This is a genomic window from Shewanella sp. TC10 (assembly GCF_009663145.1).
GTDB lineage: Bacteria > Pseudomonadota > Gammaproteobacteria > Enterobacterales > Shewanellaceae > Shewanella.
Genome location: NZ_VKHR01000018.1, coordinates 1 through 57,671 on the forward strand (window position 1 = coordinate 1; position 57,671 = coordinate 57,671).

The 57,671-nt window shown below is 37.8% G+C and carries 52 protein-coding genes and 2 tRNA genes (1 of these 54 running past the window's edge); 33 read left to right on the plus strand and 21 right to left on the minus strand.

Going from position 1 to position 57,671, the window contains the following annotated elements; all coding sequences use genetic code 11:
- Nucleotides 1-284 precede the first annotated feature (284 nt).
- Nucleotides 285-360: transfer RNA gene (locus FNZ24_RS08270), tRNA-Thr, on the minus strand.
- A gap of 38 nt (nt 361-398) precedes the next feature.
- Nucleotides 399-474, minus strand: a tRNA-Phe gene (locus FNZ24_RS08275).
- A gap of 517 nt (nt 475-991) precedes the next feature.
- Between FNZ24_RS08275 and FNZ24_RS08280 the strand changes: the two genes are divergently transcribed.
- A complete protein-coding gene (locus FNZ24_RS08280; protein ID WP_153914016.1) occupies nt 992-1,543 on the plus strand; it encodes a cytochrome b in 552 nt (183 codons plus the stop codon).
- A 129-nt stretch (nt 1,544-1,672) separates the two neighbouring features.
- A complete protein-coding gene (locus FNZ24_RS08285) occupies nt 1,673-2,260 on the plus strand; it encodes a YceI family protein (RefSeq protein ID WP_153914017.1) in 588 nt (195 codons plus the stop codon).
- A 175-nt stretch (nt 2,261-2,435) separates the two neighbouring features.
- Here FNZ24_RS08285 and FNZ24_RS08290 read toward each other — a convergent pair whose 3' ends face one another.
- From FNZ24_RS08290 to mutY, 6 genes are all read right to left on the minus strand, one after another.
- Entirely contained in the window at nt 2,436-3,302 is an 867-nt protein-coding gene (locus tag FNZ24_RS08290; protein ID WP_153914018.1) for a sugar-binding protein, read from the minus strand.
- Between the two features lie 102 nt (nt 3,303-3,404).
- Nucleotides 3,405-5,798 (minus strand): GH36-type glycosyl hydrolase domain-containing protein, encoded by a 2,394-nt coding sequence (locus FNZ24_RS08295; RefSeq protein WP_228768421.1) that lies wholly within the window; start codon nt 5,796-5,798, stop codon nt 3,405-3,407.
- A gap of 4 nt (nt 5,799-5,802) precedes the next feature.
- Nucleotides 5,803-7,203: an MFS transporter gene (locus FNZ24_RS08300; protein WP_153914020.1), complete on the minus strand. Its 1,401-nt coding sequence runs from the start codon at nt 7,201-7,203 to the stop codon at nt 5,803-5,805.
- 468 nt (nt 7,204-7,671) lie between these two features.
- Entirely contained in the window at nt 7,672-9,474 is a 1,803-nt protein-coding gene (locus FNZ24_RS08305) for an aryl-sulfate sulfotransferase (RefSeq protein WP_153914021.1), read from the minus strand.
- 370 nt (nt 9,475-9,844) lie between these two features.
- Nucleotides 9,845-10,123, minus strand: a complete 279-nt coding sequence (locus FNZ24_RS08310) for an oxidative damage protection protein (RefSeq protein ID WP_102528673.1) — start codon at nt 10,121-10,123, stop codon at nt 9,845-9,847.
- 20 nt (nt 10,124-10,143) lie between these two features.
- Nucleotides 10,144-11,256: an A/G-specific adenine glycosylase gene (mutY, locus tag FNZ24_RS08315; RefSeq protein ID WP_153914022.1), complete on the minus strand. Its 1,113-nt coding sequence runs from the start codon at nt 11,254-11,256 to the stop codon at nt 10,144-10,146.
- Between the two features lie 304 nt (nt 11,257-11,560).
- Between mutY and trmB the strand changes: the two genes are divergently transcribed.
- From trmB to FNZ24_RS08340, 5 genes are all read left to right on the plus strand, one after another.
- Nucleotides 11,561-12,277, plus strand: a complete 717-nt coding sequence (gene trmB / locus FNZ24_RS08320; protein ID WP_153914023.1) for a tRNA (guanosine(46)-N7)-methyltransferase TrmB — start codon at nt 11,561-11,563, stop codon at nt 12,275-12,277.
- A gap of 56 nt (nt 12,278-12,333) precedes the next feature.
- Nucleotides 12,334-12,660, plus strand: a complete 327-nt coding sequence (locus FNZ24_RS08325; protein WP_153914024.1) for a 50S ribosome-binding protein YggL — start codon at nt 12,334-12,336, stop codon at nt 12,658-12,660.
- An 8-nt stretch (nt 12,661-12,668) separates the two neighbouring features.
- Nucleotides 12,669-13,583: a glutaminase B gene (gene glsB / locus FNZ24_RS08330; protein ID WP_153914025.1), complete on the plus strand. Its 915-nt coding sequence runs from the start codon at nt 12,669-12,671 to the stop codon at nt 13,581-13,583.
- 365 nt (nt 13,584-13,948) lie between these two features.
- Nucleotides 13,949-14,776 (plus strand): YggN family protein, encoded by an 828-nt coding sequence (locus FNZ24_RS08335; protein WP_153914026.1) that lies wholly within the window; start codon nt 13,949-13,951, stop codon nt 14,774-14,776.
- A 543-nt stretch (nt 14,777-15,319) separates the two neighbouring features.
- Entirely contained in the window at nt 15,320-16,261 is a 942-nt protein-coding gene (locus FNZ24_RS08340; protein ID WP_153914027.1) for a LysR family transcriptional regulator, read from the plus strand.
- Between the two features lie 696 nt (nt 16,262-16,957).
- Here FNZ24_RS08340 and FNZ24_RS08345 read toward each other — a convergent pair.
- The 8 genes from FNZ24_RS08345 to FNZ24_RS08380 form a co-directional block, all read right to left on the minus strand.
- Complete coding sequence (locus tag FNZ24_RS08345) at nt 16,958-18,805, minus strand: DUF885 domain-containing protein (RefSeq protein WP_153914028.1); 1,848 nt, start codon at nt 18,803-18,805, stop codon at nt 16,958-16,960.
- A 315-nt stretch (nt 18,806-19,120) separates the two neighbouring features.
- Complete coding sequence (gene hemW / locus FNZ24_RS08350; RefSeq protein WP_153914029.1) at nt 19,121-20,260, minus strand: radical SAM family heme chaperone HemW; 1,140 nt, start codon at nt 20,258-20,260, stop codon at nt 19,121-19,123.
- 5 nt (nt 20,261-20,265) lie between these two features.
- Nucleotides 20,266-20,862 (minus strand): RdgB/HAM1 family non-canonical purine NTP pyrophosphatase, encoded by a 597-nt coding sequence (gene rdgB, locus FNZ24_RS08355; protein ID WP_153914030.1) that lies wholly within the window; start codon nt 20,860-20,862, stop codon nt 20,266-20,268.
- Nucleotides 20,863-21,036: 174 nt separating this feature from the next.
- Nucleotides 21,037-21,495 carry a DUF4426 domain-containing protein gene (locus FNZ24_RS08360; RefSeq protein ID WP_153914031.1) on the minus strand — a complete coding sequence of 153 codons (459 nt, stop codon included), beginning with the start codon at nt 21,493-21,495 and terminating at the stop codon, nt 21,037-21,039.
- 140 nt (nt 21,496-21,635) lie between these two features.
- Complete coding sequence (yggU, locus tag FNZ24_RS08365; protein ID WP_153914032.1) at nt 21,636-21,923, minus strand: DUF167 family protein YggU; 288 nt, start codon at nt 21,921-21,923, stop codon at nt 21,636-21,638.
- 24 nt (nt 21,924-21,947) lie between these two features.
- Nucleotides 21,948-22,496 carry a YggT family protein gene (locus tag FNZ24_RS08370; protein ID WP_153914033.1) on the minus strand — a complete coding sequence of 183 codons (549 nt, stop codon included), beginning with the start codon at nt 22,494-22,496 and terminating at the stop codon, nt 21,948-21,950.
- A gap of 73 nt (nt 22,497-22,569) precedes the next feature.
- Nucleotides 22,570-23,388: a pyrroline-5-carboxylate reductase gene (gene proC, locus FNZ24_RS08375; RefSeq protein WP_153914034.1), complete on the minus strand. Its 819-nt coding sequence runs from the start codon at nt 23,386-23,388 to the stop codon at nt 22,570-22,572.
- A gap of 480 nt (nt 23,389-23,868) precedes the next feature.
- Nucleotides 23,869-24,558, minus strand: coding sequence for a YggS family pyridoxal phosphate-dependent enzyme (locus FNZ24_RS08380; protein WP_153914035.1), 690 nt, complete (start codon nt 24,556-24,558; stop codon nt 23,869-23,871).
- A gap of 35 nt (nt 24,559-24,593) precedes the next feature.
- Here FNZ24_RS08380 and FNZ24_RS08385 point away from each other — a divergent pair, with 35 nt between their 5' ends.
- The 4 genes from FNZ24_RS08385 (at nt 24,594) to hemH (ending at nt 28,796) form a co-directional block, all read left to right on the plus strand.
- On the plus strand, nt 24,594-25,631 hold the full coding sequence (locus tag FNZ24_RS08385; RefSeq protein WP_153914036.1) for a type IV pilus twitching motility protein PilT: 1,038 nt from the start codon (nt 24,594-24,596) through the stop codon (nt 25,629-25,631).
- Nucleotides 25,632-25,641: 10 nt separating this feature from the next.
- Entirely contained in the window at nt 25,642-26,754 is a 1,113-nt protein-coding gene (locus FNZ24_RS08390; protein WP_153914037.1) for a PilT/PilU family type 4a pilus ATPase, read from the plus strand.
- 288 nt (nt 26,755-27,042) lie between these two features.
- On the plus strand, nt 27,043-27,588 hold the full coding sequence (locus FNZ24_RS08395; RefSeq protein WP_153914038.1) for a glutathione peroxidase: 546 nt from the start codon (nt 27,043-27,045) through the stop codon (nt 27,586-27,588).
- A gap of 194 nt (nt 27,589-27,782) precedes the next feature.
- Nucleotides 27,783-28,796 (plus strand): ferrochelatase, encoded by a 1,014-nt coding sequence (gene hemH / locus FNZ24_RS08400; protein WP_153914039.1) that lies wholly within the window; start codon nt 27,783-27,785, stop codon nt 28,794-28,796.
- 189 nt (nt 28,797-28,985) lie between these two features.
- On the opposite strand, the gene ruvX is transcribed toward hemH, so the two are convergent.
- The 3 genes from ruvX to yciH all read right to left on the minus strand — a co-directional run bounded on the left by ruvX (nt 28,986) and on the right by yciH (nt 30,448).
- A complete protein-coding gene (gene ruvX, locus FNZ24_RS08405) occupies nt 28,986-29,411 on the minus strand; it encodes a Holliday junction resolvase RuvX (protein WP_153914040.1) in 426 nt (141 codons plus the stop codon).
- Nucleotides 29,412-29,479: 68 nt separating this feature from the next.
- Nucleotides 29,480-30,040 (minus strand): YqgE/AlgH family protein, encoded by a 561-nt coding sequence (locus tag FNZ24_RS08410; protein ID WP_153914041.1) that lies wholly within the window; start codon nt 30,038-30,040, stop codon nt 29,480-29,482.
- Nucleotides 30,041-30,118: 78 nt separating this feature from the next.
- Nucleotides 30,119-30,448 carry a stress response translation initiation inhibitor YciH gene (gene yciH, locus FNZ24_RS08415; protein WP_153914042.1) on the minus strand — a complete coding sequence of 110 codons (330 nt, stop codon included), beginning with the start codon at nt 30,446-30,448 and terminating at the stop codon, nt 30,119-30,121.
- A gap of 408 nt (nt 30,449-30,856) precedes the next feature.
- Here yciH and FNZ24_RS08420 point away from each other — a divergent pair, with 408 nt between their 5' ends.
- The 21 genes from FNZ24_RS08420 (at nt 30,857) to FNZ24_RS08520 (ending at nt 55,455) form a co-directional block, all read left to right on the plus strand.
- Nucleotides 30,857-31,417, plus strand: coding sequence for a DUF4136 domain-containing protein (locus FNZ24_RS08420; protein ID WP_153914043.1), 561 nt, complete (start codon nt 30,857-30,859; stop codon nt 31,415-31,417).
- A 315-nt stretch (nt 31,418-31,732) separates the two neighbouring features.
- Nucleotides 31,733-32,230: a transcription/translation regulatory transformer protein RfaH gene (gene rfaH / locus FNZ24_RS08425; RefSeq protein ID WP_153914044.1), complete on the plus strand. Its 498-nt coding sequence runs from the start codon at nt 31,733-31,735 to the stop codon at nt 32,228-32,230.
- A gap of 335 nt (nt 32,231-32,565) precedes the next feature.
- A complete protein-coding gene (gene wecA / locus FNZ24_RS08430; RefSeq protein ID WP_153914045.1) occupies nt 32,566-33,606 on the plus strand; it encodes a UDP-N-acetylglucosamine--undecaprenyl-phosphate N-acetylglucosaminephosphotransferase in 1,041 nt (346 codons plus the stop codon).
- A gap of 135 nt (nt 33,607-33,741) precedes the next feature.
- Complete coding sequence (locus FNZ24_RS08435) at nt 33,742-34,137, plus strand: hypothetical protein (RefSeq protein WP_153914046.1); 396 nt, start codon at nt 33,742-33,744, stop codon at nt 34,135-34,137.
- A gap of 52 nt (nt 34,138-34,189) precedes the next feature.
- Nucleotides 34,190-35,908: a polysaccharide biosynthesis/export family protein gene (locus tag FNZ24_RS08440; protein ID WP_153914047.1), complete on the plus strand. Its 1,719-nt coding sequence runs from the start codon at nt 34,190-34,192 to the stop codon at nt 35,906-35,908.
- Nucleotides 35,909-35,918: 10 nt separating this feature from the next.
- The gene (locus FNZ24_RS08445) at nt 35,919-36,704 is read left to right on the plus strand and encodes an ABC transporter permease (RefSeq protein ID WP_153914048.1); all 786 of its coding nucleotides are present in this window, start codon (nt 35,919-35,921) and stop codon (nt 36,702-36,704) included.
- Nucleotides 36,705-36,727: 23 nt separating this feature from the next.
- Nucleotides 36,728-37,378: an ABC transporter ATP-binding protein gene (locus FNZ24_RS08450; RefSeq protein WP_153914049.1), complete on the plus strand. Its 651-nt coding sequence runs from the start codon at nt 36,728-36,730 to the stop codon at nt 37,376-37,378.
- Nucleotide 37,379: 1 nt separating this feature from the next.
- Nucleotides 37,380-38,975: a lipopolysaccharide biosynthesis protein gene (locus FNZ24_RS08455; protein ID WP_153914050.1), complete on the plus strand. Its 1,596-nt coding sequence runs from the start codon at nt 37,380-37,382 to the stop codon at nt 38,973-38,975.
- Between the two features lie 59 nt (nt 38,976-39,034).
- Nucleotides 39,035-39,946 (plus strand): glucose-1-phosphate thymidylyltransferase RfbA, encoded by a 912-nt coding sequence (rfbA, locus tag FNZ24_RS08460; protein WP_153914051.1) that lies wholly within the window; start codon nt 39,035-39,037, stop codon nt 39,944-39,946.
- A 37-nt stretch (nt 39,947-39,983) separates the two neighbouring features.
- Complete coding sequence (gene rfbC, locus FNZ24_RS08465; protein WP_153914052.1) at nt 39,984-40,529, plus strand: dTDP-4-dehydrorhamnose 3,5-epimerase; 546 nt, start codon at nt 39,984-39,986, stop codon at nt 40,527-40,529.
- A gap of 136 nt (nt 40,530-40,665) precedes the next feature.
- A complete protein-coding gene (gene rfbD / locus FNZ24_RS08470; protein ID WP_153914053.1) occupies nt 40,666-41,565 on the plus strand; it encodes a dTDP-4-dehydrorhamnose reductase in 900 nt (299 codons plus the stop codon).
- Between the two features lie 40 nt (nt 41,566-41,605).
- The gene (gene rfbB, locus FNZ24_RS08475; protein ID WP_153914054.1) at nt 41,606-42,685 is read left to right on the plus strand and encodes a dTDP-glucose 4,6-dehydratase; all 1,080 of its coding nucleotides are present in this window, start codon (nt 41,606-41,608) and stop codon (nt 42,683-42,685) included.
- 13 nt (nt 42,686-42,698) lie between these two features.
- Nucleotides 42,699-45,233 carry a glycosyltransferase family 2 protein gene (locus FNZ24_RS08480; RefSeq protein WP_228768422.1) on the plus strand — a complete coding sequence of 845 codons (2,535 nt, stop codon included), beginning with the start codon at nt 42,699-42,701 and terminating at the stop codon, nt 45,231-45,233.
- Nucleotides 45,233-46,297, plus strand: coding sequence for a glycosyltransferase family 4 protein (locus tag FNZ24_RS08485; protein ID WP_153914055.1), 1,065 nt, complete (start codon nt 45,233-45,235; stop codon nt 46,295-46,297). Before FNZ24_RS08480 ends, FNZ24_RS08485 begins: the two co-directional genes overlap by 1 nt.
- Before the next feature lie 38 nt (nt 46,298-46,335).
- Nucleotides 46,336-46,992: an acyltransferase gene (locus FNZ24_RS08490; protein ID WP_153914056.1), complete on the plus strand. Its 657-nt coding sequence runs from the start codon at nt 46,336-46,338 to the stop codon at nt 46,990-46,992.
- Nucleotides 46,989-47,960 (plus strand): hypothetical protein, encoded by a 972-nt coding sequence (locus tag FNZ24_RS08495; protein ID WP_153914057.1) that lies wholly within the window; start codon nt 46,989-46,991, stop codon nt 47,958-47,960. Before FNZ24_RS08490 ends, FNZ24_RS08495 begins: the two co-directional genes overlap by 4 nt.
- Entirely contained in the window at nt 47,957-49,123 is a 1,167-nt protein-coding gene (locus FNZ24_RS08500) for a nucleotide sugar dehydrogenase (RefSeq protein WP_153914058.1), read from the plus strand. Before FNZ24_RS08495 ends, FNZ24_RS08500 begins: the two co-directional genes overlap by 4 nt.
- A gap of 207 nt (nt 49,124-49,330) precedes the next feature.
- Nucleotides 49,331-51,067, plus strand: coding sequence for a tetratricopeptide repeat protein (locus FNZ24_RS08505; RefSeq protein ID WP_153914059.1), 1,737 nt, complete (start codon nt 49,331-49,333; stop codon nt 51,065-51,067).
- A gap of 695 nt (nt 51,068-51,762) precedes the next feature.
- A complete protein-coding gene (locus FNZ24_RS08510) occupies nt 51,763-53,730 on the plus strand; it encodes a DegT/DnrJ/EryC1/StrS family aminotransferase (protein ID WP_153914060.1) in 1,968 nt (655 codons plus the stop codon).
- 7 nt (nt 53,731-53,737) lie between these two features.
- On the plus strand, nt 53,738-54,427 hold the full coding sequence (locus FNZ24_RS08515) for a WbqC family protein (protein ID WP_153914061.1): 690 nt from the start codon (nt 53,738-53,740) through the stop codon (nt 54,425-54,427).
- Nucleotides 54,428-54,444: 17 nt separating this feature from the next.
- Nucleotides 54,445-55,455, plus strand: coding sequence for a sulfotransferase (locus FNZ24_RS08520; protein ID WP_153914062.1), 1,011 nt, complete (start codon nt 54,445-54,447; stop codon nt 55,453-55,455).
- Between the two features lie 75 nt (nt 55,456-55,530).
- On the opposite strand, the gene FNZ24_RS08525 is transcribed toward FNZ24_RS08520, so the two are convergent.
- Together FNZ24_RS08525 and FNZ24_RS08530 are read right to left on the minus strand one after the other, a co-directional pair.
- Nucleotides 55,531-56,505 carry a hypothetical protein gene (locus FNZ24_RS08525; RefSeq protein WP_153914063.1) on the minus strand — a complete coding sequence of 325 codons (975 nt, stop codon included), beginning with the start codon at nt 56,503-56,505 and terminating at the stop codon, nt 55,531-55,533.
- A 35-nt stretch (nt 56,506-56,540) separates the two neighbouring features.
- Nucleotides 56,541-56,972: a hypothetical protein gene (locus FNZ24_RS08530; RefSeq protein ID WP_153914064.1), complete on the minus strand. Its 432-nt coding sequence runs from the start codon at nt 56,970-56,972 to the stop codon at nt 56,541-56,543.
- A gap of 314 nt (nt 56,973-57,286) precedes the next feature.
- Between FNZ24_RS08530 and FNZ24_RS08535 the strand changes: the two genes are divergently transcribed.
- Nucleotides 57,287-57,671 carry the start of a putative Ig domain-containing protein gene (locus FNZ24_RS08535; protein ID WP_153914065.1) on the plus strand. 8,651 nt of this gene lie beyond the right edge of the window, so only the first 385 of its 9,036 coding nucleotides appear in the window; its start codon is at nt 57,287-57,289; the stop codon falls past the right edge of the window.

Below are 57,671 nucleotides of genomic sequence, written 5' to 3' on the forward strand. Positions count from 1 at the left end.
AGGCATTTATAACTTAGTAACTAAGTTATAAATGCCTGTGTCGTTTGGAGTGCGCACATAGTATAGAGGTGGTTTACATTCTGCAAGTGGTTTTTAAGCTTTTATCGCTGATATATAACTGCATGTTGTATTAGTGAGCAATTACCTGCTTAAGAATGTGAATATTGCTCATTTATGCAAGGCTATGGCGCCCTCAAGCTCATTTTCACAGTCTACTAAATACTAGTAAGGGAATTAAATTACAGATACAAAAAAGCCACTCTATTGAGTGGCTGTTCTGTATATGGTGCCGGCACCAAGAGTCGAACTCGGGACCTACTGATTACAAGTCAGTTGCTCTACCAACTGAGCTATGCCGGCTTATCTTTTTAACAGTGATAACACTATTAAATAAATTGTGGTGCCCGAACCCGGAATCGAACCAGGGACACGAGGATTTTCAATCCTCTGCTCTACCGACTGAGCTATTCGGGCAACTAAACTAAGCGTTAGTTTGCTACTTCAAACTAGGTAATAACTTAACTTATAAATAAGTTGTTAATGCCAGTGTCGTTTGGAGTGCGCACATATTATAGGGATGATTTTAATCGCGCAAGTGGTTTTTTAATTCTTTTTATTCGTTAGGCTAGTAAGTATCCAAACTGGATGGTTTTTAGCTTATAAATGCTAAGAAAGGGTTTATATATTGGCTAAAGTCAATTCTAGCAATTAACGACTAACTAGGGCCTGTTGAGTTTTCAAGGTTGTTTTTTGCAGCGAATTCTTGGTCATTTGTACAAGGCAGAGACATTGTGGTGTAGTTATTCTACATAAAAAGTCGATAACGCTGTAAAAGTGGCCAGCAAACGCTGCCCGAAGGTGTAAATTAATCTAGGTGTAAAACCTTTCGATAAAATAGAATGGTATCGACTTAATTTTGCGATTTTATTTTATATTTTGTTCTATAAAATCAATTTCAAGTAATCAACAGGACAAGAAAGGGACAAGCTTGATGCTAACAAACACGAACAAGGGCTACGGGTTAATCACTATTCTTATTCATTGGATAAGTGCATTAACAGTGATCGGTTTATTTGGCTTAGGCTTTTGGATGGTTGACCTAACTTATTACAGTAGTTGGTATAAAACAGCGCCTGATATTCATAAAAGTGTTGGCCTTTTGCTGTTTGCCTTAACGTTAATAAGATTGCTATGGCGTTTTATATCAGTGAAGCCACAAGCGCATTCAAACCATAAGCCTTGGGAGCAACAGACTGCTAAATGGGCGCATCGAACGTTATACCTTTTAATGATATTCATCATGATCAGCGGTTTTTTGATATCAACTGCAGATGGGCGAGGGATTATGGTATTTGATTGGTTTGAAGTACCTTCATTGGGTAGTTTTATCAGTAACCAAGAAGATATCGCCGGTACTGTTCATGAATATTTAGCTTATAGCTTAATTGCACTTGTGTTTATACATGGGGCTGGTGCGATAAAGCATCAACTGATTGATAAAGATGGCACTTTAGCCAAGATAATCAAGCCTATTAAAAAGTAGCAAGCCAACAAGGTTTTAATTAACCATTTATACAACCAATTTTATGATCAAAGTAATGATAGCGTTTGAACATTAAAATTTAGATAAACAACACGAACTGACAAAGTGATTTTAATAAGGAAATTCCAAATGAAAAAGCAACTTATCGCTGGCTTAATCGGCTCTGCACTATTACCACTGACTTTATTACCAATGACGGCAAACGCAGCTGACTATGTTATTGATACCCAAGGCGCTCACGCTTCAATTCAGTTCAAAGTAAACCATTTAGGTTATAGTTTTGTCGCTGGCCGTTTTAATGACTTTGGTGGCAACTTCAGCTATAACGCTGATAAAATTACCGACTCTAAGGTGAATGTATCCATTAATACCACCAGTGTTGACTCAAACCATGCTGAGCGAGATAAGCACTTACGTGGAAGCGATTTTTTAAATACGGGTAAATTCCCTAAAGCAGAGTTCACATCTACTGGCGTAGAAGATAAGGGAAATGGCCAAATCGTGCTAAATGGTAACTTAACTTTAAATGGTGTAACTAAGCCAATTGCGATTGATGCAGAATTTATTGGTGAAGGTAAAGATCCATGGGGTGGCTATCGCGCAGGTTTTGCGGGAACGACTGAATTTGCTATGAAAGACTTCGGGATTAAAATGGATTTAGGTCCAGCATCTGCCAATGTGACCTTAGACCTTATTGTGGAAGGTATTAAGCAATAGAGTTGATTTAATCACTTTTCGATTTTTATTAGGAAAGTAACAGCTTATAAAATAACTGCTTATAGAATAACTTCTTATGATATAACAGTGCCGCTATTATTTACCTCTATTAGGTAATTGTTAGCGGCATTTTTGTATCTCAACTTTCTTATATCCCAGCAGATTTTTGTGTTACTTACTTAATCAGTTTTATTTTTCCAAACACATTCGCATCTTTATAGCCGCGATTCATGTCGCCATCAATAGGCTTTATTGGGTGAGAGCCAATAAAGTTTTCTCGAGTATGAGAGCGGTCATTATCGCAATAGGCAAGCATGAATCCCATGATTTTTCCTGCCGTTAGAGTAACTGGTGACACTTGCTTAGGGTCGAATCCGGATAAGCTGTCATTATAATTTTCAGGGAAAATGTTTATAGCCATTTCCCAATTTATTATTTGGGGATTAACAGGATCGCGGCTCCATTTAGTGTCGATATGATCGTTAAATGTAGTTGCTTCTTTAAGTGAAGAGAAATCAGCAACTTGTCTATCAAGCGCAACGTGATATGCAAAAGCATTGTGTGAGTATTGATGTTCACCACCAGATGCGTCTTCATCTAAAAAAACTTCAACAGTGTCATCATCCCAATAAAGCACAGTTGGATCTGCAGTTTGATCAAACATGACATCATCTATGATTTCAGTGAGTAAAAAGAGTTTGTTCTCTCGCCACAATAATTTGTATTGACCGCTGAAGTCATCTGCTGAAATCTCTGGGCCAATGATCATTTGGTCAATCGGATGCCATTTGGCTTGTTGCCAGTCAGCTTCGTTTGGCATTCCGTCAATATTGAGTTTAGTGTTTGCGTAGTTCACTTCGATGATTGGATGGATATGCTCTTGATGTTCGCTTCCATCAATAGGCGCTTTAATGTCAGCAGCAATAACGGCTGATGATATTACAGCTGTCACTGTTAAAGCTGAGATTATTTTTGCTTTATTCTTGGGTGGTAAATCTTCGCTTTTAACTTCAGCAGATAACTGTTTATTAAACCAATCCATAGTGTGTTTTGCTCCCAATTTAATCTTTGTCGCTGCTTAGGTAGTGAATTATGATTGCTGCATTTATTATCTAAGCTTTATTTATATCATCACATTTCAAATTTAGGGTAGTAATACCTTGATGCAATATTCACTATTGGCTTTAACTGGAAGCACAAATTCGTTGCGACTGTTTTTAATAAGCTGCTTATCATCAACATAGACCTGTTGCTCATCAATATCTCTGCTTCTCAGGACATCTAGTTTAATGCTCGCTTGTCTGAATTGGCGTTTAACGCTAATGTTATTCCAAGTTTTAGGTAACTGAGGCTGAATTTTAAGGCCATCCTTAACACCTTTAAGTCCCACCAATTGTTCAATGACAATACGATATATCCAAGCCACAGTGCCAGTATTGAATAACTGACTCGACTTGCCTGCATCATCGGGATATTGAAAGTAGGCTCCGCGATAATAATTAGGGATAAATACCGGTAGTTGGCCGCGAGCTAGAGCATCTTCATCTGATTGTGCGCAAATCATAGTATGCAATAACTCAAAGGCCGCTTCTGTTTCTTCGTGTTCAAATAACGCATAGATATAAAATGCCCCAGCGTGGTTATAAACCGAGCCATTTTCAGCGGTACCAGGAAATTTTTGAGTTAATCGTCCCACTTCTTCATGCATGTGAGTGTAACTAGGCGCAAGCATCATCATCCCAAAAGGGGTTTTTAGTTGCTGCTTGATTTGGTATTGCATTGATTGCCATTGGTTGTCGCTAATTGCCCCTGACAGCATTGAAAAACTTTGAGGGTTTAAATAAATCCGACCTTCAATATCCTTACTGACTCCAAAGCAATTTCCTGCATCGGTAATACCACGGGCAAACCACTCGCCATCCCAGCAGTGCTCATTGACATCTTGATTGAGTTTATCTGCTTGATGTAACCACTTCTCGTTTTGAGCTTTATTGCTTATAGACTCATTCACTTGAGCCCATAATTTCATACTGTAAGCACTTGCAAGACTTAACCAGCTTGATACGCCAATGCCTTTATAGCCCACCATATTCATCGGATCGCACCAATCACCCTGATTGATGTAATTTAACCCTCTGTCATCACGCTGTGACCACAGGAAATCTAATGCAAGATTGATGTGTTCATAAACCGTGGCAGATTGAGCATTTTCTGTTGCTGCAGTTTTGGCAGGAGCAAAAGGCACCATTTGCTCAAGAAACTCGTAGTCACCCGTTTCATTTAAGTAAGCTTCAATACAAATTACTAGCCATACACAATGATCAGTATGAGGGATTTGGTTTATATATTTAAGTTCTGAATCCGCATTAAGCAAAATACCATCAGGCATTTCTCCATTATCGTGTTGCTGCGAAAGCGCTTTAATAAATGCAGCCTTGGTTTTATCTGGGGCGATATACATCATGCCCATGGCATCTTGCAGATAATTACGGGTTTGAGGGTCGGTACTTAAACGATTAACATCACCATGGTAAAACACCTGTCTGGGGAGCCAGTGATTTACGAAGTTATCAAACGCTTGAGTACCTGTTTCGATCTGAAGCTGATTGTCAGCTTGAGCAATATACTGTTGATAATCCTGTTTAGCATTAGCCAATGTTTGAGGCGAAGCTAAGTATTTTTGCTTAAGCGTGGCGGCTTCTTTAGCATCTTTTACAGGTGCAAACACAAAATTGGTTTCACTTGACTCACTAGGGGCTAGGTTAAGGTCAAACTGCATTATCGCAGCAGGTGTTTGATAATGAGCAGGTTGAGAGGCAAGCTTTGGTTTTTTTATGGCATCAGGATTGTTTAATCCACCTTCACCTTCAAAAATAGACTGCCGGGTTTCATAACTGACAGGCTTTCTATCACTTAAAAATACAGTACAGTCTTTAAAATTTTGTTGAGTGAAATATTGGTCAACTTTTTGATAAGGCGTCACTGACTCACATAAAATGGCATTTAGCTCATTATCAAATCGGGCCGATTGATTCATCCATGACATATATCCCACTGGAAAGTAACTGTAGATACTTAAATCACGAGCTGTTTCATCATGATTGATAATCGATAACTGCCAAAGCTCGGCAGTATCATTTGTCGTAAGCGATAAACTTAATTCGCAGGTTAGGTTTAAATGAGCTATTTTCCAACTGATTTTATTTTTAGCAGCGATAAATTCAAAGCTTGTCGGCATTTGTTTAACTGGTGCGTAGGGTAATGAAAAAAACTCCCCTGTATGATTATCTTTGATATAGAAAAAACGCCCAGGATGATGACTAAAATAGGCATGTTCAGGCTGCATGAATGTTTTGGCTTCAAGGGCAGGGCCATGGGCGTATTTTGCAGGCTCAGGTTGCATAAATTGCGCGACAGCGTACCCACGACAATTCATTTGAATCATCATGTTTTTGTTCCACAAAAAACCACAAGCATTTGGCATACTGATTGGGGAATTTAGCGTGACTGCGCCATTTTGTTGATTGTAAGTGATCACTATCTTAATCCTGAACTGGTGTAGTACTAACGTTAGGCTTAGTTGAATATAAGCTTTGATTAATTTGCTGCATTTTCTGTTCATCTAAGCTGTAGTGCTTGACGACCCATACTGCGAGTAACGCAAATGCTGCAGGTATGAGTGTATTGAGCAGTAATATACCCAATAATGAATCTGGTGATTGCTGCTGATTAGCCACATATCCCATGGAAGATAACAGCCAACCAATCATCGCTCCTGCAAATGCTCCACCTAACTTTTGCGAGAAAGCCGCTGCCGAGAAAATCATTGCAGTCGCTCGGCGACCATTTTTATATTGAGAGTAATCAGCGGTATCGGCGTACATTGAGAAAACCAACGGTGATTTAGGGCCTAAACAGAAACCGATTAATGCCTGCATAATAAACATCAGGGTTAAATTGTTGGCTGGAATGAGATAAAAACCCGCAGATAAAATGGCCACTAGGCTCATTAAGCCAATTAATAAGCTGCGTTTATCAAAATAGCGGCTAAGTAACGGAGTAGAAGCTGCGCCTATGGCGAGTGAAATCATATAAACCGCAGTAAAGGTGCCAATTAAGTCTTCTCGGCCAACGTAATACTTAAAGTAAAACGTTCCTGTGCTTGCGCGAAGTGTAATGGTGAACATGATAATGAGCGCCAACGAAAACAAGATAAGCCAGGGTTTATTCTGAGTTAAATCCACGATGTCTTGCTTGATACTGGTTTGCTGATTTTTTGGCGGCGCAATACGTTCTTTAGTGGCCAAAAAGGTGAGGGTAAACAACACCGCTGAAATTAAACCGTAGCAACCCATTGTCATTTGCCAGCCTAGCGCTTCATTGCCGTTACCTAACAGGTTCACTAGCTCTGGTGTCATATAAGCGACTAATGTGCCGCCCGAAAAAGCACCGATAAATCTAAAGCTGGTTAAGGTCGTGCGCTCTTGGCTGTCGGCTGTGACTACACCTAGTAATGCACCATATGGGACATTAATAAAGGTGTAAGCAAGCATCATAAATATATAAGTGCCGTAAGCCCAAATGAGTTTTCCATCATCGCCCAAATCAGGGACGGTGAAGGTAAGTACGCCGGCTGCAGCTATGGGTAATATGCCCAGTAAAAGGTAAGGCCTGAACTTTCCGAAACGTGTGTATGTTCTATCAGCTAAGGCGCCCATTAAAGGATCTGAAAAGGCATCAATAATCCGCGTGACTAGCATCATAGTGCCGACAGCGGCAGCTGAAATACCAAAGACATCGGTATAAAAAATGAAAAGAAAAACATCGAATACTCGCCAGTAAAAGTTAGATGCGACATCCCCAAGGGCATAACCCACTTTTTCTTTTAACGATAACTTTTCAGATAGAGGTGTTGCTGATGAGGTTTTAGGTTCTTGAGCCATTGTTATTATTACCTTGGTTGATTCCATCCAAATTTGGTATTTATGGCAGCTTTACAGCTAACTGATTTTTATAAATATTCTAAATGCACAACTAGTGTAAGCGCTTACATTGTTGTTAGAATGTAAATGATTAATCATTTTTTGACCAGTATTAATTTACTTTAGATTCAAATTGAAACAGATTTTACTGGCTTGCGACTGGCTGTTTAAGTAGTGCATGTGTGGGGGAGTTTAGTTAAGAGAAAGCCTATGTAGCCTTGCTTATAACACAAGGGAGTTGGCTTAGGTCACTAAGTAAGAGTTAAAAATAAAGCCCCGCAAATTATTTGCAGGGGCTTTTTATTTACAGGGCATTTTATTTATTAGGCTTTTTTTTACAGAGCATTTATTTATAGAGCATTAAATCAGTTAGTACATGTTAAACGGATTTAGAATTTATAAAGCTCTTAGTCTTTCAAGGTTAACTCATTACTTCAACATCTCTTGAACGCGGATAACTTGGGCGCGATAACCTGTGGCAAACATATCGTGGCTATTAATGTTAATACGCACTGCGGGCTTGGTTTCGCCGTAACGATGTTCAACTAAAATAGACTGCACTTTACCTGTGGTGTCATCCATTTTTAAGTTACCGTAGCCGCCTCCTAAACCAAACAAGCCTGCTGATGCAAAGTAGCTCATCATACTGTCTTTATCTTGTTGATATTTGACGATTGAAGTCACAGGCGAATAGCCGTTATAACCAAGCTCGTCCTTACCGTACTCCCATACTTGCTCAACCGTTAGGTTTTGCTCATCAATTTTGTATTCCACTGAACGAGAGTATTTTTCGTTAGCAAACATTGGTTGACCTAAATGGCGGCCATCACCATTATCAAACACGGTTAAGGTACCTTTTTCAGGCACTAAATACGCAGTGTGTGAGGTGTAAGAAAAATCAAAGTCAGTGCCGCGACAAAGGCCTTTTTCATTACAATTAAGTTGCTTGCCCTTGGCATCGATTGGGGTTAAAAGTTTAGCTGCAAACTTTTCAGACCAACCTTTTGATGGGCTTAATATCCACTTAACTTGTTTATCTCGACCTATTTTTATTACTGCTGATTGATGGCGAGAACTGATAATAATACTGTCATCACTTGGATCGTAATCGATTGAATTTACATGTATCCAGTTACGGCCAGTTTCTACACCATGGATGTCACCATAAGGCGCATTTTGTAAGTCTTCTAAGGTGGTTTGATGGCCAGCTTGTGCTGCATTAATATTGAGGCAAACTGCGCCTGCATCGAGTGATAACAGCGCTTCTTCGCGCATAGGATCTAAAATGGTATTTAAGTCCCAGTAATCGACTAGCTTACCAGTGTTATCTACTTCAATGATTTGATCGCGAATAGTGTTGACTAACTTACCGTCTGGGCGGCGATAATCTTTGGCTGCGGCGCGAATGAAGATATTTCCATTTGCAGCTTCAATACCTTCATGGGATGCATCAATAAAGTTGCCCGGCAAGCTGTGCTCTGAAATCATTCTTCCCATGAGCGACATTTTTTTCCAGCCTTGACCCTGTACCCAGACCATATTGCCGTCTTTAGTGACGTTCATTCCCATGGCGTAACCCGCGTTGTCAAAGCTTTTTGAATCATGGGTAGTGTAGGGATTTAAATACCAGCGGATATCACCTGCGGTATCAATAATGAAAAAACCAGGTTTACCGTCCCAAGAAAATGCGCCAGGTGCATCAGGGTTATTGTGAGCAAGTTGACCTGTTTTGCCGTCTGGGTTCGTCCAATTAACAAAATATAGTCTGTCTTTGAAGTCGGCATCAACATGCTCAACTTCAACTAAAGGAGCTTTAGCCCACTGGCTTTCAGAGAAGCCCATATCAATATCTGGGGTAAGCATTTGATAGTCATGGCTATGCTGTTTACCGTTTTCAGTCCAGTTCACGGTAAAGTGATTCATTAAAGCTGGGTATAGGCCAAAAATTGGTACGCCGCCCTCATTCATGACACGCATATCATCGACTTGATAGTGAATGCTCACACCTGTGTCATCTTTGGCATGAACCGTAACTTCAACATCTGAAATAGTGTGACCGTTTAAGGTAACTAATGCGGTAAGTGGCGCATTTTCATATGGGTTATGGACTAAGTAACCTAAAGGTGCGTCAGGTACTGGAATGGGTTTCATTCCTAATGGATCGGCACTAGCATTTTGAAAAGATAAACTAAGGCTTACAGCTAATACAGCGTAAATGAGTGGCTTAACCATAAATATTCTCTTTAGAAACAATTACAGTGAGTATACGACCTATCTAATTGAAAAAACGATGTGTTGCTAACAAAGGGCTGGCATTATTTTCAAATTATAAGAAAACTCACGAATATGAAATTTCTATTTTAATTTGGGAACTTTTTCGAAGTTTACTGAAATTAGCTGGGCATCATTTTTTGCGACTACATTTATTGCTACCGACTTGTGGATGTATTTCACTGGATTTAGAAAAGTATCAATAAAAGCTAGTACGAATAAAGTGATTAATTATGGGAGGGTTGAACAATTGAAGGGAGACGAGTATCAACCTTAGCGGATCAATACTCGCATTCTAGCTAAATGACTGAAGGCAGTTTGTTAGGCTAGTTTATTCGTCTTCAGCTGGAGGCACATAACCTTCAATTTCAACGTCTTTGCCTTCAAATAAAAAGTTAACCATTTGCTCTTCAAGAAACTTTCTATCGTCAACATTCATCATGTTGAGCTTATTTTCGTTGATTAGCATAGTTTGTTTTTTCTGCCAAAGTCCCCAAGCTTCTTTACTGATCGAATCGAAAATTCGCTTGCCAACTTCTCCAGGATACAGTTGAAAATCTAAACCTGGAGCTTCTTTATTTAAATATGCGCAATTAACATTACGAGCCATGATGTTTCCTTAACGGGATCCTAAATAGGATCTGCTGCTGAAAGTGCGACTAAGTGAGATAAAATCCGCTCGGTTGCAGCGGCTAATCCGACTTTAGCTGGATGATGTATGTTATACCAGAGAGTCTGGTTTTGTTCCATTACACAGGATTCAAATTCTGCTAAATCTTGTGTTGATTCAATATCGATTAATATCGGTTGAATATCTAAGTGGAAGTGACTAAACGTATGTCGAAATCCTGCAAGCCATTCAGCCTTAGAATGAACAATCTTTTTGTCAGTAAATTCAGATAAAATATGCTCATCTAACTCAGCTTCAGTTTCAAACTGTGGAAAGCACCAAAGTCCTCCCCAAATTCCAGCTGGTGGACGTTTATTTAAAATCACTTGACCACTTTGTTTTACTACTAACATCCAAGCTGATTTGGTTGGAATGGCCTTTTTAGGTTTTTTGCCAGGGAATTCAGTTTGTTTGCCAGCCAGCTGGGCTTTGCAATCAATAGCAACTGGGCATTCGTCACAACGAGGTTTACTGCGGGTACAAACAGCAGAACCAATATCCATCATGGCCTGATTAAACTTACGCACATCATTTTTGGGCGTCAGTGAATCAGTCAGTGTCCAAAGTTGTTGTTCAACAGCTTTTTGACCAGGCCAACCGGCAATCGCGCCATGTCTTGCCAGCACTCGTTTAACATTGCCATCTAAAATGGAATGATGCTGACCAAGAGCAAGGGATAAAATAGCGCCTGCTGTTGAGCGGCCAATGCCGGAAAGGGCTATGACTTCATCTAAAGTTTCAGGGAACTTGCCATTATGTTGTTCGTACACCGCCTTTGCCGCTTTATGTAAGTTTCTGGCTCGGGCGTAATAACCTAAACCTGTCCAATGATGTAAAACATCATCTTCACTGGCATTCGCTAAATCTGCAATTGATGGAAAACTCGCCATGAACTTTTCATAATATGGGATAACAGTGGCGACCTGAGTTTGTTGCAGCATGATCTCAGAAATCCATACTCTGTATGGGGTTTTATTGATCTGCCAAGGGAGGGTCTTACGGCCATGAACATCGTACCAAGCAACAATTCGCTCAGAAAAATTACGCTCGGAAAAGGAGTTATCTTTTTTCATTGGCGCAGTGTATATGGCGACGTTTTGATAAACAAGTCAGATACGGTTTTGATACTGGAAAAGCTAAAAACGATAAGTGGCTTTTAAATGGTCTCTGAAGCTTAAAATCCGCCTAGTCACTGAGGTATTTTGACTCATGTAGCTAAACTTGTTTAAAAAACGCAATATAAGCACAAGAATCTCCACCTCAAAGGGGATTAACTACTTTAGTCATGGCGTTTTTACGATATACTTACCGACTATTTATGAATTTGAAGTGAAACATTGGGTCACTTTTATAAAGCACCCAATTGATGAGGCAAACATGAGCGACGTGACTACCGCTGAATTTAACGAAGATGGTAAATATATTCGTAAGATTAGAAGCTTTGTATTGAGAGAAGGGCGCCTAACAAAAGGCCAAGCTCAAGCAATTGAATCATACTGGCCAACAATGGGGTTAGATTACACTCCAGAGCCTATCAATCTTACTGAAGTATTTAATCGTGATGCTGATACCGTATTAGAGATTGGATTTGGTATGGGCGCTTCTTTAGTTGAAATGGCGCAAGCAGCTCCTGAACTAAATTATATTGGTATTGAAGTTCACAAGCCTGGTGTTGGTGCATGCCTAGTTGATGCTGGTAAAGCTGAAGTGACTAACCTTCGTGTTTACCATCATGACGCTATGGAAGTGCTTGAAAACAGTATTGCAGATGGTTCTTTGAGTCGTGTGCAGTTGTTTTTTCCAGATCCTTGGCACAAAAAACGTCACCATAAACGCCGTATCGTTCAAGCTGAATTTGCTGAACTTATTCGTCGTAAATTAAAAATTGGCGGTGTTTTCCATATGGCAACTGACTGGGAAAATTACAGTGAACATATGCTTGAAGTGATGTCTGCTGCTGAAGGTTATAAGAATCAATCTGAAACCAATACAGTCGTTGAGCGTCCAGATCATCGCCCATTAACAAAATTCGAAGCCCGTGGACATCGCTTAGGTCATGGTGTTTGGGATTTAATGTTCGAAAGAGTAAGCTAAGCTTGTTCGGATTTGATTTAAAACATTTATAAACGATAAAACACTAGGATAAAAACATGGCTAAGAATCGCAATCGCCGTTTACGTAAAAAATTACGCGTTGATGAGTTCCAAGAACTTGGTTTTGATGTTAACTGGACTTTCGAAGAGTCAATTTCTGAAGAAGAGATTGATAAAGCCGTTGATGAGTTTATCGATCAAGTTATTGAGCCTCGTAATCTAGGTTTTCACGGTGGCGGCCATAAAATGTGGGAAGGCATCATTGCAACACAGCAAATCGGTAAATGTACCGAAGAAGATGTGGCAGCCGTTAAAGCATTCTGGGAAGCGAAGAAAGTTCCTCAGCTTGAAGTTAGTGCGTTATATGACATCTGGTGGGGCTAATTTAGCTGATGCCTGAGCAAATACTGCTTCAAGAAGTGGTCGACAAAGTTCGGCCACTTATTGGTTCTGGAAAGGTCGCAAGCTACATTCCTGCATTAGGGAATGTGGATCCTAATAAAATTGCGATTGCTGTTACCACTGCTGATGGGCAAACCATAGGCGCTGGTGATTACCTTGAACCTTTTTCTATTCAGAGTATTTCTAAAGTATTTAGTCTTACGCTTGCACTTAGTTTGTATACTGAAGATGAAATTTGGAGCCGAGTAGGTAAAGAACCCTCAGGCCAGTCTTTTAATTCGCTGGTACAAGTTGAGTTGGAACGAGGTATACCTCGAAATCCATTCATCAATGCTGGGGCTTTAGTGATTGCAGACCTAATTCAAGCAAGGCAAAGTGCACCTAAGCACCGCATGCTTGAAGAAGTGAGAAAGCTCAGTGGTAATTCGCATATCTGTTTTGATAAAAACGTAGCCAATTCAGAGTTTAAATTTAGTGCTAGAAATGCCTCGATTGCATATTTAATGAAGTCATTTGGTAATTTCGATGGCAATGTCGATACTGTGCTAAAAAGCTACTTTCATTATTGCTCGCTGAAAATGAACTGTGCAGATTTATCTAAAGCCATGTTCTATTTGGCTAATCGCGGCAAAACCTTCCAAGGTGATCAACTAATCACGCCTGTGCAAACAAGGCAGCTTAATGCGTTATTGGCAACATCGGGCTTATATGATGGTGCTGGTGAATTTGCTTATCGCGTGGGGATGCCAGGTAAAAGTGGTGTTGGTGGCGGTATTATTGCCGTTATTCCTGGTGATATGTCTATTTGTGTTTGGTCTCCTGAACTGGATCAAAATGGCAACTCTTTAGCGGGTACTCGTATGCTTGAGTATTTGTCTCAGTCTTTAGGACGTTCAATTTTTTAATTCCTTTACTGTTTGTCTTTAGCTGTTCTTAGCTGGTGGTAGCTTTTATTTCTTAGTTTTATCTTTTAGTTCTTAGCTCGTAAATTAGCTGATATTAAATTTGTACACGAGTGAACATTAACGATGAGTGAAATACACCACTTTGTTGTTAATTTCACTCATCTTCGGCTAACTCTTCAATTTTGCCTTTCTCTAAATATGATTAAAAATCCTTTTTTGTTATTGAAAATAAAAGGTTTTTAAATATTGGCACGAGCTGTGCTTTATCTAGGTTATCAATTACAAGTATTTACTATTAACTAACCAGATTAAAAATTCAGTCTATAACTTAAAGACTGTGATTTATTAACAGCAAGGAAGAGCTAATGAAAACTCAAACTAATTTCACCAACGGTTTAATCAAAGGTATTGCTTTATCAGGGCTTATCTTTACAGCTGGTGCGATATCACCTGCTATGGCAAAGCTCACCATTGATGACGACCAATGTAATGTCACTCTTAATTATGATGTCACTGTTGAACCGAAAAAATTACTCATCAGCGAGCAGGGTGAAGAAATCTATCGAGTTGAAATGGGTGAGCTTTATGTTGAAGGCAACAGAGTTAAATTAGATAGCAAACAGAGCAAATTGCTTAATGATTATTCAGAAGAGCTTTCTCAACAAGTACCTGAAATCATCGATCTCGTAAATGAAGTTGTTGTACTGGCTACTGATGCCGTTAGCTTAGCGTTAACCCCAATCTTTGGTGATGCAACAGGCTCGAAATTAGATGAACTACTGGCTGGCATACAAACCCGAGTAGATGAAGCTGCTTATCAGCAAGGTGATATGTTTTACTTAGGCGCTACCGAGTCTTCAATTGAAGAAGCTTTTAACGAAGATTTTGAAAAAGAAATGGAAGCGATGATTTCGAATTCAATGGGCAGCTTCATGATGGCCTTAGGGGCTGAAATGATGTCTTCTGAAGGCGGTACTTTTGAAGAGAAGATTGAAGCTTTTTCTGCCAAAATGGAAAAAGTGGGTGAAGACATTGAGTATCAGATAGCCGATCAATCAGAGGCTATTGAAGCTAAAGCTGAGCAAGTTTGTGCAAATTTTGAAGAGCTTATGGTACTTGAGTCCGAGGTTCGTAAATCAATTCCAGAACTTGCTTCATACGAACTGGCCACACTTGATAGTCGTTATGAATAAGTAAGGCAGTATATTTATTTAGTTAAATACCCGATTAAGCTTAAATGAGCATCGGTAATTAACTAGCAGGTAATTGTAAAGGTTAGTCAGTGAAAATGGACTGTAGACTAACTAATCTGATTATCTTGATTGTTCAATTTCTAGCATTGTCAAAATGCACCTGACCTTCCCCTGCTAAATAAGCAGGGGCTTTTTCGTTTTAAATCCCCATAAAATCCTAATTCAACTAGACTTCTATACAACTAATGATTTGTTCTGATAAAAAAATTGTATATTATAAATATAGAGCCATTTGTGATTTTTTTGGTATACTCCATAAAATTATAAAACTGCATAGCTAATTCGATTAACTTATTGTTTTAGTATTGATTGGCTATACAGGATAAGGGACTATCACAATTTAATTTCTTTTTTGGTTAATAGTGCAGGTAATTTTGCACTGTCATATCGCTTAAATCTTGTTCGTTATTGTTTCGAATAGGTTACAGTGATTGGCATTCCAAAAACTATTTTTAATGTCGTAAACAGCTTAAGGCGACTCCAATGTTAGAACTGTTAGAACCTATTGCTATTTTTACTCATGTTGCCCGCGCCGGAAGCTTTAGCGCCGCAGCCAGAAGATTGAGTATATCTAAGTCCAAAGTAAGTACTCAGGTTGCTGATCTTGAACATAAACTTGGGGTTCAACTTATTCAACGTACTACACGTAGTTTGAGTCTGACAGAAGCTGGTAACTTGCTTTATATTCAAGGCGAAGAGTTACTCCGTGATGCAGAACAAGCTGTTGCTAGTGTACATAACTTGAATGATGCAACCCGTGGTGTATTGAAAGTGGGTATTTCCCAGTCTTTCGGTACCATGCATATCATTCCTGCATTACCTGAGTTTATGGCTAAACACCCAGAACTTGAGTTACAAGTAAGCTTACTCGATCATAAAGTTGATGTAGTAAGTGAAGGCTTAGACCTACTATTAACTATGTCGGAGCAATTACCTTTAGGTATGGTTGCTCGTCCGTTAATGAAGTGCCAATTCTTACTTGCAGCATCGCCAGAGTATATAGCTCAAAACGGAACGATTTCTCGTCCTGAGCAACTAGTGGATCATAACTGTCTTGTTTATCAAGGTGAGTGGCATGAGCACAGCATGTGGCAATTTAAGAAAGGCGAAGACTACTGCGAAATAGGTGTATCAGGTAACTTCCGAGTTGATAATGCACCAGCATTAAAATCAGCTGCAGTCAGCGGGCTTGGTATTGCATATTTAGCCAGTTACTTGATGGAAGATGAAATAGAGCAAGGTACCTTAGTACCATTGTTACCGGATTGGCAGTTAACCAATAACCTGCCTCTACAAGCGGTTTACCCTCGACGTAAGCATCTTGCACCTAAAGTAAGCTCGTTCATCGACTTTATTAAGGGACATATTGGAAGCACCCCTTATTGGGATACTAAATATGAGCATTTATACAAATTGCGTAAATAATTACCAAGATAGGTAGCTAATTACGTAAGAATATATGGAAACATTGTTCAATATTACAAACAAAGCCGCACTAATTAGTGTGGCTTTTTAATTTGTTTAACATAAACAATAACTTAATTGTTTGTGTTTAAAAATTGTTCAGTGTTATATTGTCCTTATATTAAAACAATTTCATTTTCACACCTTGAACTATGTTCTGAAATCAATACAATAGACTTCAGTTGATTCGGAATGGTTTGAGTCACGCATCTTGTTGAGAAATGACCCCTTTTCATCAAAATGTGCAAACCAGCAACTTCGCAAGTTTTGAATCACAGCTGGCAACGGTTTTAAAATTAGAACAATGCCGGCTTTGAAACCATCATCCTAGTTTAAATTGGTTTACCCCAGACAATGTTCTGGGGTTATTTTTATCTGAAATAAACTCCAGTCGTAAATTATTGTTTGTTGATTTCATATTTTGCCTGAGGGCTTTGCCTAATAGCATGAGTTCCAATCCAGTTTTACCCCTATATCCCTATATTCCTAACCCAGAATATATAATGAGTAAAAGCACATCTATGTATCTTTGCTGGTCTCAATCTCGACGAAATCTCAATGAAGTCTTTATGTAGGTTGACCTGGCAGTGATGAGAGTAGATACAAAAAAGCCACTGTTTACAGTGGCTTTTTTCATTTTATTTGCTAGGGAAAAAACTAATTAGCCGTATTAACCCATTCAGTGACTTTATCTTCTAATACATCTAGAGGCAGTGGACCATTTTCTAGGATCAGCGTATGGAACTGGCGAATATCAAACTTATCACCCATTTGCTTTTTAGCATTTTCACGCAACTCTAGAATCTTAATCATGCCGACTTTGTACGCCGTTGCTTGGCCTGGCATTACGATGTGACGTTCAACCATCTTCACGGCATCAGATTCAGCATTAGGGGTATTATCAACATAGTATTGAATACCTTGCTCACGGGTCCATTTTTCTGAGTGGATACCAGTATCAACCACTAAACGACATGCACGCCATAACTCCATGGCTAAGCGGCCAAAGTCAGAGTATGGATCAGCATATAAGCCCATCTCTTTAGGGAAGTATTCAGTGTATAAACCCCAGCCTTCAATATAAGCTGTGTAACCGCCATATTTTCTGAATTTAGGAATACCTTCTAGCTCTTGAGCAATCGCAATTTGCATGTGATGGCCAGGGATACCCTCATGGTATGCCAGTGCTTCCATTTGGTAAGTCGGCATCGCTTTCATGTCATAAAGGTTCGCGTAGTAAGTACCAGGGCGAGAACCGTCTGGTGCAGGCGCATCATAAAATGCCTTACCTGCTGACTTTTCACGGAATGCTTCTACTTGCTTAACAATCAATTGAGCTTTTGGCTTAATATTGAATACTTCATCAAGACGAGACTCCATATTATCAATCAAGTCTTTAGCTTCTGTCATGTAACGAGTTTTACCCTCAGCTGTATCTGGGTAGTAAAACTGGTCATCATCACGCATGAATGCCATGAATTCTTGCAAGTTACCATCAAATTTAACTTTCTTCATAATGGTGCGCATTTCATCATGAATACGCGCGACTTCAGAAAGACCAAGCTTATGAATGGTTTCAGAGCTCATATCTGTAGTCGTGACACGACTTAAACGCATATTGAAGAAATCATCACCTTCTGGCAGCTTCCAAACACCGTCACGAGTGTCTGCTTTTTTCTCAAGCTCATTTAGGTAGCTGATCAGATCGGTATAAGCTGGTTTTACACTGTTAATGAGCGCATTTTTAGCATCAGCGAGCAATTGGTCTTTTTTGTCTTGAGTCGTATCTAATGCGTTTACTTTTTTATTGATGTCAGCCCAAAGGGTACTTTTTTCTTCGGTATCGCTAAATGGCGCACCGGTAATGATGTTTTGGCTGTCAGAAATGACATAAGGGAAAACAAATTTAGGCGCAATGATGCCTTTATCTGCACGTAGCTTTAAGCCATCAACAAGTTGCTCACTTGCAAGCTTAACGCCATTTAAACGGCTGATGTAGGCTTCAGCATCGCTTACACTCGACACTTGATGCTGATTAATTAAGAAGGTGGCTATAAAGGTGTGGCTACCGTACATTTGATTGACTGGGTATGTGTGATGACGCCATTTATCATCTTCAATATCTTGCTCTAGGCCTTGCTTCATTAGTTTGTAACTTAATGCAGTTTGGACATCTAACTTACTAACATTAATACTTTCTAGTTGCTTTAAATGTTTTTTGGCACGAGCTAATGCTTCATCTTCTGCTTTTTCACTAAAATCGCCCCATTTGTCGTAATCTTTTTTGATACGCATATAAGTTTGTGAAATAGGGCTTGCCATAACATTTTCCATGAAAATGTTTTCAAATAACTCATTGGCTTTTTCTGATTCAGTGGTGGCTTTTTGGCTTGCTTCACTTGGGGTTTCTGTTATTTGTCCATGTGAACTATGGGCGATAACAGAAGTTGATAATAAGCTTGATAACGCTACGGCTATTAATGTCGTTTTAGTTTTTAGTCGCATACTTGATTCCGTTTGCAGAGTGAAATTAAATTTTTGTTAAAATTATTGATTCATATCCTAATAGAGCGAGATAAAAAAAGGTAAAGTGAAATGTTAGCAATTGTGTATTAATTGTTGCTGAAGGGAAAGCTACAATGAGTCAGTCATCGGTAATTGATTACTTGTAGTGGAGTACGCTGATCTTTAGGTAATAAAAAGCCACTACTCAGGCTGAGTAATGGCTAATATTTAGCAGCTATAAAAAGGTGCGGGCGATATAGCTAATCAATGCTGCAATATGTCTAGTGAATTATCTAATTGGTTGCTAGTTAATCATTAATCGATAAACTGAGACAATAAATCATTAACGAACATATGGCCTTTAGAGGTTAATTGCCAATGTTGTTCTGATTCGGTCAATAAACCTCGTGCGATAGATTTCTTCATTCCTTCAGCTAATATTTCAGCTGATAAACCTGTACGCTGCTCAAACTCTGCTTTTGGAATTGGCGTCATTAATCTTAGTCGATTCATAAGATATTCAAGCGCTCGATCTTCAGGTAGAACTTCAGAGGTTTCGAAAGTGAAATCTTCAGTATTCAAGTAACCTTTTGGATGCTTAATTTTAACGGTTCGAGTAATTTTATTTTGCTCAGCTTGGGTTATTTTTCCATGAGCGCCGCAGCCAATTCCTAAGTAATCACCAAATTGCCAATAATTAAGGTTATGACGACACTGGAAACCTGGTTTGGCATAGGCTGAAATTTCGTATTGCTCGTAACCTAGAGCGGCAAGTTTTTTCTGTCCCTGTTCATAAATGTGCCATAGGTTTTCATCATCTGGCAATTGTGGTGGTTTTGAATGAAACAAGGTATTAGGCTCAATAGTCAGTTGATACCAAGATAGGTGAGGTGGCATAAGCGCTGCTGCCGTATCAATATCCGCCATAGCTTCATCGAAGCTTTGATTTGGTAGCCCATGCATTAGGTCTAAATTAAAGCTGTTGTAACCTGCCTTTGAAGCGGTATTAGCTGCAGTAACAGCTTCATTCTCATCATGAATACGCCCAAGTAGATTGAGTTTATTTTTTGAGAAACTTTGCACACCAATAGATAAACGAGTCACCCCCGCGGCTTGGTAAGCGGCAAAGTCGTCATGCTCTAATGTACCAGGGTTAGCCTCCATGGTGATTTCAATATCTTGTTCAAATCCAATCGCATCTCTTGCGCCGTCAAGAATTCGCTTTATTTGTTTGGCTTCAAATAGAGAAGGGGTTCCACCACCAATGAAAATACTGTGTAACTTGCGATTTTGAACATAATCTAAGTCATTATGTAAATCTTGCAGTAAGGCTTCGACATATTTCTCTTGAGGCAGCTCACCTTGCTGGCCATGTGAGTTAAAATCACAATATGGACATTTTTGAACACACCAAGGTATGTGAATATAAAGACTAAGTGGTGGCAGGGTTAACATAGTGACTAAATAATCCCTTTTGCTTTCAAAGCTTCAACTAACAAATTAAGCGCTAAACCACGATGGCTTAATTGGTTTTTTTGCTCACTGCTAAGTTCTGCCGCAGAGCAATCAAAACCTTCAGGAATGAAAACAGGATCATAGCCATGACCTTGCTCGCCTTGAGGTACAGTGCCGATTTTTCCTTCCCAAGCTGCTTGGCACACAATAGGGGTTGGATCTTTTGCATGACGCATATAAACCAATACACATTGAAAACGTGCATTACGTTGGGTTTGACCTTCAAGCGTGTTCAGCAGTTTTAGGTATCTGTCTTTTTCACTAGCATCTTCTCCGCCATAACGGGCTGAGTATATGCCTGGTGCGCCTTGAAGTGCATCGACTTCTAAACCTGAGTCATCAGCTATAGCAGCTTTACCTGTAATCTCAGCAGCATGCCTTGCTTTGATAATCGCGTTTTCTATAAATGTAGTGCCAGTTTCAGCCACTTCAGGCACATTGAATTGGTTTTGCGGTAATACTTGAATATTAAATTGTGACAACATTTGGTCGAACTCTTTAAGCTTACCTTTGTTACCGCTGGCTAATACAATTTGCTGCATGGGAATACCTTAGTGGATGGAAAATGGTACTTGAAAATTTGGCTAATGATACCTAAGCGTTTAGCTGATAGATAGCTCAAAAGATGATAATAGGTGTTGGTTTATGGACTGATAAAAATAAAGCCAATCATACTAGAATTGGCTTTATAGAATGTTTTTGCGGCACGTTTCTGCTTATTCCACGTAAAACTTCTGCTTAAATTTAAGCGAGGTATTAAGCTGATTACCGTGCTTAACTGCAATATTAAAGTTAATTTCTTGGTCATCTCGATAGGGGACTTGGGCAATATAGTAAATTGCTTTGCCTTCTCGAATTTCTTTAAAATCTAAGGTGATTCTTGCATCAAGTAAGTTGTTTGCCACACCTGAGATTTCAATTGCTACAGGCGGGTTACCCTCTTTACTTGTATCTAATACGGCAATATTAACGATGCCATTATAATTGCTTCGTTCAATACCGTAGGTTTTGGCAATGCTAGGTGTTATAAACGTGCTACTTAATGCCATGTAATGGATATCAAAATTGCCTACTTGCTGTTTTTGCTCTGCTTGAGCTGTAGTTGTTAGTCCTAATGAAAGCCCTAATGAAAGTCCAACAACAAACAACAAATTTAAAATGATAGTGCGAAACATAATCAGGATCCTTGATCGACTCTTGCAAGAGGTGATTCACTAATGGAGTGTATCGTTAAGTATAGAGAATTTTAATCAAACTCACCTTAATTTCATACAAAACTAAGCAAGTTTAATTAGTTAACTTTGAATTTATTGCTTTACAGTAAGTGAGATACTTCACTAGGAATTTGTTTAGGCATGGATATTTTGACTTGTTTATGACGCCCTTGCGCGCCTTTTAAAATAACAACATCTGCTTTAGGTACTTTAAATGCTTTGGATAAATATTTAATTAAGTGGCTATTAGCTTTGCCATCGATTGGCGGTGCAGTAATGGCTATTTTCAACTCGTCACCATGCAGGCCGATGATCTGATCTCGACTGGCTTTAGGTTGAATATAAAGATTCAGCAACAGATCGTTCTGTTGCTGAATGATAGCGCTCATTATGGTTAAAACCAGTTCGAAGGGTTAAACCGCATTCCAAAATGGAATGTACTGAGCAAATAAGATATTGATGAAGTTCATCGCAATTAATACCAGCATTACTGATAAATCTAGGCCACCCATTGGCGGTAAAATTCTACGCACTGGACGTAAAAATGGCTCGGTTAACTGATCCATCACCATCACTATAGGGTTATGTCCTTGATTAAACCAGCTAAGCAGTGCACGGATAATTAATACCCAAAACAGCAGTACTCCTGCTTCTTTAAGTACTGATACCAGCGACAAGATGATTAACGATACCGCATCTAATTTAAAGTCTACGATTAAAGTTAAAGCCAGGAACTTAACCATGACCACAATGATTGCAAGCACAATTGATGCAGTATCAATTACACCAATTGAAGGTAATACACGGCGCATTGGCGCAATGATTGGTTGTGTTGCTTTGACTACAAACTGGCTAAATGGGTTGTAGAAGTCAGCCCTAGCAAGTTGAAGCCAAAAACGTAAAATTACCACCATAAGGTACAGGTCAAATACCGTGGTAACGAGAAAGTGCATTGCATTCATTATTAAGTGCCTTGTTTGGTTGGTGCGTATAACATGTCATCAATTGTGACAGTGTCGCTGAATCCGTATAGTTTTAAAATGTTTTTGCCATTTCTTCTGCTCGTTTTATGCAGTTAGTCATTGCTTGGTCAACTAACCCACGTAAATCGCCTTCTTCAAGAGTCTCAACAGCGCGAGCAGTCGTGCCGCCTTTAGACATAACATTAGTGCGTAACTTCTCTAATGATAGCTGAGGGTTTTGCACCACCATTTGCGCAGCACCTAATGCAGCTTGTTGAGCTAAAGCTCGAGCCGTTTGCTCATCAAGCCCTGTTTTAATGCCGTGTTGGATCATTGACTCTATAAACAAGAAGAAATATGCAGGTGAGCTGCCAGCTAATGCGATAACTTGATTAAGCTCATCTTCAGTTTTTACCCAAACAACTTCGCCACCGGTTTTCATTAGGGTTTCACAAATTTGTTTATGTTCAGCTGAGATTGAGTCGTCAGCAAATAGCCCTGTCATGCCAACACCAATTTGGGTTGGTGTATTTGGCATAGTGCGAATCAGTTTAATTGGCTGCTTAAAGTAATCTTGATAACGAGCTGCAGGAATGCCTGCAGCGATAGTAACTAATAACTTATTGGATAAATCTAAATGACTTAGTTGCTCACACACCATTTGCATTAACTGTGGTTTTACGCTCAGCACTATCACATCTGCATCATCCGCCGCAGCAACATTGTCGTGAGAAACTTGAATGCCAAAATCTGCTTTTAGCGCATCTAACTTGCCGACACTTGGGTTCGTTGCGTGAACTTTATCAGCAGGGTATCCGTTGGTTACTAAACCACTAATGATAGCTCGCGGCATGTTGCCCGCACCGATAAAACATACTTTTGCTTGAGTCATAAGGTTAAATCACTTTTAATTTTATGTACTCGTTGAGTACGTGTAGGAGTCGTTAATAAAGATTATACCCATGTTACCTCAAGATGCTTTGTCAGGCACAAGCTCGGATAACAATGCAAGGCGTAACCTGAGGTAATTGTTATTCACTTTTCAAAGGTTACAACGTAGCAGTGGTTTTCGAGCTTGCGCCCCAAAGGGCAAGTCAAATAGCACCAATCTGCGTTGTTATAAAATATCGATGTAGAATAACTATACTTCTATTTTATGCCTAGCATCTTGGCACTATTTGTCTTGCTGACTTTGCATCTTGAAGTATCATGGGTATATATGGCTTTCATGGCTCATTACAAGGCTGGCATTATAAATTATCCTTCATGAATAACAGCTTAAAAACATACCTTACACTTGATAAAAGTGTGTACTTACATTTTAAGCTGGCATTTCTATTAGTTACTTCAAATCTACTAGCCGCTTCGAAGCTTAAGCTCGTGAACCAAAAATTCCGGTACCAATTCTTACCATGGTCGAACCGTGCTCAATAGCAATAGCTAAGTCGCTGCTCATACCCATCGAAAGTGTGTCTACACTATGGTATTGCTGTTTAAGTTCAAGGTATAAGTTTTCAAGTTGTGCAAATTCTCGTCTTTGTAAGTTTACATCTTCAGTTGCGGTTGGAATTGCCATTAAGCCGCGCAAGGTAAGATGAGGTAACTCATCAATTGTTTGTGCAAGTTGATTAACTTCTTCAGGGCTAACGCCAGATTTACTGGCTTCGTTACTGATGTTGACTTGAATACATACCTGTAATGGGGATTTATCTTTAGGACGTTGCTCATTTAATCGCTTAGCAATTTTGTCACGGCTAAGGGTATGCATCCAATCAAAGTGCTCAGCAATAATCCGCGACTTGTTAGATTGTAATGGCCCGATAAAATGCCATTCAATATCATTGTAATCTTGCTTTAACGCGATGACTTTCTCTTCGCCTTCTTGCACATAGTTCTCACCAAAACAGCGCTGACCGGCTTGATAGGCTGCAATGATATCGGCGATGGGTTTAGTTTTACTTACAGCAAGTAAAGTGACTTCTTCACTGTTACGTGAACAATTTTGCGCCGCTTGTGCAATTTGGCTCTGGGCGATTGATATTCGGTCTGCTATTGTTGTCATATTGTTTTTATTTGTTTAAATGGATGTCATTGACCATGGAAATAACTGAGTTACTTGCCTTTAGTGTAAAGCACAATGCCTCGGATCTACACCTTTCAGCAGGCGTTTCGCCAATGATCCGTGTAGATGGTGAAGTCAGAAAAATTAATTTACCAGCATTAGATCATCAGGCTGTACACGGTTTAGTGTATGACATCATGAACGATAAACAGCGTAAAGACTTCGAAGAACATTTAGAAATCGATTTCTCGTTCGAAGTACCAAATCTTGCCCGTTTCCGTGTTAACGCATTCAACCAGTCTCGTGGGGCAGGTGCGGTTTTCCGTACAATTCCGAGTGAGATTTTATCATTAGAGCAACTCGGCGCTCCAGAAATCTTTAAGAAAATATCAAGTTTCCCTCGTGGTCTTGTATTGGTAACAGGCCCTACTGGTTCGGGTAAGTCGACTACGCTAGCAGCGATGGTTGATTACATTAATAATGAACGCCATGACCATATTTTGACCATCGAAGATCCAATAGAATTCGTACATCAAAACAAACAGTGTTTGGTGAACCAACGTGAAGTGCATAAACATACCCATGGTTTTGATGCGGCACTTCGAAGCGCACTTCGTGAAGATCCCGATGTTATTCTTGTGGGTGAGATGCGTGACCTTGAAACAATTCGATTAGCAATGACAGCGGCAGAAACGGGTCACTTAGTATTTGGTACCTTGCATACCACCTCAGCAGCAAAAACCGTTGACCGTATTGTGGATGTATTCCCAGCGGGTGAAAAAGACATGGTGCGAACCATGTTGTCTGAATCATTACAGGCCGTTATTTCGCAAACCCTAATCAAAAAAGTGGGCGGCGGCCGAGTTGCAGCCCATGAAATCATGATGGGTACTCCAGCAATTCGTAACCTTATTCGTGAAGATAAAGTCGCGCAAATGTACTCAGCAATTCAAACAGGTATGGCGCATGGCATGCAAACACTTGAGCAATGTCTACAAAACTTGGTTAATCGCGGATTAATTACCCGTGATGACGCTATGTCTAAGAGCTCAAATAAACAAGCTAACTTTTAAGGGGCAATAAATGGATGTACGTCCTTTTTTAAAGGTCATGGTTGACCGTAAAGCATCGGATTTATTTGTCACGGCCGGCTTTCCGCCAAGTGCAAAAATCGATGGTGAGCTAAGACCGCTTTCGGAAACAAGTTTTAATCCAGAGCAGTCATTGGAATTTGTTGAATCGTTAATGACGGATATACAAAAGCAGGAGTTTCATGAGACCCGTGAATGTAACTTTGCATTTGCTGCAAAGGACTTAGGCCGTTTTCGTGTTAGTGCTTTTTGGCAGCGTGAATCACCAGGTTGCGTGATGCGTCGTATTGAAACCAAAATTCCAGAAGTCGAAGATTTAAAACTGCCCCCAATTCTTAAAGATTTGGTGATGAGTAAACGTGGTTTGATCATCATGGTTGGCGGTACTGGTACCGGTAAATCGACCTCGTTGGCTTCTTTAGTGGGTTATCGCAATGCCCATGCTCGTGGGCATATTTTGACCATTGAAGATCCTGTGGAATTTGTACATGATCACCGTAAAAGTATTATTACCCAACGTGAAGTCGGTATTGATACAGACTCGTTTGATGCTGCACTTAAAAGCTCGCTGCGACAGGCTCCAGACGTTATTTTGATTGGTGAAATCCGTACTCAAGAAACCATGGAGTTCGCACTATCTTTCGCTGAAACAGGTCATTTATGTATGGCAACGCTCCATGCTAACAACGCTAACCAAGCGTTAGACCGTATTATGCATTTGGTGCCAGAAAATAAACATAATCAATTATTGTTTGATTTATCGCTTAATTTACGCGGGATTGTGGCTCAGCAATTAGTGCCTAAATCGGATGGTTCTGGGCGACGCGCTGCAATCGAGGTACTAATCAATACACCTCGTGTCGCCAGTTTGATTGCTAAAAACGAACTGCATTTACTTAAAGAAACCATGAGTAAATCCCGAGAACAAGGCATGCAGACCTTTGACCAAGCGTTATTAGATTTATATATCGAGAAAGAGATTAGCTACGCAGATGCACTGCATCATGCTGACTCTCCAAATGATTTACGTCTAATGATTAAATTGCAGAACAATGAAACAAGTGGTTCTGGCTTAATGGATGGTGTGACGTTAGATTTAGGCTGATGACCTTGTTGTTATTTTAGCGAGCAGTAAAACAATAAAACCGAAGTGACATCACTTTGGTTTTTATATGTTTTTAATATATGTATGTAATAAATGGAAATGAGTCGTTTATTTACATATTTGATGATCTGCTTTAAATAGAAGCACGTATAATCAATCACATTAACTGTATCAGTAAAATTAACCACATTACTCATTAGGCAAGCAATTACAGCTTGTTTGGGGAGTGTGACAAAACCAAATCAACTCGATTATTATTTAATATGATATCAATCGAAAGGAATCATTATGAACAAGCTTTTACTCACCGCTGGAATACTTACCCTCAGCAGCGCTTTATTACCATCAACTGCTACTGCTAATAGCTGCCCAGACTACCTCAACGTAGAAGCAAGAAAACTTCATTCAGATGAAGTGGTTGATTTATGTGAAGTAACCAACGGCAAACCCGTTTTGATTGTTAACACTGCCAGTAATTGTGGTTTTACACCTCAATTTGAAGCCTTAGAAGCACTGCATAAAGAGTATCAAGATGACCTAGTTGTTATTGGTTTTCCATCTGATGACTTCTTCCAAGAAGAAGATGATGAAGCTAAAACTGCAGATGTTTGTTTTGTTAACTATGGCGTGACCTTCACAATGGTTTCAACATCAGCTGTCAGAGGCAATGATGTTAATTCTGTTTTTGCTTATTTAGGTGACAAAACAGCAGCACCGAAATGGAATTTTTACAAATACTTAGTCAGTGCAGATGGCGAAAGTGTGCAGCAATTCAACTCTCGAGTAAAACCGGATAGCGAAGAGCTTAAAAAAGCGATAGAGTCTGTTTTATAATTCAGCATCGTTAATAAAACTAATTGTTTACAATCTAGTCACTTAGTCGCTTAGTCGCTTAGTCACTTTGTCAGTGTCAGAGTCTAGGTCTAGATATTTGTAATAAGCAAAATATATAGTTATTAGCATGTGACAGACTTTAATATTCAGGTGAGGTTTTATTCTCTCTTGATGAAACTTTTTCGGAGACAGTTTTGTATAAATTTTCTGGTTTGAGTAAAGAAGACGGCCACAAGTCACGCGGTAAAACTGGCGTGCTATTAATGAATTTAGGTACACCGGATGAGCCAACCCCATCAGCAGTAAGACGTTATTTAGCTGAATTTTTAGCAGACCCTCGTGTAGTAGAAATCCCAAAACTTGTATGGATGTGTATTTTACACGGTATTATTCTACGTGTTCGTCCTGCTAAGTCTGCTGCGTTATACAAAGAAGTGTGGACAGATGAAGGTTCGCCTTTAATGGACATCAGTTTGCGCCAACAGAGCAAACTAGCAAAGTTATTTGCAGATAATGATGTTGATGCTTCTGTCCATTTAGCCATGCGTTATGGCAACCCTTCAACACCTTCGGTGTTGCAAGCTATGCATAAAGACGGCATTGATAGAGTCGTTGTTTTACCTCTTTATCCTCAATATGCTGCGCCGACAACGGCATCGGCATTTGATGCTATTGCTAAAGAGCTTTGTAAGTGGCGTTATATCCCAGCACTTCATTTCATTAATACCTATCATGACGATCCAACCTTCATTGACGCATTAGCTGAATCTATTCAAGCTGACTTTGATGCGAATGGAAAACCAGAAAAGCTAGTACTGTCTTATCACGGTATGCCAGAGCGTAACCTTCATTTAGGCGATCCATATTACTGTTTCTGTGTTAAAACCACTCGATTAGTCGTAGAGAAATTAGGTTTAGATGATAAAGAATATGTGATGACGTTCCAGTCACGTTTTGGTAAGGCTAAATGGTTGCAACCGTATACCGATGCGACCATGGAAGCATTACCTGGTGAAGGTATTAACGATATCGCCGTTGTTTGCCCAGCGTTTAGTGCAGATTGTCTAGAAACACTTGAAGAAATTAAAGGTGAAAACCGAGAAGTGTTTGAACAAGCTGGCGGTAAAAAATTCCGTTATATTGAATGTTTAAATGACAATGATGCCCACATTAATATGATGGCGAATTTGGTTAAGCCTTACCTTTAAGTAGCTGAAGTCAAACATCTTAGGTTTTGTATCAAAAGGCTTGTGCCTAAACGTTTGTATCTAAAGCTTGTATCTAAAGCTTGTATCTAAAGGTTTGTATTAAAACTCTTGTATATAAGCATAATATCTTAAATTAAAAAAGGAGCCAAATGGCTCCTTTTTTGTATTGAAATTTCTAGCTAATTTGATTTAATCAGCGAATTGATTTTCAAAATAACTTTCGATTATTAATACAGCCGACACTGCATCAACTTGGCCTTTAGTGAGCTTTTTGTAACCACCCAGTTCAAAAAGTCGCGCTTTAGCATCAGTAGTGGTGAGCCTTTCATCCTGTGTAGCGACTTTAACTCCAAAGCGACCACTTAAGCGATTGGCGAACTTTCTCGCACGCTGAGTCATTTCTTGCTCAGTACCGTCCATATTCAGTGGTAGGCCGACTACAACAAGGTCTGGTTGCCATTCTTTTATAACAGCTTCAACTTCATCCCAATTAGGAATGCCATCATTGGCCTTAATTGCACATACAGGTGCAGCGCTTGCTGTTATTTCTTGCCCCACAGCAACGCCAATACTTTTTGTTCCAAAATCAAACCCAAGAACGGTTTTTGATTGCATGAATTTTTACCTTAAATTGCCAACATTATCGGCATTATTGCTTTAATCAGCTTATGAACTGCTTAAGGTTAAGAGTGGCCCACTTGAGATGATATTTGCCAAATATCAAAACCTAATTTTTTAGTGGCTTCAGTCCATAATTGTTCGATGTCTTGTCCAAACAATAATTCGGATGTAGCAGGTATCGTTAACCAAGTATTGTCAGCTAATTCTTGCTCAAGCTGATCTTTACTCCAACCAGAGTAACCAAGTGCGACGACAAACTGCTCAGGGGATTCTTTAGTCCCAAGGGAGTTTAGTACATCGCGAGAAGTGGTCAGCATACAAAAATCACTGATAGATTCACTATTCACCCATTGCTGTTGAGGAGTATGAAGTACAAAACCTCTGTCAGTATCCACTGGGCCTCCTAGTAAAACTGGCCCTTCAAGATCTAAGCTTAATTCCGACTCGTTAGATAATCCGATTTGGTCGAGCAATTCATCGATAACAATATTGGTCGCGCGATTAATCATCACGCCCATTGCACCTTTATCGTTATGTTCACAAATATAGATAACAGACCGTTCAAAGAAAGTGTCTTCGAGTGAGGGCATCGCAATTAATAAGTGACCTTGTAAGCTATCCATAATAAATCCTTGTGCTAATACGTAACTTGGATGCTGATACGTCCGATGAACTAACTGAGTTTATTTTTATAACTGAAACTAACCGCCTGCTAGCTTAACGGTATATTGTTGTTTTTCTAACAATGCTTTGATTTTTTCACGGTCATCAGTTTGAACTTCGATGTCAAAATCTTTGACTGTGCCGCCACAACCGCATTGTTTTTTTAACTTCTGAGCAAGTGCTTTCAGCTCTTTAGGCGCGAGACCTAAGCCTTTAATGACACTGACGCCTTTGCCTTTGCGGCCTTTACTGTCTTTATGGATCCTGACAATGCCATCACCTTCAGGAATTGCTGTCTCTTGCTTAGGTTGATCTATTTTGCCGCCATCAGTGCTATACACTAATGAAATATTGGGATCGATTCTCATAACTAACAGGATTTATTTAAGTGATAATTCATTTTAGCAAACTAAATCATAGGGCTAAAGTGTGAAATATTATAAGCAAGATACTGTCTGAAGTTTAGTCTGAAGTTTAGTCTGAGATTAAGTCAGCACTTGGGAGCAAATGAACTCAATTAACATATTTACTGAGTTGTTCAGAATAGGTACAGCTATAGTTAATTAACCTTTAGCTAATCTTTAGCCCCATTAGTTAATACTTAGAACCAATAGTCAATCATCTCGCAAAACGATGCTTGAATGGCTTACCGAAACATTTTGTTTATATTATCGGTTGATGAATAGGCTTTACGTAGGTAAGCTAAATATTGATCATAAAACCATCTTACATCGTAAATGAAACAAGCCCTTAGCTCGTTATCGTTTGGAGACAATATGAAAAAGCTTTTCGTTGCCGCCGCTGTTTTAGCATTAAGTGCGTGTAGTACATTAAAAACGAACTCAGATTATGACCCTGCAGTCTCATTCGACCAATACAAGAGTTTTGCATGGGTAGAAAAGAAAAATGAAGACTCAACTTATCACCTTGATGGTTTGATGGATCAACGTGTCAGAGATGCGGTAAATAACCAACTGACTCAAAAAGGCTTGTCAAAAGTTGATGAAGCACAAGCTGATCTTTTAGTAAATTACTTGACCAAAGTTGATAAAAAAATCAACGTAGACACTTTTAATACCAGTTATGGCTACTACCCATACTATGGCCGTCGTGGCTGGGGTGGCGCAGGTATCAATTCGCAAACTACTGTGCGTGAATATGAAGTAGGTACTTTGATTATTGATCTAGTAGATAAAGAATCAGGGAACCTTGTATGGCGCGGTAGTGTTGCAGATACTATTCGTGACCAAAATACACCAGAAGAACGTGTCGAGATAGTCAATCATGCCATTGGTGAAGTGATGATGAACTTCCCACCAAAGCCTGAAGCGAAGTAAGCTTCTTTGTAACATCTTGTGGCTGAAAATCTTTGTTATTAGGATTACAGCAGACTTGATTGAAGTATTATAATTGTTTAAGTAAATGGCCAACTCAAAATGAGTTGGCTTTTTTGTGAAAATTATTTTTTCTGCTTTGTGAGTTTTAAGTCAATTATTATACCTAAAAGAGCATGTAGAATACTTTGTGTATCAAATCTCGGCAATTAACAAGCATAAACTCTAAAAGCCATTTCTTTACACTTTTAGCTTTGCTAAAATCATTGACTTGGTGATAAAGGAAATCACCACTGGATGATAAAAGAGTAGATAAAGATGAAGTCATGGTATTTGTTATATTGTAAACCTCGTGAAGAGTTACGAGCTCAGCAAAATTTAGCCATGCAGCAAGTCGAAAGTTATTTGCCTATTGTTCAAGAAGAAAGAACTAATCAAGGAAAGACAAAGCTTGTCGAAGTCCCCCTTTTTCCATGTTACTTATTCATAAATTTTGATCCTACTGAAATGAGCGTTAGTCGTATTCATTCAACTCGCGGTGTATCCCGTATTATTGGTTGTAAGGAAGCAATGACGCCCATTGATGATAGAATTATTGAAGAGATCAAAAGAAGAGTCTCTATACACAAACCTGTAATCGATGTTGGTTTTCAGCCTGGTGATAAAGTGAAATTCACTGAAGGACCATTCATTGATTTAGAAGCTATTTTCGAAGAAAAAAATGCTGAAAAACGCTGTTTTGTGTTGTTTAACATCATGGGACAGCAAAAACGGTTGTGTGTGGATAGCACTAGCGTTGTAAAAATTAGAACTTAATAGGAGAAGTTATCCATTATGTTTGTGAGATATCTACCCGACTGTAGCCATTGTTTTAGCGATTGTTTTAGCCATAAGTTAGCATAAGACTGATCAACTTGAAGGTATAGCTTAAGTTTTAAACTTTCGCAAAGAAAAAGCATAATTAAATAAGTTATAGTATGTAGCAGCAAAGTGAGTTTACTAACTAAAAATGATTAATACTAAATAGTCATTTTTAGATAGTTTTTTACTAGGAATATACGAGCCGACGTGTCGGCGGGCACTATGGAAGCCGTAATCTATGGGCGGTAGCGTGGTGATTTTTTGTTAATAATAACTAATGGTATAAAATAATGGATTATTTACTGCCACTTTTAAGTAGTTTTCTTATTTCTTTCGTAACCATAAGGTTGACGAAACCTATTGCTGTGAAGGCAGGTTTAGTAGATATTCCTGATTGCCGAAAACAACACATCGGTGCAATTCCCCTAGTCGGTGGAATTGGAATTTATATTTCTATTTTAACGGCGTCGGTAGTTTTCATAGAACAAAGCCAAGAGCTAAATTTATATCTTGTTGCAGCTGCGTTAGTACTCTTTTTAGGCGCTTTGGATGATAGGTACAACCTTAGCGTAAAAGTTCGATTTGTTGCGCAGATAATCGTTGCTTCACTCATGATCTTCGGAACAGAACAGCATTTCACTTCTGTAGGATATATTTTAGGTCCTCTAGAATTATCCCTCGGAATTCTTGGGACATTCTTTACTGTTGTTGCCATTATCGGTGGTATCAATGCCATTAATATGATGGATGGTATTGATGGGCTTGCAGGCTCCATAAGCCTTGTGACATTTGTAAGCCTTGCTTTTTTATTCGATCGTTCTGGTAACGAATGGGTATTACTGCCTTTACTCTTTGTCGCAGCGTTATTTGCATACCTAATGTTCAATTTAGGCTGGCATCGTTCATTATCAAAAGTTTTTATGGGCGATGCTGGAAATATGTTTATTGGTCTAACATTGGTTTGGTTAATGGTCATTGGAACAGAGGCAAGTGATCCTGCTTTTAGGCCTGTTACAGCACTCTATTTGATAGCTATCCCCTTGATGGATATGGCTGCGATAATGAATAGACGTATAAAGAAAGGGCAGTCTCCATTTCAGGCTGATCGGGAACATTTACATCATATTTTTGAAAGAGCAGGTTTTAATAGAAAACAAACCTTATTCATAATTACTTTAATCAGTGTGATATTTGCATTAATTGGCTGTTGGTCTGAGGTCGCTCAGGTCCCTGAATGGATTATGTTTAGTGCATTTTTATTTGTTTTTTATTGGTATAACTGGTCTTTACAAAATATCTGGAAATTACTTAAAAAATTAAAAAAAAGTTAAGTATTTAAGCAACACTTTTTTATTTCAGATTATCGAACGATATATGTCATTTCTGCCTATTTTTGCGGTCTCCCATTTTAATTGGCATGTAAACTTTTGATTAATTTGATTTAAATTGTAGACAATGGAAGTAAAATGAAAAAATTTAGTTGTTTCATACTCTTTACCAGTATCATCTTAACTGGTTGCAGTTCATCTCCTCCGCAAGTAAAAGCTTCAACGCCATTAATTGACTCTGTAGCTTCCTCAATCAATACTTCGAGTATTCCCAAATCCTTATGGGCTGATTTATCCTCAAAATCCAATGGAACTATTGTAAGACATCAACAGTTTGAAGTTGAATTTGGATATGCTTATTTTTCAGCATTAGGGCAAAAATGCCGTCAACTATATATCAGTAGTATATCTTCAGATGTCATTACGCCTAAACAGAAGCGTATAGCTTGTTTGAAAAAAAATGATCTTTCGTGGTGGTTAATGCCGCAGGTTGTTGATAATCAAGGTGATAATTATCATTTTGATGCCTTATAACCAACAGCTGGCAACTTTAAACGATATTCAAAACTGATTTACTGAGAAAATGATGAACAATTGTTATGCAAAATCACTCGTTAGTGGGTTATTATTTTTATTATTACCTCTTCAGGCAAATTCTGCCACGACACCACAAAACTTAACTGATTTACAGTCTATGGGTGTAAGCAGTTCGGCTATGCCGAATGCTTCACTTGAATCTGGGACCTACTCAAAGCAAGCTAGAACAGACACTTTACTGCCAGGTGAGGCTAGTGCTGCTGAATTATTACCAACTTCTGAAGCCGGGCTACCACCACCTTATGGTGCAAACCTATTTGCTGGCGGTTATGAGAGTGAACGTCTTGACGGATTGAATGATGACTATCTTATTGCTCCTGGGGATAAAGTGGCTATTTGGTTATGGGGAGCAGTAAATCAGTCTGAAGTGCTTACGGTTGATAATCAAGGTAATTTATTTATTACCAATGTAGGCCCTATAAATGTTGCTGGAGTCATGGCAAGTCAGATAAATGGTGTCGTGACTAAAAAAATTCAACAGGTTTATAAATCTAGTGTGAGTATTTACGTAAACCTACAAACAGCAACGCCAGTCAGCGTTTATATTAGCGGTAGCGTTATAAGGCCTGGCCAATATGCAGGTGTGCCATCTGACAGCATTTTATATTATCTAAAAAGAGCAGGTGGGATTGACTCTGAACGAGGCAGTTATCGCTCAATTAAGATTCTCCGCAATAACCAAGTTAAGCAAGAAATTGACCTTTATGATTTTATGTTAGAAGGGCAATTACCTAAACTTAACTTTCAAGATGGTGATGTCATTTTTGTTGAGCGTCAAAAAGCGACAATTGTTGTAACAGGAAGCGTGCGTAATCCGTTCCGGTTTGAACTAACAGATGATGAAACAAATGGCCAACAATTATCAAAATTTGCACGTCCATACTCAAAAGTGAGTCATGTTGGTGTCGTAGGCGATCGTGATACCGGTCCTTTTTCTGTATATCTGCCGGTAAATGAATTTAATGAATTTGAATTAGCAGATGGCGATCGCTTATTTTTTAATGATGATATTCGAGCTCAAGTGTTTGATATACAAGTTGCAGGCAGTTACCTAGGTCCGTCTTACTTTGCTGTTAAAAAAGAAACTCGTCTACATGATTTATTAGCCAATGTAGAAGTCGATGCTAATTTAGCAGACTATCAATCTATATATGTGCTTCGTAAAAGTGTCGCAAAAAAACAAAAAGAAATGATTGACCAATCACTTGAACGTTTAGAGCGAAGTGTATTCACAGCGCCAGCATCATCAGATGGTGAGGCTAGAATTCGTGCAGAAGAAGGTAAAATGATCCTTGAGTTTACCGCACGAGCTAGACAAGTTATTCCTCTAGGAAAGGTCATCGTTTCTGATAATGGCAAAGTAGCAAATATACAGCTAGAGCAAGGTGATATTGTTCACATCCCAGCTAAAAGTGATTTAATCCATGTTGGTGGTGAAGTTATTATGCCTCAAGCCATCGTATATAATCCAAATGCAACAGTAGAAGACTATATTGCTTGGTCTGGTGGTTATAGTGAAAGAGCTAATTATGATCAGATAATGGTCATTCACCCAAATGGGATGATTAAATTAAATGCGACAGGCCCATTGCAAGCTGGCGATCAAGTCTTAGTGTTGCCAAAAGTCGACGCAAAAATTATGCAAGCGGTTAAAGATGTCACTCAAATTATTTACCAAATCGCTGTTGCAGCAAATGCGATAAATTAAGCATTATATTATGGCGACGATAATTAAACGAAATAACTGGCAAATATGGAAAGATGTTATATTTGCATTATTTGTCAGGGAAATTCGAACAGGCTTTAATGATAAATTTGGTATAGCCTGGGCTGTGATTAACCCTGTAACTTTTATTTTCCTTTTATCATTTATCCGCGGGCGATTGGATGGAGGAGAGACTCATACAATCCCAACTTTTACCTTTATGGCGATTGGTTTTATGTTGGTGATGTTTTTTATAGAAGTGTTGAATGGAACCGCTTCTTCTATAAAAAAAAATAAAGCATTATTTGCTTTTCGACAAGTACAACCCATCAGTAGCATGATTGCTAGTGCATTATTTCAGTTATTAGTCAAAGTGTTTGTGATTCTATGTATTGGAATTGTGATGTATTTTATTGGCTTAGAAATAAGGATCGATAATCCTCTTTCATTAATTGGTTGTGTAATACAACTCTGGTTAATAGCTATTGCTATTGGGTGTTTGTTTAGTTTAGCTGCATGTTATGTGCCAGAGATCACTAAGGTTCAATCAATTTTAACAAGGCCTTTGATTTTTATTTCAGCGGTGTTCTTTTCATTACAAGACATACCACAAGAAACTTGGAAGTACTTTGATTGGAACCCTATTTTACATGCAATTGAGCTGTCACGGTACGCAACTTATGAGACTTATGGAATTGTTGGTGTTAGCCAATTATATTTATTTCTATTCTCGCTAATCAGTGTGTTTTTTTCATTAAGTTGTTACTTTTTAATTTGGAAGCAAGCAATTAGCCGCTAACAGCAGTATCAATTAGGTTGAACATGATTCGATTGCAGAATATTACGAAGTATTACCCTTCAAAGCTTGGTAACCAATACATATTTAAAGGTGTTAATTTTGATATTCCTGAGGGCCACAATATTGCCATTTTAGGCAGCAATGGTGCGGGTAAATCAACATTATTTCGAATGCTGGCTGGCAGTGAGTATCCCAATAAAGGGCGCATCATAACCGATTTAAACTTATCTTGGCCTGTAGCGTTAGCGACAGGAATACACCCGCAAATGTCTGGTGCTGAAAATGCGAGATTTATTGGCATGATAAATGGAGTACAAGATCTAGATAGTTATGTAGACAAAGTCAGAGCATTTGCCGAATTAGGGGCGAAATTTAACTTACCTGTTAAAACCTATTCTAGTGGCATGAAACCGCGGTTGGCATTTGCTTGTTCAATCGGCATTGATTTTGATGTGTACTTAATTGATGAAGTTACTTCCGTTGGCGATGCTAAGTTTAGAAAGAAAACTAAAATCGCACTAACAGAAAAAAGCAAGAAAGCAAATGTCATTATGGTCAGTCATGAAATGGATGAACTGAGGCATTTTTGTGATAGTGCGATAGTTTTACATAAAGGTGAATTAACTTTTTATAACGATTTAGAACAAGGTATCGAGATTTACCAGGCATTATAATATGACACTAAAATCAGTAAATAACGTCGAAGAAAGATTTAAACAATTAAGCCAGTCTGCTAAGCCTAAAGTTTGGAATAATTGTCGAGAATTAATTTCGTTAGCGAAAGAAATTAAAACAACAGATATTTTGCTATCTCGTAGAATATTACAAAGAGCTAAAAACCTACAACCCGCAAACCCAGTGGTGTTGAATGCTATTAAAGATATTTCAAATGAAATCAACGCTCAAAAAGAGAAGTTAGATGGAATGGTAGTAAAAAGTACAGAAACTGCCCAAACTCTAGATAAAGATAATCATTTACAGATACATGAACTGTCTAATTTAGCTAATTCTGAGAAGTCAGCTAATTCAGGTCACTCTGATAAATCAGAAAATCACTTATCTAAGAGTCAAAACATCTTTCAAGCAATTCAAGATTATTATCAATCCTTCACTCAAAGTCGATTGGGTCAGTTAATTGCAAAACCTTGGGTCATATTATTACTTGTTCCATTTTTGTTGTTTAGTTTTTATCAACTGGTTTGGGCGAGCCCTCGATATGAAAGTAGAGCGCAATTAATTGTACAACAACCCGATGGCATGGCGACGATGGACGCCTCTATGGCTTTGCTGACGGGCTTGGGCGTGAGCGGTAATGCAGGTGCAGATTCAGAGTTAGTCAAAGCCTATGTCTACTCAGAAGATATGTTAGCTTATCTGCAAACAACCAATAATTTGGCTGAACATTACAGTGAAACTGGTGCTGATATATTTTCAAGACTGAGTTCAGATCATACCAAAGAAAAACTGTTCGATTTCTATTTAAATCATACTCGCGTTGAAATCGACGAAAAATCTGGGGTCATTCAGGTTTATGTTGAAGCATTCACACCAGAATTTGCCAAGGAGCTCAGTTTATCGATTGTCAGTAGAGCTGAATGGTATATAAATTCAGTAGGGCACCAGTTAGCTGAAGCACAACTTAAATTCATTCAAAAAGAGCATGAGCAAGTAGAGCAGCGTTTGCAGCTTGCAAAGAAAAACTTGTTAGGGTTTCAGCAAACAAACAATTTACTTGATCCGGAAGCTGAAGGTATGGCGCTTCAACAAATTACCTACAGTATGGAAAGTGAAATCGCAGCTAAAAGAGCAGAGCTAAAGGGCTTGCGATTAGTGATGACGGAACAAGCCTCTCAAGTTGTCATATTAAAAGCGCAACTAGATGCGTTAATCACGCAACTTGAAGTTGAAAGACAGCGACTCTCATTGCAAGGGAATAACAACTCCGGCAACCAAAATGTACAAAATCAGCAACTAGCAGAACCTTTAACAGAGAAAAAATCGGTGAGTGAAGTGATTGCTCAATATACTGATTTTAAAATAGAACTTGAGTTAGCGCTTCAAGCATATACATCTTCAGAGATATCCTTGGAAAAATCCAGAGTAGAAGCTTATCGTCAACTTAAGTATTTAGTTGTTGTTGAACGCTCAACATTGGCAGAAGACAACCAATACCCGAGTACTTTTTATAATATTTCACTTTTTATAGCCATCCAGTTAATGCTTTTTGGTATCGGAAAAATCATTATCGCAACCGTTAAAGAACTAAATTAACTTTAGTCATTACAAAATGACTTATTTTAAAATTACTTATTTTCAATATTAGGCCCTACATGAACAATATTAAACCACTTAATAAGCAAGCGCCTTGTAAAGGCATTATTCTAGCTGGTGGATCTGGCACTCGTCTTTATCCATTAACAAAGGTTGTCAGCAAGCAGTTAATGCCAGTATACGACAAGCCAATGATTTTCTATCCAATCTCTACATTATTAGTTGCAGGGATTAAAGAAATTCTGATCATATCGACACCTCAAGAATTACCGCGATTTAAAGAGCTTTTAGGTGATGGTAGTTTATGGGGCATTAAATTTGAATATGTTGAGCAACCGACTCCTGATGGTTTAGCGCAAGCATTTTTGCTGGCTGAAGACTTTTTGCAAGGCAGTTCAGCTGCGCTAGTACTTGGCGATAACTTATTTTATGGCCATGACTTATCTGCTTCATTGCAACGCGCTGCTAATCGTTCGAATGGCGCCACTGTGTTTGGTTATCATGTTGCTAACCCGACTTCTTATGGGGTTGTAGAGTTTGATGAACAAGGTACTGCTATTTCAATTGAAGAAAAGCCACAGCAACCTAAATCAAATTACGCAGTGCCAGGCTTATATTTTTTCGATAGCCGTGTGGTCGAATATGCTAAAAATGTACAACCTTCAGCGCGTGGCGAGCTTGAAATTACTGATGTTATTGAACAGTATTTACAAGCTGGAGAGTTGAAGGTTGAAATCATGGGACGTGGGACTGCATGGCTAGATACTGGTACCCTGGATGACCTATTAGATGCTGCAAACTTCATTAGAGCAATAGAGAAAAGGCAAGGGCTTAAAATTAATTGCCCAGAAGAAGTAGCTTACCGAATGGGCTATATTGATGACAAGCAATTATCTGAATTGGCAAAACCTTTAGTTAAAGCGGGTTACGGCAAATACTTATTAAGCTTAATTGATAGTAAAGTGTTTTAAAGTTAACAATATTTTAAATATTACTAAGTGATAAAAAATGAAATTTATTGAAACTAGCATACCCGATGTAAAAATTATTGAGCCAACGGTTTTTGGTGATGACCGTGGTTTTTTTATGGAAACATTCAGAACAGAATTGTTTAATCAACATTGTGGTGAAAGAGTGTTTGTACAAGAAAACCATAGTAAATCCTCTCATGGCATTTTACGTGGTTTACATTACCAAACTGAAAATACTCAAGGCAAACTTGTTCGTGTAACAAGTGGTGAAGTTTTTGATGTCGCCGTTGATATGCGTAAACAGTCCACGACTTTTGGTCAATGGGTTGGGGTATTACTTTCTGCTGAAAATAAGCGACAACTATGGGTACCTGAAGGCTTTGCTCACGGTTTTTATGTTACCAGTAACGAAGCTGAGTTTGTTTATAAATGTACCGATGTTTATAACCCTAATGTTGAAGTATCACTAAAGTGGGACGACCCTAGGGTAAACATACAGTGGCCACTTGTGGATGGTGTTTTGCCATTGCTATCAGGAAAAGATGAAGCCGGTGTTGCTTTTGCCGATGCACCAAAGTTTTAATCATACTTTAGAACATAGTTTTAATCATAGGTTAAATAATGGTTAAAACATAATTAATTACGCTTGTGCCAAGCGCTGCAATACCCAAGTGAAATAGCTTAGCCTATTTGTTCATGCATAAAATAACGATGACCTTATGAAAATACTTATCACCGGTAAAGGTGGCCAATTAGCCTCTGAGTTGCAATTGAATTGCCCACAGAGTGTAGAAATAGAATGTCTTGATAGTAAAGCACTTGATATAACGGATGCTACACGAGTAAACGAAATACTTATTGCTTTTTCACCTGATGTGGTTATTAATGCTGCCGCTTATACTGCAGTAGATAAAGCTGAATCCGACAGCGAACAGGCTTTTAATGTAAATGAAATTGGTGCAGCTAATTTAGCTCAAGCCTGTAAGGCAATTGATGCCAAGTTAGTGCATATTTCTACCGACTTTGTATTTGATGGCACTAAAACAACGCCTTATGTTGCAGATGATGCGACAAACCCATTAGGTGTTTACGGCGCATCAAAATTGGCTGGCGAGCAAGCTGTTAATCAAATTTTAGCCAATCAAGCGATAATTATTCGTACCGCCTGGGTATATTCTCAGTTTGGTAATAATTTTGTAAAAAGTATGATCCGACTAATGGCAGAAAAACCGCAACTTGGTATTGTGTATGACCAAGTGGGTAGCCCAACTTGGGCTGCTGGTTTAGCAAACATGATATGGCAATTAGTGCTCAACCATGCTGAGAGCTTTAAGGTGTCAGCTAACCAAAGCCTTATTTTAAATTGGACAGATGCAGGCGTTGCCTCATGGTATGACTTTGCCGTAGCTATACAAGAGTTGGCCGTAGAGCATGGTTTACTCGATAACAGTATACCCATTAAGCCAATTCCTGCTTCTGCTTATCCAACACCGGCTAAACGACCTTCATTTAGTGTTATTGATAAATCACAGGCAGAATTAGTAGCAAATGTGGATGCCATACATTGGCGCACACAGCTAGCTTCAATGATAAAAATCTTAAAAAATCAATCGGTATGATCAACATCATCTACCGCGATAAAAGTTAATCGGAAAAATTATGACAATAAAAAATTTATTAGTAACAGGTGGTGCTGGTTTTATCGGTGCTAACTTTGTTCATTATTGGTTAGCGCAGCATCCTCAAGATAACGTAATAGTATTAGATGCACTAACCTACGCAGGTAATAAAGCCAATTTAGATATGGTTGCAGATAACACTAATATGACGTTTGTCCATGGCAATATTTGTGATACAGCCCTAATTGAATCATTAATAGATACCCATCAGATTAATACCATAGTGCATTTCGCTGCCGAATCCCATGTAGATCGCTCTATTACAGGGCCTGATGCCTTTATCGAAACCAATATTTTGGGCACATACAGCCTACTAAAAGCGGCAAAGCTTAAGTGGATAGATGAGCCTAAAGCACAAGGGAAGGAGCCCTTAGTCCATCGCTTTCATCATGTTTCTACTGATGAAGTGTATGGCACATTGAGTGCAACTGATCCTGCTTTTACTGAAGAAACCGCTTATGCGCCTAACTCACCATATTCAGCATCAAAGGCGGCAAGTGACCATTTAGTGCGTGCATATCATCATACATATGGGCTTGAAGTTACCACTTCAAACTGCTCTAACAATTATGGTCCATACCATTTTCCAGAAAAACTTATTCCATTGATCATCGCTAATATTTTACAAGATAAGCCGTTACCAATTTATGGTGATGGTCAACAAATTCGTGATTGGTTATATGTTGAAGATCACGCTCGCGGCATTGACTTAGTATTACAAAGCGGCCGTATTGGTGAAAACTATAATATTGGTGGCAATAATGAGTGGGCAAATATCGATATTGTGAAACTTGTCTGTAAAGTGTTCAACGAGAAGTTTGCAACTAACCCTGAGCTTGCTGAAAAGTATCCGCTAGCTAAGGCTGCGATGGCGGGCAAAGCAGAAACCTTGATTACCTATGTAACAGACCGTGCCGGTCATGACAGACGCTATGCAATTGATGCAACTAAAACAAATGATGAATTAGGTTATGTACCAGCGGAATCGTTCGAAACAGGTTTTGCTAAGACATTGGATTGGTATTTAGACAATGAGTCTTGGTGGACTCCTCTGCTTTAATTAGGGAAATGGAATGATAGACATGAACGGTTTTATTGAGAGTTTCTCAAATGGTATTTTAAGTGGTTGGGTCGTAGCAAATGAGCAAGATGACGTTCAACTATTTTGTGGCGAGCAGTATTTAAACGACGTAAGTCAAAAATATTTTAGAGAAGACATTGTCTCTGCTGGACTTACAGAAGGTAATTCTGGTTTTGCTATTGATGTTAAAAAGCAATTAGAAGAGATGTGTGGAAATAATGTATTTTCGCTCAGAGTAAATGGAAAAATTGTTTCAGAAGTTAATTTTTATATACCTAATTCAAAAAATATAATTAAAAATTCATTTTTTGAATTAGCAGACAAATTTAATCTAACTGATACAAAACACACTGTAAATCATAGGGTAGGTCAGACCTTTGAAAGGTTTATCTCTCCTACCAGTTTACAATTTACTAATGGCGGATATACGAGACTGGCCTTTGCTGATAAGCATAATACTAAAGAACTTTTTGAATTAGCTCTTGAGCTTGATTTAGAAGACATTGATCCAGAATCTGAATTTCCTTTTGAATTCGGGCTAGTCGCTAGAGCATCTCATGTGTGTAATTTGCACATACGGTTTATTGATAAAAGTTTCAATTGTGTTTTAGATGAACCTATCGCAGTGACACAAGGTTGGGATTTTAAGAAAATTCAATTACCCGCTGACTTGAGTCAAAAAGTTAGACAAGGCGAAATCTCGGTTGTTCTTAGAGCTAAGCATTACGGTCGAAGAACTATTGATTTAAGCATGCTTTGTTTATCCGAAAGCTTAAGCCTCTTGAAAACCCCCATACAGGCTATCAAGGAAGCTGATACTCAAAAAGAAATAAGTAATTTAGTAGATAATACAATTAATAATGGGGAGCTAACATCATGGTCTAATGGTGTAGTATTTCCTAATTTAGCTAGAGGCCAAGAATTAGCTGATAATTGGTTTTTAGAAATGAACAAAGGCAATGAAAATAAGCTTAATGTAGCTGTGGTTGCTGATCAGATGCAAGTTGATCCACTTGCCGTTAGTTTGGAATCAAATTTAGGTCTTAGAATTCGAGCTGGAGAATTAGTCGGCTATAGTCGAGTGATTACGACAATTAACAAGCAACATTTATCTGTTAATGACTATAGCTTTGAGCTTGATATTGAAGCAATGACACTAAATAAGAAAGTACTTTTACCTCGAATCTATCTTATTGCACGCAATGCCATAAAAGATGTCGTTGTCGCTGATATTGCTCGAAAAGTCACTGTGCAGGGACGTCAACTGCTGAGTTTCGAAATAGCTGCAAAACAATTAGAAAAAATTCTATTTAACCAAGCAGAAAAACCAGTATTAGCTTTGGCGATAGATTTAAATTCAGGTGCTGATTTTTCAGTTTTCTCCGCTAAATTAATCAATAGCCCTGTTATAGCTGATGGTAAAGATAAATTAAGTGAGCAACAGTTAACTCAAGGGCTATCAAAGACTTTTGATTTTGAAGATGAAAGTATCACATTGCAATTAGGCGTGCTTAAAGGTTTAAACGCATGGAGTAATGGTGATACGGTCGCATTTGAAAATACTGCAGATGAGCAATTAATACCATATGCTTCTAACTCAAATGAGTTTATTAGCCACATTGCCAATTTAACGCCACATAAAATGCATCGACCTACGCGTAGCTTTCCGTTTATCGATATAATTGTGCCAGTTTATAACGCTTGTGATGATGTTTTATTATGTTTATCAGCACTGATTGAAAAAACTGATTTAACCCATAGAGTTATTGTCATCAATGATGGTGAAGATGCACGGACAGCTGAAATGCTTGCCGCATTCAATGATAAATACTCCCATTTTGAACTTGTCACCAATCCTCAAAATATTGGCTATACCAAGTCAGTTAATAAAGGTATCAACCATTCTAATGCCGAATGGGTCATCGTACTCAATAGCGATACAATTGTGAGTAAAGGCTGGCTAGGTAAATTAATGAATTGTGCCTTATCTGACGATAAAGTTGGAATGGTTGGTGCGTTAAGCAATGCTGCAAGCTGGCAGTCAATACCTCGGATCCATGATGAGACTGGTGATTGGCATTTAAATCCGCTTCCAAAGGGGATGACAATTGATCAGTTGGCTGAAAAAGTCAGTGAGCACTCTATTAGGGAATATCCATCAGTAGGTGTGATTAATGGTTTCTGCCAATTAATTAATATGTCGATGTTAGATCAAATTGGTTTACTCGATGAAGTTGCCTTTCCTGTAGGATATGGCGAAGAGAACGATATGTGTGCTCGTGCAATTAAAGCAGATTATAAATTACTGATTGCTGATGATACGTATGTTTTTCACGCTAAATCAAAAAGTTTCGGCCACGAAAAACGTAAAGTTCTCGCTAAACAAGGCAGTGCAGCATTGAAGAAGAAACATCCAGATGTGGATTGGAATGTTGTCACTAAATTGATTAGAGAGAACCCAGCATTAAATGAACTACGTGAACAAATGGTTTTAGAGTTTAAAAATTTCCAAGGTGAAACAGCATAATGAACATAGTCTATGTATTACCCGTAAAAGGCGGCGGGGGCGGTGCACATTCAGTCGCTCAAGAAGTAAATGAATTAGTAAAAATGGGATTAGATGTAAAGATCGCGGTTAATACTAAAAACTTTCCTACTTTCGTTACTACATACATCGACATGCCAAATGTTAGCCGAAATGTGGTTGAATTCTATGACGAAAAATCATTAGCGACGCACCTAACTGACCTTGATATTGTTGTTTGTACCATTTTTACTTCGGTTGAACTAGTAGGTAATGCGCTTAAATATGTCAAAGGCAAACAGCCTAAAGTAACTTATTATGCACAAGATTATGAGCCATTATTTGCCTTGCCTGATGATCCATTATGGAAACAGGCTTATGACAGCTATACATTAATACCCAATATGACCGTGTTTGCCAAAACAGACTGGATACGAAATGTCATTACTGCTAATCATGGTATAGACGTAGTAAAGGTATGCCCAAGTATCGATCATGATGTGTATTACCCTGGTTTAGATAAGTCTGAGCAACAAATTTGGATTAGTGCTATGGTGCGCCCAAGCACCCCACGTAGAGCTCCTCAGCGAACCATGCGGTTACTGAAAAACATCGCTGAAAAATATGGTAATAAAGTGAATATCAATATTTTTGGCTGCTCAGATGATGATATTTTTTATTCTAATTTACCAAGTGACTTTAATTTCCATAATCACGGTGTTTTGCTTCGCAGCCAGGTATCGAGCTTATTGCGCAAAAGCCATTTGTTTATTGATTTATCAGACTATCAAGCCTTTGGCCGTACAGGGCTTGAAGCAATGGCCTGTGGCTGTGTTTCGGTAGTACCTAGTTTAGGTGGTGCTGATGAGTATATTCGTCATAATGAAAATGGCTATGCAGTAGACCCAAGAGATGAAGCACAAGTGTTTGCTACTATTGAAGAATACATGTCTTTGTGTAATGAGCAAAAACAAGAATTACAGTATAAAGCAATTGACAGCGCTCAAAGATTTTCAGTGCGAAAGGCTGCTATTTCAGAAGTTCAGCTGTTTAATAGTGTTTTATAAACTAAGGTGATTACATCTTCTAATAATAAGGATAACAAATGAAGATTGAAGGCTTGAATATCGAAGATAATGGCAATGATAATGTTATTAACATTGACGAAGGCTCTATTTTTAGAGGATGTAAAATAATCATTAAGGGCGATAATAATTTTATTCACTTAGGTAAAGCACTTTTATACAAAGGCTTAGTGTTAAACTTAAAAGGTAATAATAAACGCTTTGAAGTCAAAGAGTCTAATAAAAATATATGCAATGTTAAATTTACCTCTATTAGAGGTAATAACCAAGTGTTTACTATTGGTAAGAATTTGAGTTGTGGTGGAATTGAAGTTCAGATGAACGATGGAGATGAAACCTTTACTATTGGTGATGGCGGCTTATTCTCATGGGGAATAAAAGTGAGGACATCTGATGGACATTCCGTCGTTGATATGGCTACAAATAGAGCTATTAATTTACCAAAAGACGTGCATATTGGTGACAGAGTCTGGATTGGTGAAGATGTCAGGTTTTTGAAGGGGGCAGAAATACCTAGTGATTGTGTTATTGGGAGTGGCGCTGTCGTAACAAAAGCGTTCACACAATCCAACTGCGTAATTGCTGGCTTTCCTGCTAAAGTTGTTAAAAATGACATTTTATGGGATCGCAGAATGCCTAGAGAGTTTAACAAAATAGACGGAAATAAGAATAAATGAGAACTTTGTATTTGCATGTGGGGCAGGATAAAACAGGGTCAAGTTATATTCAATCAGCTCTAGTTAATAGCCTGAAAGAGTTACATGAAAATAAGTTATTTTACCCAGTAAACAGAAAGATTTTATTAGCTAAAGAGGGTAAGATTTCTTCAGGTAATGCAGGCTTATTGAGTAACTCCGAACTAGTTGCTTTCAAGGATTTAGAAGATAACGAGTCAATTTTAATAAGTGGTGAACAGTTATTCAGGTTAATACCCCAAGATGATTTTTTAGTAACTTTAAATGAATTCAAGAATAAATATAACATTGGTCGTGTTAAATGTTTGCTGTATATTCGTGAACCGATGGAGCATCTATCTTCAGCCTACCAACAAGCGATTAAGAGAGGTGGATACTCAGGAACAATTGAAGAGTTTGCACCAACTTATATGCATACCAAAAAAGTTTATAATTTCGTCAAATTTTGTAATGAATCAAAAGATTTCGAATTAAAAATATTCAACTATAGCAAGAGGAAAAATAAGCTTATTGAATCATTTGAAATCTGGCTTGGAATAAAGCAAACCACACTTAAAACTCCTGAAATTAAAACGGTAAACCGCTCATTGACTAGAGCTGAATTAGAGTTTCAAAGAATCGTTAATGTAAAGTTGGGAAAGGTTGGTTCATTTGTATCTGATGCTTTGTGTGAGACATTACCCCAGATTAAATCAGAGAAAGTTAATGTTCCAATTGATTTACAAAAGATAGTTTTGAAAAAACTCACAAGTTTTTGCGAATATATAGACAGATATTCAATAAATGAAGGGGAATCAGATACATACAGTATGGACTTTATACCGGAAGAAAAATTTACTGATAACTACTCATTTTCAGCTGAGCAAATAGGTGTTATTGCTGAAGCAATGCATGTTTATTACTCAAATACTAAAGTAATGAAACAATCTAATTCAAAGGGAAGCCTATGAATATTGCCATTGCGGGCACAGGCTATGTAGGCCTGTCTAATGCTGTACTGTTGTCACAGCACAATAAAGTTTACGCAGTAGACATTGTTAAAGAAAAAGTGGATTTGTTAAATCAAGGCCGTGCGCCTATTGTTGATGCTGAAATCGAAGATTATCTACAGAATAAACAGTTAGATTTAACTGCAACATTAGATAAGCAGCTAGCGTATGAGAATGCTGATTATGTGATTATAGCGACACCAACGGATTATGATCCTGAAACAAACTACTTTAACACTCATTCAGTTGAAGCCGTTATTCAAGATGTTCTAGCTATTAACCCTCAGGCGGTAATGATCATAAAGTCAACGGTGCCAGTTGGTTTTACTGAAAGTGTGCGTAAGAAATTCAACTGCGAACATATTATCTTTTCACCGGAATTTTTACGTGAAGGCCGTGCTTTATTAGATAACCTTTACCCGTCTAGAATTATTGTTGGTGAACAGTCGGCTCGTGCTAAACAATTCGCTGATTTGTTAGTTCAAGGCGCTATTAAGCAAGAAATTGAAGTGCTATTTACAGATTCAACCGAGGCTGAAGCTGTTAAGTTATTCTCAAATACGTACTTAGCCATGCGAGTTGCCTACTTTAATGAACTTGATAGTTATGCGGAAAGCCATGGTTTAAATAGTAAGCAAATCATTGAAGGCGTCGGTTTAGACCCACGTATAGGCAGCCATTACAACAACCCATCATTTGGTTATGGTGGTTATTGTTTACCGAAGGACACTAAACAGCTGCGTGCAAACTATGCTGACGTGCCTAATAGTATCATTGGCGCAATTGTTGAAGCGAACACGACTCGGAAAGATTTTATCGCGGATTCTATTATTAAACGTAAGCCACAGGTTGTAGGCATTTATCGTTTAGTGATGAAATCTGGCTCGGATAACTTCAGATCTTCTGCTATTCAAGGGATTATGAAGCGTATTAAAGCAAAAGGTATTACCGTAGTAATATATGAGCCCGTCTTAACTGAAAAAGAGTTTTTTCATTCTGAAGTTATGACAGACTTAGATGCTTTTAAAGAATTATCAGATGTCATTATAGCCAACCGAATGGAAGACACGCTACTTGATGTCGAGTCTAAAATATATACACGTGATTTATTTGGTAGTGATTGATGTAAGTAAGCATCTGTAAATAAGCTTTTTAAACTTGGTTCGATGAAGTCGAAGTTTTTGGTTTGATGTTTAGTAGCTTGTTAATCTTGTTGTTTGAAATGCTACTGAATTAATTAAATGTGTGACCGTTGAGTTTAAATTAATACCAACACAACTTACGGTCATACATTTTTATTTAGTTAACTTCTATTTATTCTGGATATCCTGTTGTCTTCAAATCTCTTTAAACCTTTTTTAATTTGTAGCGGTTTTCACCGAAGTGCTACTTCAGCAACCACCCAGTGGTTATCCGATGCCGGGTTAAAACTTGGTAATGAACTTATGGGCTGCAATATTCATAACCCAAAAGGTTATTATGAAGACAAGAGGGTAGTTAAATTTCATAATGAATTATTAGAAAATGATGCAAAAAGCTGGAAAAGTGTAGAACCAATAAGAACAACAAATCCATCATGTATTAAAGAGTATATTCAACTTCGTGAAGAAGAATATATCAATCCTAATGATATATTAGGTTTTAAAGATCCTAGAGCTCTGCTTTTTTTAGATGAATGGCATGAGGCTCTAGGTGATAGAGCAAGTTATGTATTTGTTATTCGACATTGGTCAAGTTGTACTGAGTCTTTACTTAATCGCCATAGTAAAAATTTGGCTTATTCGCTTCCCCAAAATTTGTCAGAAAAGCGAGATATTGATTTTTGGACTACACCTAGTCTTGCTGCTCAAATGTGGCTTAATTATAATTACCGTTTGCTGGAATTTGCCACACAGCACCCGGAACGAGTGATGATTGTTACTCAGAGAAGCCTTTTTGAAGGTGTGCCTTTAATTAACGCGTTAAATGAAAAATTTACTTTGAATTTAGATTCTGGTGTTAAACCTGCGATCGATAAGTCATTGCTGAGAGATAACTGTAAAAGTTCAGTTATTTCGAATTTATCCAGTACGTTACAGTCAAGATTGAATAACTTATGGAACGAATTAATCGATATAGCTCAATTTACCGCTGCAAATGAATCCCCACTTATTGTTGAAGAAAACACTGAGCTAATACAAAATTGCTTAAGTGACTTTAAACTTTACCAAAAAGATGATTACAGTAAACAATTGACTTACTGTGGAGGTGTAAAGCCTGAAGTTGGTCATTCTGATGCATGTATTGATATCAATGCTCTCTCTATTTTGACCAACAAATGTATAGAAGAGCCAGATAACACCATTGAAAATGAAATAAACCTCATTTTAGAGAAACTATTAAAGTTGAAGGTATTCACACTACTAGAGCAAGATTTAAGTTGCCTTAATAACCTTGTTGGCAATACACATCTAAAAGACAAGACGAAATTTACATTAGGTAAAACCCTATTAAGAATAAAGCAGTTTTCAAGCGCTAAAACAGTTTTTGAAGAACTCGTGAACCGCAAAGTTCTACTTTTTGGGAGTTATTATAATCTAGCCCTTTGCTATGAGCACTTTGGTCTTTTAGATGTAGCAGCAGATTTATACAAAAAAGCGCTATCAATAAAACATAACAGCCCTGTTTTGCTAATCAGTTATGGAAAGTTACTAATACGGGATATGCGATTTGACGAAGCTGAATCGATTTTAAAGAAAGCCATAGAATCAGATAAACCAAACTCTTTATATGTCTATGCTGATTTACTGATAAAGCTTGAAAGATATTCAGAAGCGCAGAATGTTTATATGAGAATCCATAATATGACAGGTGAGAGTAAACCTCTTTTAAAGTTAGCTAATTTAACAATGATTCAGGACCAGAAGGCTGGCATGGTGCAATATAAACATCATGTTAAGTTAAAATTAGCAGAAGAAGACCGATTTAAATGGCTATCTAATACTTTGCAGTCAATTCATGATTCAAGTGCAGAGAGTGACTTAACTAATAGAATACTCTCTCATTGGAGAACGATTAATTCACTTTAACTGAACCTGCTGCGAGAAGTGCTGACATTCAACTTGATATTTTTCTTGTAGTTTGGTTAAGTTAAAAGAGCCTGCCGTGCTTTAAAATACCAAATTAGCACCTGACGACCTCATATCTCAACATGCCTCTGCTATTATCCCCATGTGCGCTTTTTTTACATAACACAACAGTAATTTACCTAATTGCAAGTCGATATATTGTGAGCCTCTGACGCTTTTACAGCTCAAGCTCTGTAGTCGTTGTCGTAGATTGAAAGCTTTCTTTAACGACCTCGAGCTAAATCTGTGGTTATCACATTCTGAATTCCTGAAATAATGGCCTAATGTTATGCCAGCTGCTTTCTTCATTTGTAAAGTAAATGAGTGCTTACGATAAGTGAATTTTCCGTATTTGCTGCAATGTAACCTTGCTTGAGTAGTGCGGAAAGATAATAACATTAAATTTTTTCAGCTTAACATTCTTGTGGGTATCTTTTTTATGACTACTTTAAACTCATATTGATTATTTAATTTGTTGATATTATGTTCAAGCTTGAGTCTCCGATAGAATTAAATCTCAACAATAAACTATTGATTTAGAAATTACTTACATTGTTATTTCTTCAACTTCTTTCTTATCTCTTGTTATAATAATCAAAGTGTTGTTAATTTATGTTGTTTGAGTTTGATTGCTCATTTAATTAGTAGGTTTAAGAATGGAATATAACTCAAGTTTAACTATGGATTTTATCGTTAAGCACCTAGATTCAGAAAAAGGCTTAGCGTTAACAAAACTGTGTCATGGCTTTTGGGAACTTAGAGTTAGGTTGCAGCAAGAATCAGACAGTGAAGATCATCTTATTACAAATGAAGATTTTTCAAATGTCATAAAGAACTGGCCTATTGATTTGTTTAACGAACTTTTAGATATATTGGCTAACGAATATAAAAATAATCAATTGATGTCATTATGCTCCGCTTTTGGGTGGCGAAATGGACTTGAGATTGAGGGGACACCAATTGAGGGCTTAGATAGTGTTAACCAGCTAATCAAAAGTTCTCACCATAAAGAAGCTAAAATCTATGATGGTTTATTTTGGAAAAACTCTATTTCAAATGGTGACTTTGCTAAGTTTATTAGTGTTATACAGCAACGCCCCATAGTCGTTATTGGTCCTGACTATCTTCATGGTTTTTCAAGTTTCGCCGGTTTAACTAACTCTAAATTTGTTGAAGTTGATTCCAAAAAAGCAGCGTGGGAAAGGAATGAAATAATTGATAAAGTATCAGCTTATGTTGAAGAGTTGGGCAGCGGTACAATTTGCTTATTCCAAGCTGGTGGTACACCTTCATCATGGATGGTCAGTAAATTAATTGAAAGGCATACTGATAGCTTCTTTTTTGTTTTAGGGCAAGCACTGAATATCTGTAATGTTGCATATCTAGAAAACAAAAACTGGTTTTTAGTTGATAGAAAAGCTATTTGCGATTGTATTGAATTAATCAACCCTAGCTGGAATATCAGCCATAATCATTTTTCAATAGATAGCCCTTTTTTTGGTATTAATAGTGATACAAGATGGGACGTTTTCAAAAAAGGGGTTATTCCACCTAAGTTCATTGAAGTTAACGAAAGCCAAGAACCTGAAAAACTATCTTTTATAGAAAATAAACCTATCGATTTTAAAGTACTTGAAAGTTATTTATCGACATCAAAGCTACATAATCATTGGGCAAATTTTGGGCCAGTTACTGAGGTATTAGAGAATACTATCGCAGCTAATTTAGCATTAGCATCTGATAAAAAAGTATTAATGACTAAAAGTGGTACTGATGCTATTCATCTTGCAGTAAGTTTAGCAGAAGCTAGAGCGAATAAGTCTTTGCGTTGGATAGTATCTTCTTTTGGCTTTATGTCGACAAATATAGGTTGTTTATCCAATGCAAGCTTAATTGATTGTGATATTGAAGGTCAGTTTTCCCTAGACGCTCTAAAGGCCATTCCGCTAGATGCTTGGGATGGAGTTGTAGTAACTAATATTTTTGGTTTAGCAACTAAGCTTAAGGCTATAGAAAAGTATTGTCAGCTACACGGAAAAAAAATAATACTGGATAACGCGACTGGCTATATCCTTCAAAATAGAGCTGTTTTACCTAATTGCCCTGAAATTATTAGTTTTCACCAAACTAAACCTTGGGGCTTAGGCGAAGGTGGATGTCTTATACTTGATGAAGAAGAGTATAGTATAGCAAGGAAACTGATTAACTTTGGGGTAGGTGCAGACAAAACATATCAGCGTTTTGCTTATAATGGCAAGATATCTGATTTTAACAGTGCTCTGATTTTATATAGACTATCGACCGTAGCTCAGTGGAGCCACTTGTATAGAATGCAAACCAGGCGGATTATTAAACTTGCTAAGCAAGTTGGTATAAAACCTATATCCACTATACCTAACAATACTATTATGGCTTATGTACCATTGATTAGCCCTTCTGTAGTAAAAAATGAGATGCTCGATAACAACGATGTCATTTTTAGGAAATATTATAAGCCTCTTGATGATGAGCAGGTTAATGCATCAAATATTTATGAAAAAATATTTTGCGTACCTTGTCACGGTAAGGTAGCTGATATTTCTGATGAAAAACTATTACTTCTTTTTTCAAATTTAATAAAGTAGCTAGAAAATGAAAATCGCAATCATGCAACCTTATTTTTTCCCTTATTTAGGTTATTTTCAGCTTATTAACTCTGTTGATAAATTTGTCATTTTAGACAATGTTCAATACATTGATAGTGGATGGATAAATAGAAATCAATTAGAAAGTAATGGTCGTAAATTTTTCTTCACAATACCCGTTCGCTCATCTGAAAGGAAAAAGATGATAAAAGATGTGAAGGTTTGCAAGTCAGAATTAAGTCATTTCACTAAGAAGTTTAAAAAAACCCTGACTTCAAATTTTTCTAAGTCACCAAATTACGTAAGTGTTTTTAATGAGATTGATTCATTACTATCGAACAATAAGTCTGATTCAATTTTAGAAATAGCCGAACCCTCTATAATACAAACTTGTCAGCGTTTAGGGATCACCACTCCAATAGTACGTTCTTCATCTTTAACCTTGCCTTTTGGCGCTAATCGACAAGATAGAGTTATTGATATAGTTAAAGAGCTAAATTGTACTCATTATTTAAACCCTATAGGTGGGGATAGCCTGTATGACACAGATTATTTCACTAGTAGGGGAGTAAAGTTAGATTTTTTTAAGCCAGAATTGCCAATTTATAAACGTGGTGATAATCAATTTGTTTCAGGTTTATCTTGTATCGATTATATGATGTGGCAGCAGCGTGTTGGAAAACTTAACTATGACTAACAGTTTTAGGTAACAAAATGAACTATATATTTTTAATGTGTTCTGAACGATCTGGTAGCAATTTAATTACTAAAATTTTTGATTCTCACTCTCAAATATGTGGTCCTTCGACTGCCCATATAGCAGATGTTTTATGTCCAAATTTATATAAGTATGGCTCTTTTAATGAGTTAACCTGGCGTAGTTTGGTTGAGGACATAAATGTATTACTTGATAGTAAGAATGCATATTGGAAGAAGACGTTCACCTTAAATGATCTTCTGCAAGCTAGTGAAAGCTTCAGTGTCCATCAACTATTTGATTATATTTATAGTTCTGAAGCCCAAAGTCACGATAAGACTTCTGTGATGATTAAAGAGAATAGGATTTACGAATTTTTACCATTTTTTATGCAGCTTTCACCTTTTGCAAATTATGTATATATGGTTAGAGATCCTAGGGATATGGCTGCATCATGGAAGCATAGTTACTCAATTCGCGGTGGTGCGGTGAGAGGAGCAAAAGTTTGGTTAGCTGATCAACTAGGCTTCCTAAAAGCAAGAAGTTGGTTAGGCAATGATAAAGTGCCATTTTTTAAATATGAAGATTTATTGCAAAACCCTGAAGAAACAATAACAAAAGCATGTATAACAATCGGATATAATTTCCAGCCAGAAATGTTAAATTTTTATCAGCAAGCGGCGACAAAAGAAAATGCAAGTCGTGCTGCAGATTGGCGTAATGTTGATAAACCATTGCAAAAAGATAATGCTGGTAAATATTCAGATAGATTGACTAAGGCAGAAATTCAATATGTTGAATTTTTATGTAAAGATTTAATGGCTGCATTCAATTATATTCCAGCTTTCCCCCTAATTTCTGAAGAGGAGTTTATTGAATTGGAAAAGAGTCTTTTGGCAATTGAACCAAATGTAAAAGCAGCATACGAAAATGAAACTTCAGAAGCGGAAAAATTGAGACGTAAATCGCATCATGGACGTAGTAAAGAAATTTTTGATAAAAAAATAGACTGGATTGAGTTTTCATAAAATTAATTACAGTTTTTAGGACTAGGAATGCTGAGTTATTTACATTTACTAATTCAGCATTCCTATTGTCTAAATTTAGTTTTCTAATGATTCAATTCGATCTACTAAACTTGATATGGTTGTCGACACACCGTTATCAATAAATGTGATATCTCCACTTGTGGTTACATTGCCGTCGCCATCAACTATAAATTCCACTTTTCCAGAGCCTACTTTTGAGAATGATAATTTATCACTGTCATTTGTTATTCTCCATGTCACTCCTGTAGTTTCATTTTCGAACTCTAAACGTACATCACCATTTTTATTAACCATTTTTAACATCAATTGGTCTTCTAATGTTGAGTGTGCATTCTCTAATAATACGAAAGGAGTACTGTTGTTCACATCTGAGCTATTATATACATGTAATTGAGACTTTGGTGCCTCGGTTCCAAGTCCAATACCACCATCAGAGTTTATGAATATTGAATTTTTTGGAGCACCTGTTTTAATCCTAAAAGGTAATTTAGATCCATTAGTCACATCACGTACAAAAAAGTTAGTTTCATTACCTGCGATATCCCAAGTTTGGGCGGTAAAACCTGAACTGCCGTTTTGTTCTAAACGTAACGTTGGGCTATCACCATTAACAACATGCATTTCAACTACAGGAGTTGATGTACCAACACCAATTCTGCCACCATCATCAACATATAATGAGTGACTCGGTGCTGAAGCCTCTATAGTAAAAGGCGTTCTACCACCAGTTATATCATCGATTGAAAATTTGTTTGCACCACCATTTTCACTGTCATTGGCGGTTATTTGCCAATCGTTACTTGGGAAACTCGCACTAGTACTGGTGTCTTGAAATTTTATTCTTAAGTTATTTTCTTTCAAACGTAATGTATCAAAACCAAATGACTCACCATTGACACAGTCTTGACCAAGACAAGCACTGCCTACCACAATTAAATCATCATTTATTTGGTTGTCAGCAGAAACTGAAGTCGACACCAGAAGTGGTAAAGAGCAAAGCGCCAATGCGCTATATTTTGTTATTTTCATTTTATTCCCTTGATTGAAATTTAAACTAAACTGCTTTATTTACTACTGACGAAAGGTGCTTCACTTTCTGATTGAGTATCAACAAACTCGCCATTAAGCACATTAAAGTGCCCCCAATGAGTTGTTACCTCGCCTATATTTCTATAGACGTTATCTCTTCCCGTTTTTCTATCAGATACTTTTTCTACACCAGTATTTTTACTGTATTGAATTTCGTATTTGTAATGCCCCTCAGGCAAAACACCTAATCTTTCGAAGTCTAATTGTGAGTCTTTTGCATCTAATTGCGCTTGATAGTTGAAATCATTTGGCCCAGATATAGTAATAGTTGCAATATCATAGTTGAGCTCTGTAGCTTCAATATCTAATTCAGATGCACTTACTACAATATTAGTTGTTTCGGCAGCAACTGAAGTGCAAAATAATAATGATGATAAATAGAGCGCTCGATATAGTGGTGAGTTCATCTTTATTTCCATATTTAATAATATATCTATTTTAACTAAGTTTTAACAAAAGTAAAAGAGAGGTGTCAAAATACTGGCACTGGTAGATCCTGTTAAACCTTGTTCGAAGTTTCTGATATTCGTTTTAGCTGTTTTTGGTGATTTTATTGCTATACAAATCATTTGCTTGTGGTTTTCGATGTGCAGGGGGAAATATTAATTATTAATAGGTACTAAAGTTTTATATATGTGGCGGGGTGTTACTTTTGTAACTTAGTGTTATCATTGTGTTACGTGGTATTACTTGTCATTGTAAAAGGATATTTGGTGTCTCTATGCCATTAGCTCATAAAAAGCCATTAGCTCATAAAAAATCATTAGCTCATAAAAAAACAAATAATAAATTCTCATCTCGTTCTCTCTTTCTTTGCTTCTTGTTAACTTCCTTTCTTATATTTTCTGATGAATCAAGGGCCGCTGGCACAGACTTATTATTATCAGCTGAGTTTAGTAGTGATAGTATTTCTAGTGGAAGTGCTTCAACGTTAACTTATACGTTAACAAATAACTCCCCAGATACTAATGCAACGGACATTGATTTTTCCGTTAGCTTACCTAGTGATGCCACAATATCTCAACAAGTTAATTATTCCACTACGTGTCTTAACGGCGCAGAATCAATAACCAAAGGGGATAGTTCAGCTAGCTTTACCGGTTTTG

Bases quoted from the DNA above. Each gene is read 5' to 3' on its own strand.
- FNZ24_RS08280 (WP_153914016.1), top strand. From the start codon at position 992: ATGCTAACAAACACGAACAAGGGCTACGGGTTAATCACTATTCTTATT.
- FNZ24_RS08285 (WP_153914017.1), top strand. From the start codon at position 1,673: ATGAAAAAGCAACTTATCGCTGGCTTAATCGGCTCTGCACTATTACCA.
- FNZ24_RS08290 (WP_153914018.1), bottom strand. From the start codon at position 3,302: ATGGATTGGTTTAATAAACAGTTATCTGCTGAAGTTAAAAGCGAAGAT.
- FNZ24_RS08300 (WP_153914020.1), bottom strand. From the start codon at position 7,203: ATGGCTCAAGAACCTAAAACCTCATCAGCAACACCTCTATCTGAAAAG.
- FNZ24_RS08305 (WP_153914021.1), bottom strand. From the start codon at position 9,474: ATGGTTAAGCCACTCATTTACGCTGTATTAGCTGTAAGCCTTAGTTTA.
- FNZ24_RS08310 (WP_102528673.1), bottom strand. From the start codon at position 10,123: ATGGCTCGTAATGTTAATTGCGCATATTTAAATAAAGAAGCTCCAGGT.
- mutY (WP_153914022.1), bottom strand. From the start codon at position 11,256: ATGAAAAAAGATAACTCCTTTTCCGAGCGTAATTTTTCTGAGCGAATT.
- trmB (WP_153914023.1), top strand. From the start codon at position 11,561: ATGAGCGACGTGACTACCGCTGAATTTAACGAAGATGGTAAATATATT.
- FNZ24_RS08325 (WP_153914024.1), top strand. From the start codon at position 12,334: ATGGCTAAGAATCGCAATCGCCGTTTACGTAAAAAATTACGCGTTGAT.
- glsB (WP_153914025.1), top strand. From the start codon at position 12,669: ATGCCTGAGCAAATACTGCTTCAAGAAGTGGTCGACAAAGTTCGGCCA.
- FNZ24_RS08335 (WP_153914026.1), top strand. From the start codon at position 13,949: ATGAAAACTCAAACTAATTTCACCAACGGTTTAATCAAAGGTATTGCT.
- FNZ24_RS08340 (WP_153914027.1), top strand. From the start codon at position 15,320: ATGTTAGAACTGTTAGAACCTATTGCTATTTTTACTCATGTTGCCCGC.
- FNZ24_RS08345 (WP_153914028.1), bottom strand. From the start codon at position 18,805: ATGCGACTAAAAACTAAAACGACATTAATAGCCGTAGCGTTATCAAGC.
- hemW (WP_153914029.1), bottom strand. From the start codon at position 20,260: ATGTTAACCCTGCCACCACTTAGTCTTTATATTCACATACCTTGGTGT.
- rdgB (WP_153914030.1), bottom strand. From the start codon at position 20,862: ATGCAGCAAATTGTATTAGCCAGCGGTAACAAAGGTAAGCTTAAAGAG.
- FNZ24_RS08360 (WP_153914031.1), bottom strand. From the start codon at position 21,495: ATGTTTCGCACTATCATTTTAAATTTGTTGTTTGTTGTTGGACTTTCA.
- yggU (WP_153914032.1), bottom strand. From the start codon at position 21,923: ATGAGCGCTATCATTCAGCAACAGAACGATCTGTTGCTGAATCTTTAT.
- FNZ24_RS08370 (WP_153914033.1), bottom strand. From the start codon at position 22,496: ATGAATGCAATGCACTTTCTCGTTACCACGGTATTTGACCTGTACCTT.
- proC (WP_153914034.1), bottom strand. From the start codon at position 23,388: ATGACTCAAGCAAAAGTATGTTTTATCGGTGCGGGCAACATGCCGCGA.
- FNZ24_RS08380 (WP_153914035.1), bottom strand. From the start codon at position 24,558: ATGACAACAATAGCAGACCGAATATCAATCGCCCAGAGCCAAATTGCA.
- FNZ24_RS08385 (WP_153914036.1), top strand. From the start codon at position 24,594: ATGGAAATAACTGAGTTACTTGCCTTTAGTGTAAAGCACAATGCCTCG.
- FNZ24_RS08390 (WP_153914037.1), top strand. From the start codon at position 25,642: ATGGATGTACGTCCTTTTTTAAAGGTCATGGTTGACCGTAAAGCATCG.
- FNZ24_RS08395 (WP_153914038.1), top strand. From the start codon at position 27,043: ATGAACAAGCTTTTACTCACCGCTGGAATACTTACCCTCAGCAGCGCT.
- ruvX (WP_153914040.1), bottom strand. From the start codon at position 29,411: ATGCAATCAAAAACCGTTCTTGGGTTTGATTTTGGAACAAAAAGTATT.
- FNZ24_RS08410 (WP_153914041.1), bottom strand. From the start codon at position 30,040: ATGGATAGCTTACAAGGTCACTTATTAATTGCGATGCCCTCACTCGAA.
- yciH (WP_153914042.1), bottom strand. From the start codon at position 30,448: ATGAGAATCGATCCCAATATTTCATTAGTGTATAGCACTGATGGCGGC.
- FNZ24_RS08420 (WP_153914043.1), top strand. From the start codon at position 30,857: ATGAAAAAGCTTTTCGTTGCCGCCGCTGTTTTAGCATTAAGTGCGTGT.
- rfaH (WP_153914044.1), top strand. From the start codon at position 31,733: ATGAAGTCATGGTATTTGTTATATTGTAAACCTCGTGAAGAGTTACGA.
- wecA (WP_153914045.1), top strand. From the start codon at position 32,566: ATGGATTATTTACTGCCACTTTTAAGTAGTTTTCTTATTTCTTTCGTA.
- FNZ24_RS08435 (WP_153914046.1), top strand. From the start codon at position 33,742: ATGAAAAAATTTAGTTGTTTCATACTCTTTACCAGTATCATCTTAACT.
- FNZ24_RS08440 (WP_153914047.1), top strand. From the start codon at position 34,190: ATGAACAATTGTTATGCAAAATCACTCGTTAGTGGGTTATTATTTTTA.
- FNZ24_RS08445 (WP_153914048.1), top strand. From the start codon at position 35,919: ATGGCGACGATAATTAAACGAAATAACTGGCAAATATGGAAAGATGTT.
- FNZ24_RS08450 (WP_153914049.1), top strand. From the start codon at position 36,728: ATGATTCGATTGCAGAATATTACGAAGTATTACCCTTCAAAGCTTGGT.
- FNZ24_RS08455 (WP_153914050.1), top strand. From the start codon at position 37,380: ATGACACTAAAATCAGTAAATAACGTCGAAGAAAGATTTAAACAATTA.
- rfbA (WP_153914051.1), top strand. From the start codon at position 39,035: ATGAACAATATTAAACCACTTAATAAGCAAGCGCCTTGTAAAGGCATT.
- rfbC (WP_153914052.1), top strand. From the start codon at position 39,984: ATGAAATTTATTGAAACTAGCATACCCGATGTAAAAATTATTGAGCCA.
- rfbD (WP_153914053.1), top strand. From the start codon at position 40,666: ATGAAAATACTTATCACCGGTAAAGGTGGCCAATTAGCCTCTGAGTTG.
- rfbB (WP_153914054.1), top strand. From the start codon at position 41,606: ATGACAATAAAAAATTTATTAGTAACAGGTGGTGCTGGTTTTATCGGT.
- FNZ24_RS08480 (WP_228768422.1), top strand. From the start codon at position 42,699: ATGATAGACATGAACGGTTTTATTGAGAGTTTCTCAAATGGTATTTTA.
- FNZ24_RS08485 (WP_153914055.1), top strand. From the start codon at position 45,233: ATGAACATAGTCTATGTATTACCCGTAAAAGGCGGCGGGGGCGGTGCA.
- FNZ24_RS08490 (WP_153914056.1), top strand. From the start codon at position 46,336: ATGAAGATTGAAGGCTTGAATATCGAAGATAATGGCAATGATAATGTT.
- FNZ24_RS08495 (WP_153914057.1), top strand. From the start codon at position 46,989: ATGAGAACTTTGTATTTGCATGTGGGGCAGGATAAAACAGGGTCAAGT.
- FNZ24_RS08500 (WP_153914058.1), top strand. From the start codon at position 47,957: ATGAATATTGCCATTGCGGGCACAGGCTATGTAGGCCTGTCTAATGCT.
- FNZ24_RS08510 (WP_153914060.1), top strand. From the start codon at position 51,763: ATGGAATATAACTCAAGTTTAACTATGGATTTTATCGTTAAGCACCTA.
- FNZ24_RS08515 (WP_153914061.1), top strand. From the start codon at position 53,738: ATGAAAATCGCAATCATGCAACCTTATTTTTTCCCTTATTTAGGTTAT.
- FNZ24_RS08520 (WP_153914062.1), top strand. From the start codon at position 54,445: ATGAACTATATATTTTTAATGTGTTCTGAACGATCTGGTAGCAATTTA.
- FNZ24_RS08525 (WP_153914063.1), bottom strand. From the start codon at position 56,505: ATGAAAATAACAAAATATAGCGCATTGGCGCTTTGCTCTTTACCACTT.
- FNZ24_RS08530 (WP_153914064.1), bottom strand. From the start codon at position 56,972: ATGAACTCACCACTATATCGAGCGCTCTATTTATCATCATTATTATTT.